Origin of the sequence: Cohnella sp. GbtcB17 (genome assembly GCF_019091135.1) — a bacterium.
In the GTDB taxonomy this organism is placed as follows: domain Bacteria; phylum Bacillota; class Bacilli; order Paenibacillales; family Paenibacillaceae; genus Cohnella.
On the sequence record NZ_JAGXJW010000058.1, the window covers coordinates 1 to 48,259 of the forward strand.

At 60.7% G+C, this 48,259-nt stretch carries 33 protein-coding genes and 1 pseudogene; 25 read left to right on the forward strand and 9 right to left on the reverse strand.

Translation table 11 applies throughout. The features are described from left to right. From KVT38_RS34990 to KVT38_RS26385, 8 genes and pseudogenes are all read left to right on the forward strand, one after another. Positions 1-523: pseudogene (locus KVT38_RS34990) on the forward strand (DEAD/DEAH box helicase); the annotation flags it as partial. A gap of 389 nt (positions 524-912) precedes the next feature. Beyond that, the gene (locus KVT38_RS26355; RefSeq protein ID WP_217596733.1) at positions 913-2,724 is read left to right on the forward strand and encodes a sensor histidine kinase; all 1,812 of its coding nucleotides are present in this window, start codon (positions 913-915) and stop codon (positions 2,722-2,724) included. Between the two features lie 45 nt (positions 2,725-2,769). Next, positions 2,770-4,287 carry a response regulator gene (locus KVT38_RS26360; RefSeq protein WP_217596734.1) on the forward strand — a complete coding sequence of 506 codons (1,518 nt, stop codon included), beginning with the start codon at positions 2,770-2,772 and terminating at the stop codon, positions 4,285-4,287. A gap of 255 nt (positions 4,288-4,542) precedes the next feature. Beyond that, positions 4,543-5,844: an ABC transporter substrate-binding protein gene (locus KVT38_RS26365; protein ID WP_217596735.1), complete on the forward strand. Its 1,302-nt coding sequence runs from the start codon at positions 4,543-4,545 to the stop codon at positions 5,842-5,844. Positions 5,845-5,860: 16 nt separating this feature from the next. After that, a complete protein-coding gene (locus tag KVT38_RS26370; protein ID WP_368859163.1) occupies positions 5,861-6,802 on the forward strand; it encodes a carbohydrate ABC transporter permease in 942 nt (313 codons plus the stop codon). Continuing rightward, positions 6,787-7,620: a carbohydrate ABC transporter permease gene (locus KVT38_RS26375; RefSeq protein WP_217596736.1), complete on the forward strand. Its 834-nt coding sequence runs from the start codon at positions 6,787-6,789 to the stop codon at positions 7,618-7,620. The genes KVT38_RS26370 and KVT38_RS26375 overlap by 16 nt, the downstream gene beginning before the upstream one ends. Before the next feature lie 49 nt (positions 7,621-7,669). After that, positions 7,670-12,289 carry a polysaccharide lyase family 8 super-sandwich domain-containing protein gene (locus tag KVT38_RS26380; RefSeq protein WP_217596737.1) on the forward strand — a complete coding sequence of 1,540 codons (4,620 nt, stop codon included), beginning with the start codon at positions 7,670-7,672 and terminating at the stop codon, positions 12,287-12,289. A 140-nt stretch (positions 12,290-12,429) separates the two neighbouring features. Beyond that, positions 12,430-13,596, forward strand: a complete 1,167-nt coding sequence (locus tag KVT38_RS26385) for a phosphodiester glycosidase family protein (RefSeq protein WP_217596738.1) — start codon at positions 12,430-12,432, stop codon at positions 13,594-13,596. 61 nt (positions 13,597-13,657) lie between these two features. On the opposite strand, the gene KVT38_RS26390 is transcribed toward KVT38_RS26385, so the two are convergent. The 3 genes from KVT38_RS26390 to KVT38_RS26400 are packed head-to-tail and all read right to left on the reverse strand — an operon-like array spanning position 13,658 to position 15,592. Continuing rightward, positions 13,658-14,230 carry a ferric reductase-like transmembrane domain-containing protein gene (locus KVT38_RS26390; protein ID WP_217596739.1) on the reverse strand — a complete coding sequence of 191 codons (573 nt, stop codon included), beginning with the start codon at positions 14,228-14,230 and terminating at the stop codon, positions 13,658-13,660. Continuing rightward, positions 14,214-15,248 (reverse strand): FAD:protein FMN transferase, encoded by a 1,035-nt coding sequence (locus KVT38_RS26395; RefSeq protein ID WP_217596740.1) that lies wholly within the window; start codon positions 15,246-15,248, stop codon positions 14,214-14,216. Before KVT38_RS26395 ends, KVT38_RS26390 begins: the two co-directional genes overlap by 17 nt. A 32-nt stretch (positions 15,249-15,280) precedes the next feature. Beyond that, positions 15,281-15,592: a hypothetical protein gene (locus KVT38_RS26400; protein WP_217596741.1), complete on the reverse strand. Its 312-nt coding sequence runs from the start codon at positions 15,590-15,592 to the stop codon at positions 15,281-15,283. A 177-nt stretch (positions 15,593-15,769) separates the two neighbouring features. Here KVT38_RS26400 and KVT38_RS26405 point away from each other — a divergent pair, with 177 nt between their 5' ends. Further along, positions 15,770-17,197, forward strand: coding sequence for an ATP-grasp domain-containing protein (locus KVT38_RS26405; protein WP_217596742.1), 1,428 nt, complete (start codon positions 15,770-15,772; stop codon positions 17,195-17,197). 83 nt (positions 17,198-17,280) lie between these two features. Here KVT38_RS26405 and KVT38_RS26410 read toward each other — a convergent pair whose 3' ends face one another. Then, entirely contained in the window at positions 17,281-17,679 is a 399-nt protein-coding gene (locus tag KVT38_RS26410; RefSeq protein WP_217596743.1) for a hypothetical protein, read from the reverse strand. A 229-nt stretch (positions 17,680-17,908) separates the two neighbouring features. On the opposite strand from KVT38_RS26410, the gene KVT38_RS26415 reads away from it, so the two are divergent. From KVT38_RS26415 to KVT38_RS26425, 3 genes are read left to right on the forward strand one after another with little or no spacing between them, the layout of a single operon-like run. Next, on the forward strand, positions 17,909-20,965 hold the full coding sequence (locus tag KVT38_RS26415; RefSeq protein WP_368859164.1) for a PA14 domain-containing protein: 3,057 nt from the start codon (positions 17,909-17,911) through the stop codon (positions 20,963-20,965). A gap of 17 nt (positions 20,966-20,982) precedes the next feature. Then, complete coding sequence (locus tag KVT38_RS26420) at positions 20,983-22,707, forward strand: S-layer homology domain-containing protein (RefSeq protein ID WP_217596745.1); 1,725 nt, start codon at positions 20,983-20,985, stop codon at positions 22,705-22,707. 26 nt (positions 22,708-22,733) lie between these two features. Beyond that, complete coding sequence (locus KVT38_RS26425; RefSeq protein WP_217596746.1) at positions 22,734-28,499, forward strand: GH92 family glycosyl hydrolase; 5,766 nt, start codon at positions 22,734-22,736, stop codon at positions 28,497-28,499. 53 nt (positions 28,500-28,552) lie between these two features. Here KVT38_RS26425 and KVT38_RS26430 read toward each other — a convergent pair whose 3' ends face one another. Continuing rightward, the gene (locus KVT38_RS26430) at positions 28,553-29,932 is read right to left on the reverse strand and encodes a bifunctional folylpolyglutamate synthase/dihydrofolate synthase (protein WP_217596747.1); all 1,380 of its coding nucleotides are present in this window, start codon (positions 29,930-29,932) and stop codon (positions 28,553-28,555) included. A gap of 324 nt (positions 29,933-30,256) precedes the next feature. Further along, positions 30,257-31,405: a zinc-dependent alcohol dehydrogenase gene (locus KVT38_RS26435; RefSeq protein ID WP_217596748.1), complete on the reverse strand. Its 1,149-nt coding sequence runs from the start codon at positions 31,403-31,405 to the stop codon at positions 30,257-30,259. 144 nt (positions 31,406-31,549) lie between these two features. Between KVT38_RS26435 and KVT38_RS26440 the strand changes: the two genes are divergently transcribed. From KVT38_RS26440 to KVT38_RS26450, 3 genes are all read left to right on the forward strand, one after another. Then, entirely contained in the window at positions 31,550-32,038 is a 489-nt protein-coding gene (locus KVT38_RS26440; protein ID WP_217596749.1) for a general stress protein, read from the forward strand. A 153-nt stretch (positions 32,039-32,191) separates the two neighbouring features. Next, entirely contained in the window at positions 32,192-32,410 is a 219-nt protein-coding gene (locus KVT38_RS26445) for a hypothetical protein (RefSeq protein WP_217596750.1), read from the forward strand. A gap of 81 nt (positions 32,411-32,491) precedes the next feature. Beyond that, positions 32,492-33,667, forward strand: coding sequence for an SEC-C metal-binding domain-containing protein (locus KVT38_RS26450; protein WP_217596751.1), 1,176 nt, complete (start codon positions 32,492-32,494; stop codon positions 33,665-33,667). An 86-nt stretch (positions 33,668-33,753) separates the two neighbouring features. Here KVT38_RS26450 and KVT38_RS26455 read toward each other — a convergent pair whose 3' ends face one another. Then, complete coding sequence (locus KVT38_RS26455; RefSeq protein WP_217596752.1) at positions 33,754-34,629, reverse strand: AraC family transcriptional regulator; 876 nt, start codon at positions 34,627-34,629, stop codon at positions 33,754-33,756. Between the two features lie 122 nt (positions 34,630-34,751). Here KVT38_RS26455 and KVT38_RS26460 point away from each other — a divergent pair, with 122 nt between their 5' ends. After that, positions 34,752-36,254 carry an L-fucose/L-arabinose isomerase family protein gene (locus KVT38_RS26460; RefSeq protein ID WP_217596753.1) on the forward strand — a complete coding sequence of 501 codons (1,503 nt, stop codon included), beginning with the start codon at positions 34,752-34,754 and terminating at the stop codon, positions 36,252-36,254. 78 nt (positions 36,255-36,332) lie between these two features. Here the strand turns inward: KVT38_RS26460 and KVT38_RS26465 are convergent, their stop codons facing one another. Continuing rightward, positions 36,333-37,703, reverse strand: coding sequence for an FAD-dependent oxidoreductase (locus tag KVT38_RS26465; protein WP_217596754.1), 1,371 nt, complete (start codon positions 37,701-37,703; stop codon positions 36,333-36,335). An 878-nt stretch (positions 37,704-38,581) separates the two neighbouring features. Next, positions 38,582-38,794 (reverse strand): hypothetical protein, encoded by a 213-nt coding sequence (locus KVT38_RS26470; RefSeq protein ID WP_217596755.1) that lies wholly within the window; start codon positions 38,792-38,794, stop codon positions 38,582-38,584. Positions 38,795-38,956: 162 nt separating this feature from the next. Here KVT38_RS26470 and KVT38_RS26475 point away from each other — a divergent pair, with 162 nt between their 5' ends. From KVT38_RS26475 to KVT38_RS26515, 9 genes are all read left to right on the forward strand, one after another. Beyond that, on the forward strand, positions 38,957-39,253 hold the full coding sequence (locus KVT38_RS26475) for a late competence development ComFB family protein (protein WP_217596756.1): 297 nt from the start codon (positions 38,957-38,959) through the stop codon (positions 39,251-39,253). 187 nt (positions 39,254-39,440) lie between these two features. Then, entirely contained in the window at positions 39,441-40,247 is an 807-nt protein-coding gene (speD, locus tag KVT38_RS26480; RefSeq protein WP_217596757.1) for an adenosylmethionine decarboxylase, read from the forward strand. 27 nt (positions 40,248-40,274) lie between these two features. Continuing rightward, positions 40,275-41,318, forward strand: a complete 1,044-nt coding sequence (locus KVT38_RS26485; RefSeq protein ID WP_217596758.1) for a GTPase — start codon at positions 40,275-40,277, stop codon at positions 41,316-41,318. Then, on the forward strand, positions 41,315-41,944 hold the full coding sequence (locus tag KVT38_RS26490; protein WP_217596759.1) for a GTPase: 630 nt from the start codon (positions 41,315-41,317) through the stop codon (positions 41,942-41,944). The genes KVT38_RS26485 and KVT38_RS26490 overlap by 4 nt, the downstream gene beginning before the upstream one ends. A gap of 318 nt (positions 41,945-42,262) precedes the next feature. Next, positions 42,263-43,717 carry a nicotinate phosphoribosyltransferase gene (locus KVT38_RS26495; RefSeq protein ID WP_217596760.1) on the forward strand — a complete coding sequence of 485 codons (1,455 nt, stop codon included), beginning with the start codon at positions 42,263-42,265 and terminating at the stop codon, positions 43,715-43,717. A 325-nt stretch (positions 43,718-44,042) separates the two neighbouring features. Further along, positions 44,043-45,743: a peptide ABC transporter substrate-binding protein gene (locus tag KVT38_RS26500; protein ID WP_217596761.1), complete on the forward strand. Its 1,701-nt coding sequence runs from the start codon at positions 44,043-44,045 to the stop codon at positions 45,741-45,743. Positions 45,744-45,873: 130 nt separating this feature from the next. Continuing rightward, on the forward strand, positions 45,874-46,803 hold the full coding sequence (locus tag KVT38_RS26505; RefSeq protein ID WP_217596762.1) for an ABC transporter permease: 930 nt from the start codon (positions 45,874-45,876) through the stop codon (positions 46,801-46,803). Positions 46,804-46,806: 3 nt separating this feature from the next. Further along, positions 46,807-47,721 (forward strand): ABC transporter permease, encoded by a 915-nt coding sequence (locus tag KVT38_RS26510; protein ID WP_217596763.1) that lies wholly within the window; start codon positions 46,807-46,809, stop codon positions 47,719-47,721. 13 nt (positions 47,722-47,734) lie between these two features. Next, positions 47,735-48,259: ABC transporter ATP-binding protein (locus tag KVT38_RS26515; protein ID WP_217596764.1), on the forward strand; the 525-nt coding region annotated here is incomplete at its 3' end.

The following is a 48,259-nucleotide window of genomic DNA, read 5'->3' on the forward strand; positions in this document are numbered from 1 at the left end:
CGAGCCCGAGACTTACGTGCACCGTATCGGCCGTACCGGCCGCGCGGGTCTTAGCGGCACCGCCATCTCGCTCTGCGAGGAAGAGGAGCTGCCGTATCTGCGGGATATTCAGAAGCTCATCGGCAAGAAGATCCCCGAGGTCAAGGGGCATCCGTATCCGCTGGGCTCCGCGCCAAGCGAGCCGAAGGAAGAGGGCGAGCGGCAGCGCGGCGGCGGACGCGGGCGCCAAGGTGGCGGGCGTCCGGATGCGGCCGGCGGCAGCTCTGGATCTGGAGCAGGCCGTCAAGGCGCAGCCGGCGGCAGGCAGGAGAGCGGCCGCCAGCCGCGCGGCGAGAGTCGGCCAGGCAGCGGCTCCGGCCGGGGCCAGGCGCCGGCCGGTCAAGCGGGTCGTGGCGGCGCGGCCCCGCAAGGACGCGCGGGCCAGGCGCAGGGCGGCGCGCGCCAGCAGCAGGCGGGACGGCCGCACCAGGGGCCGCGTCCGTTTTCGCTGAAGGCGCAGCCGACGGATACGCGCCGTTCTTAATAGCGCGCGTATCGCAGGGAGCGATTGGCGCGTGATCCCGATAAGGAGCGGCGAGCGGAATTCCGCCGCCTGCTCCAATCGCCTCGGCCGCCCGTATCCTGCACAAGGAGAAAGTGCGTGATACAACGGTCGTCTTAGATGCGCGCGAGTTTACAAGATACCCGCTTCGCGCCCCGTCGCGCCATACGAAGGAATGTTTTGCATGCCCGTTGCGGGCCGCAGGACATTCCTTTTTTGCGCGCGCCGCAATATCGATCGCGTGGCTTCCGCAAGTGTGGTCAGCACAGGCCGAGCCTTGACAAAAAGCCGGATTAGGGATTACGATGCGTCCATCTCCGGCTGCATGACGGGAGCCCGGCCGCGCGGCAGCGCGCGTCGGCGGCGCCGGCATGCCGGCCGGCGCAAACGAGGTGTCGCCGCAAGTGATACGCATCGGCAGAGGGATCGGGCAGTGGACGCTGCGCACCCGCTTTATCGTCGTCCTGCTCCTGCTCGGCGTCGTACCGATGACCGCCATCGGCACGACTGTATACCAGGTTTCGAGGAACATCATCATCACCCAGGCGACGCGCATCCAATCGCAGTCGCTCGAGCGGGAGATCGCCCAGATCGACCGCAAGCTGCTGGCCTTCCAGCAGCTCGCAGGCGCACTGATCCGCGAAGAGGGGATGGCGCGGATGATGGATCCGAACGCTTCCCCCGACAATATCCGCCAGTACCTGAACGAGTGGACCGCATTCAACTCGATGCTGAACAAAAACGTGTTCGTCGAATTCAAGACGACGCCGCTCGTGACGGTCGTCGGCTACAACGGCAAAGCCTTCGTGAACTGGGAGACCGGCGGAGGCGAATCGCTGGCCGACTATTTGAATCGGAGCGCTGCCTTTCAGGACGTGGTGAATGCGGAGGCGAGCCGCGATTTTTACTGGTCTTTTTCCCATCCGGACTTTACCTTCGCTTCGAACGGCGGCGGGATGATCTCGTATGTCGCGAACTACTATTTGCAAGGGACGGACACGTTGCTCGGCAAAATTGTGATCAGCGCGCCGAACTCGGCCTTTTTCTCCGACGCGGGCATTTATCTCATTCATGAGGGCGTGGTTCATGCGCCGGGTGGAGGGGACGCAGCGGCTTTGCCGCAGGAAGTGAGAGCCGCTGCGCGCGGCGCCGATCGGGGAGAGGAGAGCGAAGTGATTCATCCGTCGGGCGGAGCCGATGACACGGTCTATCTGGCGGGGCGCCTGCTCAGCGACACGGTGTATATCAAGCCGGTTCCGTATCGAGCAATGCTGGCCGGACTGGAGCGGGTCAACCGGCTGCTGCTGCTTATTACGGCGGCCGGTGCCGTATTGTCGATTGTCCTCGGCCACCTGTTCATCGGGCGCATCGTCAGACCGGTCAAGCAGCTCGTTAAAATGATGAGGCAGGTGGGCAGCGGAGAGTGGCGGGCGGACGGGGAATGGCGCGGCGACGGAGAGATTCGGGCAGACCCGGAGCTGGGGCTGCTGCAGACGGCATTTCGGCGGATGACGGACGATCTGGGGGAATTGAAGACGCAGATTCAGGAGGAGCAGCGCGAAAAGCTGGAGCTGGAGTTCCAGGCGCTGCTGTCGCAAATTCATCCCCATATGATTAAAAATACGCTGGCGTCCATCGAAGGACTCGCGCTCATGGGGAAGACCGAGCAGATTCGCGACGCGATTCATTCGCTGGGCTACTTTTTGTCATCGCGCATCTATGCAGACCGGCCGCTTATTCCGCTCGAGGAAGAGCTGACAGCGCTCGAGCATTATGTGCGCATTATGCAGATCCGGTACCCGGAGCGGTTCCAGGTCATCGTCGACGTGCCGCCGTCGCTCCGCAAGCAGGCGGTGCCCCGATTTTTGCTCCAGCCGCTGGTTGAGAACAGCATCTATCACGGCATGGATGCCAGTCTTCCGCTGCTTATCTGGGTACAGGCCTACGAGTCGGACGGGACGATCGAGATCGAGGTCACGGACAACGGAAAGGGCAGCGCGGACGTGTCGCCGGAAGAGGACGACGCGCCGACGCGGCAGGACTTGTCCTATTCGGGGCTCGGCCTTGCCAATATCCGCAAGCGGATCCGCATTCATTTCGGCGAAGCGTTCGGTTTGACCTTCGACAGCGAGCCGGGCCGCGGCAGCCGCGTCCTGATCACGCTGCCGGACAGGCCGCTGTAGCATGGGCACGATGAGAAGCTTATTCGACAACGAGGAGAGATCCAGATGATTCGCGTGCTGCTGGTAGAAGACGAATGGCTGGTGCGAGAGGCGCTGCGGCTGCGGGTGCCGTGGGAAAGCCAAGGTTTCGAGGTGATCGAGGAGTCGACGAACGGGGAGGAGGCGCTTGAGCGGTTCGAGGTTCTGAAGCCGGACGTGATTTTCACCGATATTCGCATGCCCGTCATGGACGGACTGACCTTCATTCGCCGCATTCGCGAACTCGCGCCGACGATCCCGATCTGCATCCTGAGCAGCCATACCGACTTCGAGCTCGTGCAGCAGGGCATCCGGCTCGGCGTATTCGAGTATATGGACAAGCTTCGCCTGTCTCCCGAGGAGATCGGCGACTGTCTGCAGCGGCTGCGCCGGGCGGTCGAGGACCGCAGGCAGAACGCCGAGCCGGCGGTACGGCACGAGGACGCGGACGGCGACGCGAAGGAGCCCCGGCTTCAGCCGTTGTCCGCGGTGCTGGAACCGGTTCAATGGGTGACGAAGCAGATGACCGGACAAGATGCGAAAACCCGCTGGACGTGGCATATCGTTCTGGACGCCGGAGCGGAGTCTCAGCTTGATCTTATGTCGGGCGACATGGCTCCGGGGCCTGTCTCTCCAGGCGCAGTTGCGGAGGGGCGTTTGTTCTTGGACGTGGAAAAAAGAATGCACGCGATCCTCGAACACGGAAGCGAGGAGGAGCGGGAGCTGCCGGCGCGCTGCGTCGAAGCGGGCTTGACTGTGCTGGCTAGCTCGCCGATCGAACTGCCGCGGGAGGCGGAGCGAGGCTTGCGGGAAGCGGAGGAGCTTCAGGAGGACTTGTTCTATGCAGGGGCGGGAAGGCAGCTTGCTTATGCCGGCAAGCGCGCTTTTAATCGCCGCGAGGCCGCGCTCGACACGGCGCTCGAGGAGGAGCTCGCTTTTTTGCTTGGCGCGCTGCGCGGCAACGACTTTTTGACTGCGCTCGAGCATGCGATTCGCCAGGCCGACGCGCGCGGCGTGCACCCCAGGCGGCTGGTGCAGGAGCTGTCTTTTTTGCTGGTGAGGCATCTGCCCAAGGAGGTCTGGCATGAAGACAGCATGACCGGCCCCGACTCGTTCATCGGCCGGCTTCAGGCGAGCCGCACGGCCGAGCAGCTCATCGGGGAGACGGCGGCGCTGCTCGTACGCGCGACGGGGGGCAGAACCGGGACCGGAACCGGAACGAGCAGAGAGGTCGATGCGGCGCTGCGCTTCATACGTGAGCACTACGGGGAGAAAATCACGCTGCGGCGTCTGGCGGAGGCGACGCACCTGAACGCCAATTATTTCGCGACGCTGTTCCGCGAGAAGACGGGCGATACGCCGATGTCCTATATTTCGGCCTATCGAATCGAACGCGCCAAGGAGCTGCTGAAGCAGGGCGATCTGTACGTCCAGGATGTCGCAGAGCGGGTAGGCATGCCGAATCTGAGCCACTTCTCGCGGTTGTTTAAGCAGACGACGGGCAAATCGCCGACCGAATATCGCAACGGCTTCCTGAACGGTTGAAGCGATCGGCCGTCGCGGCAAGCCAGGCCTGAAGATTAGCACAATGAAATGAAGACGAGTCAAACGACGCATACAAAACGCTTGCATATGGCGGATCATGTCATTTAACATGACGTGAACGGGCAGATGTAAGCGTATTTTTATGGATTGCAGCACAATAAATCTAAAGCTGATCTAACGACTCGACCGCTTGACGCCCCTATAATCAGTTTTATCAACCGATCTATCCAAACAAACGAATGGGGGAAAGACAACATGTCCAAATGGTACAAAGCGTCGGCAGGGCTCGGCTTGGCCGCCGTCGTCCTGGCAGGCTGCGGTTCGAACGGAAACGACAACGCATCGGGAAGCGCTGGCGCGAGCGGGGCGGCGCCTTCCGCCGAGAAGGCTACGATCAAGTTCATGTTCTGGAGCGATTCGGCCTCGCAGAGCATGTACGAGGAGCTGAAGGCGAAGTTCGAGGAGGAAAACCCGAATATCAAAGTCGACTTCCTGACGAACGACGCCAATACGTACAACGAAAAGCTGACCGTCACGCTCACCGGCGGCGGCGACGTCGACGCCTTTGCCTTCAAGGATATGCCCTCTTACTACAAGCTGGCTTCGACGGGCCGGATTGCCGAGCTCGACGACGAAGTGAGCGCGAACGCCGACGCGTTCAAGTCGGTCAGCCAATACTTCGACAACGTCAAGATCGACGGCAAGCTGTACGGTCTGCCGTTCCGCAACGACGGCTGGGCGGTGTACTACAACAAAAACCTGTTCGATGCGGCGGGCGTGCCATACCCGGACGACGATCTGACCTGGGACGAGTACTTCGAGCTCGCGAAAAAAATGACCAAGGGCGAAGGTCAGGACAAAATTTGGGGCTCGTTCATGCCGAACTGGGCGCAGACGTGGTACGCCGCAGGCGTGCAGCAGGGCGCTTCGCTGTATGCCGACGATCTGTCGCCGTTCCTCAAGGGCCTCGAGGACCGCAAGGCGCTCACGGATTCCGGCGCACAGGCGAGCATCGCCGAGAACACCGCCACCAACGCGCACTATCGCACCGCCTTTTTGACAGGGAAGGTCGCGATGGTATACACCGGCACCTGGTTCCCCGGCATGCTCGAGCAGGACAAGAAGGACGGCAAGCTGAACTTCGAATGGGGCATGACGTACTCGCCGCATCCGGAAGGCGTCGCCAACAAGACGAGCCTGTCGGCGGTCGTCGTCAGCGGCGTGAACAAAAACGCCAAGCATCAGGCGGAAGCGATCAAGTGGATCGGCTTCATCTCGAGCGAGGAAGGCCAGCAGATCGTCGCCAAGTACCAGACGCCGGCCTCGAATGCGGAGACCGTCCGGGAAGTGTTCAAGCAGAACTTCACCAACGACTCGGTCAACCTTGACGCGATCTTTAATCTGATCCCGGTGCCGGAGCGCGAAGTCCGCGCGGGCATCTCGCAGATGGACATCATTCTCGACGAAGAGGGCTCCCGCGCACTGCTCGGCGAGATCACGCCGCAGCAGGCAATCGACAATATCAAGAGCAGGCGCGACAAAGAAATAACGGAATAAGCAAGGAGTGGGTCCAGTGAACGCCAAAACTTTGCAAGCGACCGCGACCCGCGGGGATTCGGCAACGAAGCCGAAGCGGGCGATCAGGCGGTTCCTGACGCCCGAAGCCCGCACGGCCTATCTGTTCATCCTGCCCAACCTGATCGGGTTCGCCGTGTTCATCGCGATTCCCGGGCTGATGGCCTTCGTGCTCGGCTTCATGAAGTGGGACGGCTACAATCCGATGCAGTGGAACGGCATTCGCAACTATACCCGGCTGCTGCAGGACAGCAACTTCAGAATCTCGCTCAGCAACACGCTCGTCTACACGTTCGCCTCGTGCGCGCTGGTCGTCGTCGCGGCGATGCTGCTGGCGATGCTGGTCAACGGCAAGCTGAAGGGCAAGGCCTTTTTCCGGGCCGCCCTTTTCTTCCCGCATATCACGTCGTTCGTGGCGATCGCGGTCGTCTGGCAGGCGATCATGAATCCGTCGCAGGGGCCGCTGAACATGTTCCTCAAAACCTTCACGGACAACCCGCCCGGCTGGCTGACGAGCTCGGACTGGGCACTGTTCAGCTTGATTCTGATCACGGTCTGGAAGATGGCGGGTTACTATATGCTGCTATTTCTGGCGGGCCTTCAGGGCATCTCCTCGGAGTATTACGAGGCGGCGCGGATCGACGGGGCAGGCGCTTTCCGGCAGTTCCGCAGCGTCACGCTGCCGATGCTGTCTCCGGTCACTTTTTTTGTCATCATCACCTGCATCATCAGCCTGTTCAAGTCGTTCGATCTCGTCTACATCATGACCGGCGGCGGACCGGGACGTTCGACCAAGATGCTCGTCTACGATATTTACGCCATGTCGTTCCGCAACGGCGAATTCGGGTACGCCTCGGCTGAAGCGATCGTGCTTTTCCTGATCGTTATGCTCATCACGTACTTGCAGTTTAAGGGGGAAAAACGATGGGTTCACTACTAAGTCGCGGCGCAGCGAGAACGCCGGTCTATGTCGTCGCGCTGATCCTGTCGATCGTCATGATCTTCCCCTTCGTCTGGATGGTCTCCGCGTCGTTCAAGCCCCAGGAGGATGTGTTCGCGTATCCGATCCAGTGGATTCCCAAAGTGTTCAAGCCGGGGAATTACGCGGAACTGTGGACGACGATTCCATTTCCGCTGTACTACTTCAATTCGATCAAGGTGTCGGTGGCGGTCACGCTAGGACAGCTGATCACCTGCTCGCTCGCCGGATACGCGTTTGCGCGTCTGGCCTTTCCGGGCAAAAACAAACTGTTCATCATCTACCTGGCGGCGTTCATGATTCCTTACCAGGTCATTATGATCCCGCAGTACATGGTCGTCCGGTCGCTCGGGCTCGTCGATTCGCACTGGTCCCTGATCTTGCTGGAAAGCTTCAGCGCCTACGGCGTGTTCCTGATGCGCCAGTTTTTCACCGGCATCTCGATGGAGCTGTCCGAGGCGGCGCGCATCGACGGCAGCTCGGAGTTCGGCATTTTCGCCCGCATCATCCTGCCGCTGGCGAAGCCGGGACTGGCGACGCTCGGCATCTTCGTATTCGCTTCGGTGTGGAACGACTTCCAGGCGCCGCTCATCTACCTGTTCAGCGACAAGCTGAAGACGCTGCCGCTCGGCCTGGCTTCGCTTAATGGCGAATTTACGTCAGAGACGCAGCTCATCATGGCAGGCGCGGTTCTGTCGCTCATTCCGGTCGTCGCCGTGTTTTTGTTCCTGCAACGGTATTTCATATCGGGTCTGACGGTCGGCGCGGTGAAGGGCTAGCCCGCCGAGCGCGCTTTGCCAATCAGGTTGACGCAATCGGGAGGGATTCATGGCGATGAAAGCCTTTGGTCGTGTAATCTTGCTATGCGCACTCTTGCTCGAGCTGGCAGCTCCTGCGGGCGGCGTTCGTGCGGTCCATGCGACCGGCGCGGAATATGTGAAAATCAACTATGACGAGGGCTCCGTTCCGAAGAGTGTGTACATGTACGCCGGCACGACCTATACCGGCGCGGTCGGCACCTGGAACATCTCCAACACGCAGACGGATACGGATTACGTGGCGGCGGAGCAGGGACCGGGCAGGGATGCGGGCGATTACAGCCTGCACTTCGTCTCGTCCGCCAAAAACGTCCAGACGGCGCGCAACAACCTCGGCGGAACGACCGGACTGACCGGCAAGGTGGAGCTCGATGCCTCGCTGCGCGTGAGCGGTACGAGCGCCAGGCGGGACATCCAGCTCCGCAGCCTGAACAGCGGGTCGACTTCCGCGACGACCAACGCGAATGTCGTTTCGTTTGCGGATAACGGCTCGATCAACGGCGCGGACGGCCAGCCGCTCGCCCCCTACGCGGTCGACACGTGGTACGACTTCAAGCTGCTGGTGGACAACGCGAATGGAAACGTCGATTACTTCGTGAACGGAGCGTACCTCGGTCAGCGCACGCTGCCTGCAGGCTGGTCCAACGTTCGGCACCTGTACCTGCTTCAGACGTTCAAGAGCGGGCAAGTCAACCACCTGTACGTCGACAACGTTCTGCTGAAAGATTATGTGCCGGTCTCCGGCGTATCGGTGCCGGCCCAATCGCTGGAGCTGCCCGTCGGGGATAGCGCCGCGCTTGCCGCCTCCGCGCTGCCGGCCGACGCGTCCGATGCCCGGCTCACTTGGAGCAGCAGCGATCCTGACGTCGCAGCCGTAGCGGACGGCCGCGTAACCGGCGTCGCCGCGGGGCAGGCGGAGCTGACCGTCGTTGCCGCGGACGGCGGCTTCAAGCAGACGGTGACCGTCAACGTGAAGCCGCATATCGCGGTTCAATCCGTGAAGCTGCCGGCGACGCTGACGCTGGCCGAGACGGCGTCGCAGGTCATCGAGCCGGTATTCGCGCCGGTCGATACGACGGAAAAAGCGCTGACCTGGAGCTCCGACGCGCCTGAAGTGGCTGCGGTCGACGCTGCCGGCAACGTGACTGCCGTATCCGCGGGAACGGCGCATGTGACGGCGACGTCCGTCTCGAATCCGTCGCTGTCCGGCACGACGGAGGTCACCGTCACCGCCGAGGTCAAGGTCGACGGCGTCGAGATTCTCCCGCATCCGGCCGAACTGATGCTGGACGATACGCTGCAGCTCGGCGCTCGGGTGCTGCCCGAGGACGCTACGAATCCGGACGTAAGCTGGTCGTCCAGCGATCAGTCGGTTCTGACTGTGGACGCCGCCGGCCTGGCGACGGCCAGGTCGGAAGGGACGGCGACGATCATTGCGGCTGCCGGCGGCAAGTCGGCGACGGCCGACATTCGGGTACGCGCGCCGGCGCTGTCGGATCCCGAGGCTTACGACAAGCTGCGGATCCGCTGGAGAGAGACGCTGACCGGCAAAAACACCCTCGATACGAGCGATCCGACTGTCAAAGGCATATTGGGGGCGAATGCCCAGGCTGCGTGGGAATACTGGTCGGGCATGGCGCTGTCGGGCAGCGGAGGCACGCTTTGGTCCGATCTCCCGGCTTCGCCGACGGACTCGACGTTTATCAACACGCACTACACCAGGCTTAAAACGATGGCTCTGGCCTACGCCACGCCGGGCACGTCGCTGTACCGGGATGCGCAGCTGGGCGACGATATCGTCGCGGCGTTGGACTGGCTCCAATCGCATCTGTACACGCCGACCTCCGCGCAGTACGGCAACTGGTGGAACTGGCAGATCGGCGTTCCGAACCGGCTGACGGACATTCTGATTCTCATGTACGACGAGCTGACCCCGACGCAGATCAAGGCAGCAGCGGCGAGCATCGATCGTCATATCGGAGATATCGCGTCCCCTTCGTTCACGCAGACGGGCGCCAACCGATCGGACATCATGCTGATCGAAGTGCGGCTCGGCCTGCTTGAGCACAATTACAAGCGCCTTATGCAGGCGCGGGACGGCATGACGCCGCTTTTTGAATACGTGACATCCGGCGACGGCTTCTACGAAGACGGCTCCTACGTGCAGCACACCACGATCGCCTATACCGGCAGCTACGGCGAGGTGCTGATCCAGGGACTGGGCAACTTGATGCTGCTGCTTAACGGCAGTGACTGGCAGCCCGTGGCGCCCGAAGCCGGCCGCATCTACGAGTGGATCGACAAGGGCTTCGCGCCGATCCTGTACAAAGGGCAAGCGATCGATATGACGCGGGGCAGAGCGATCGTGCGTCCGGCCGGCGACGCCTACTATTCGGCGCGCAATATTTTGACCGGGATCGCCCGCATCGCGCAGACGGCTCCGGCCTCGCAGGCCGAAGCGCTCAAGGCGCTGGTCAAAGGCGAGTTCGCCTACCAGCTGCAGCGGGGCGTGTCGTACTATCGGCTGCCGCTGGATTTGGCCGACACCGTCAAGGACTGGATGAACGACGCATCGATCCCTGTGGCAGAGGAGCTGCCGGCCCACTATGAGCTGAACGGGATGGCGAGAAGCATTCACCAAGGGGCGGACTATTTGTTCGGCGTCAGCAAAAGCTCCAAGCGAATCGCCACCTACGAGCTGACGAACGGGGAAAATCCGAAGGGCTGGTACACCGGCGACGGCATGACGTATTTGTACAACAGCGACCTGTCCCAATACGCGGACAGCTTCTGGGCGACCGTCGATTGGAAGCGCCTGCCTGGGACGACGGTCGCGGTTCGCGACAGACGGACCGCCGACTATCAGAACGGGGACGGCGAGACGACGCCCGCCAATTCGTGGGCCGGCGGCGCGACGCTGGGCAGCTACGGCGTCACCGGCATGAATCTGATGCAGACGGGCACTTCGCTGAACGCGTACAAGTCCTGGTTCGCCTTCGACGACGAGATTGCGGCGCTTGGAGCGGGCATCTCCAGCGCGGATTCGCTGCCTGTGGAGACAATCGTCGAGCAGCGCAAGCTGAAAAGCGACAACAGCAACGCATTTTCCGTCGACGGTGAGGCATTGGACGGCACCTTCGCCGATCGCGTTATCGAAGACGCCCGTTGGGCGCATCTGGACGGCAATGTGGAAGTAGGCTCCGACATCGGCTACGTGTTCCCGGGGAACGAGCCGCTGATCGTGTCGCGTCAGCTGCAGGAGGGGCGCTGGTCGGACATTACGCTGGCCAATCCGCCATCCGCGACCGTGCCGACCGAGCTGCTGTCCGATTACTATATGACGATGCGGGTGCCGCACGGCACGAATCCGGCCGGCGAAGCCTATGAGTATGTGGTACTGCCCGGCGCATCCGAAGAGCGGACGGCGGCGTATGCCGATACGCCGGATGTGAGCGTCATTGCCAACAACGCGTCCGTGCAGGCCGTACAGGAAAACAAGTTGAATGTGACAGGCTTCAACTTTTGGCGGGACGAGGCCGCGACGGCCGGGGAGTTGACGGCGGACCGCAAGGCATCGGTTATGCTCCGGGTGGACGAATCCGTGGGAACGGCGGAATTGGCCGTGGCAGATCCGACGCTTGAAAATACGGGCTTCATTCAACTCGAGCTGGACCGCAGCGCGGCCGGGCTGATCGCCAAGGATGACCGGATCGAGGTGCTGCAGCTGTCTCCGACCGTGAAGCTGAAGGCGAACGTGAAGGATACGCTCGGCAGATCGCTCACGATCTCGCTGCGGTTGGAGGGCGCGGACTCCGGAGAGCCGATACCGACACCGACGCCGTCCGAAGAGCCGACACCAACACCGACACTGACGCCGACGCCGACGCCGTCCGGGGAGCCGACATCGCCACCTGCGACGTCGGAATCGCCAACGCCGACACCGTCGGCGGAACCGACCCCTGCGCCGGGCGATCCGCTTTTCCGATCCGGCGCCAAGATCAGCGACGCCATCAAGGCCCGGATTGTCGATATCCCTGGAAACCCGCCTGCGGCGACGCCGACGGACGTAACGGGACATTGGGCTGAAAAGACGATCCATACGTTGATGAAGCTCCAGGTCGTTCAAGGCTACGCGGACGGCAGCGCGAAGCCCGACCAAGCCGTCACCCGCGCCGAGTTCCTGTCGATGCTGTCGCGCGTCATCGACATCGGCGTGGATGCGGCTCAAGGCGTCGAACTGCACGACGTCGGCGGGCACTGGGCGCAAGCGGCCATAACGAAGTTCGCTGCAGACGGAATCATCGGAGGCTACGGCGACGGCACGTTCCGGCCGGATCGGCCGATATCGCGCGAGGAGATCGTTGCCGTTCTCTCGCGGATCGTCGACCTGAAGGCTGCGGCGCAAGGCGGCGGAGCCGAAGATAGCACTTCGGCGAAAGCGTTCGCGGACGTCGGACGCTCGTACGCCGCAGCCGCCATAGGCGATGCCGCCAAAGCCGGTATCGTCGGCGGCAGAGGCGGCGGCAGGTTCGAGCCGTCCGCAAGCGCCACGCGGGCCGAGGCGTTCACGGTCATTCTCCGCCTCCTGCGTCTGAATCCCGAGCTGCAAAAGCTGTTGGTGACGCTGTAATCGCAGATGAACCGGCATGTCTGAAGACAGGTTGGCGAAAGAGCGGACGTTCTTCCTGACGGGGAGGAACGTCCGCTTCTTTCATATTCGTCGCTCGCTGCCGATAAAGAGAACAGATCGGGACAGAGGAGACATGGAAGATGAAAAAAGGCTGGTTGTGGTTCATGATGGCGTTCATCGCGCTCGCGGCAGCTTTGCCGCCTGCGGGGCCGGACTTCCGGGCGAGCGCGACGCCAATCGCGCCGGCCAAAGGCTTGATTTACGCGGACGCTCAAGGAAGATCTTATGTTACGCTCCGTTCGCTGGACGGATTCGCGGACGGCCGGCTGACGACGGAAGAGGGAGGACGCACCGTCATTTTGACGGTTGGCGGAAACGCGCTCTCTTTGTCGTCCGGCCTCGCGGCCGCGACCCTGAACGGCGCTTCTCTGACGCTAAAGGCAGCACCGTTTAACAAAGGAGGCAGCCTGTACGTTCCGCTGTCTGCGTTAACCTCGGCGTTCGGATGGACGGTTCGCTGGGAGCGCGATCCGGATGCGGCGCAGCTCGTCGCGCAGGACGGCGCTTCGCTGCGGCTGCCGGTCGCAAGAGGGAAGCATCCGGCGGATATGAAGCCGATCGAGCAAGCGGCGAAGCGCTTCAAGATCGGGGGCAAAAGCTTCGCGGCGCAGGTGGTCACCGTCTCGCTGCTGCATCCGGACGTACGCCTGGATACCGTGCTCGCCGGAGACCGGATCGGCAAGGTCGAGGAGCTGGGCAGCATGGCGAAACGAACGAAAGCGAAAGTCGCGATCAACGGCACTTTTTTCGACGCCTATACGGATAGCGACTACAAAGCGCCGTATGGCTATATCGCGGGGAGCGGCAAGCTGAAGAAGAACAGCTCGGGAGACAAGCGGGCGACCTTCCTGTACGACGCCGATCAACTGGCGGAGATCGTCCCCGGTCTCTCGTTCATGGACCGCTTCAACCAAGGTGCCGTCGAAGGCGCCGTGCAAGTAGGACCGCGGCTCGTCGCGAACGGCAAAGTCGCGCTCGATATCGTCGGCGAAGGCTTCAAGGATCCGAAAATATTGACGAACGGCGGGGCGCGCAGCGCGCTCGGCATCACGCGCGATCATCGGCTGATCCTGCTCACGACGAGCGGCGCGACGATTCCCCAGCTGGCGGAGATCATGAAGCAGGCCGGCGCCTGGCAGGCGATGAACCTCGACGGCGGCGCTTCGAGCGGACTTTGGATGAACGGGAAATACTTGACGAAGCCGGGGCGATTGCTGAGCAACGCGCTTGTGGTGCGAGTCGGCTGAACGCCAAAAAAAGCAGGCATGATCTTCCGTCAGGGGAGGTCATGCCTGTTTTGCTAGGGGGTTAAGCCGCCGCCTTCGCTCTAGCCTTAGAGGCACCCGCCGGGCTCGGCGCTGCGATGCGAAAAACGGTGAGCGCGACGATCAGGCCCGCGGTCGCGATATAGGTCCATTTCATCCAGGGCTTGCCGGAGTCGGTGCCGAGGAACACGCCGTGGACGAGGCCCATGAAGAAGCCCGGGAACGCGAGAAAGTGGATGGCGCGCCAGGTTTTTTTGCCGAGCCGCTTCATCATGTCCGACGAAGCGATCAGGATGAGCGCGATATAGAAGCTGAGCGTGCCGAGTCCCGTCAAGTAAGGATGCGTGCGGGCGGCAAAAGGGATGAGCAACTCCATCGGGCTGTAGCCGACGTACTTGTCGAACAGCAGCACCGCTCCGTGCAAGGCGCCGAACAAGAAGCCGAACCAGCCGGCGGACTGGTGGAGGAAGAGCACGCCGGCGCGGGTTTTCAGCCCGAACCGCTTGAGACTCGTCAAAATGCCGGCGCCCGTCGACAAGAACAGCAGCAAGTAACACGTGATGCCGGCCGCGCGGGTCGTCGCCCACACGGTCAGCCAATCAGCCAATCCGTTCATCGCTCGCACGCTCCTCTACTACATGCATATCAAGATCGCCGCCATAGACGATCGAGCCGTCGTACCGAACGCCGATCATCGCGCAGCGGGGATTCGTCTGCTCAAGCCAGGCCGGGCCTTGGTCGGCGCCCAGCAGCAGCGCGCATTTGGCGTATACTTCGGCCATGACCCCGTCCGGCGCGATCACGGTCGCCTGCGCCAGATCGGTGCGCGCCGAATCGCCCGTGCGCGGATCGACGATATGATGGCGCACGCTGCCGCCAGGGTCCAGCCAGCGCCGCTTGACCGCGCTGCTGGTCGCGATGCCGGCGCCTCTGCGCAGCGCGAGGCTCGCCGCGTCCCGCTCCGGACGCCAGGGATCCGCGATCCCGATCCGCCAGCCGTCCGGCGGGCAGCCCCAGAGGACCAGGTCGCCTCCCGCGCCAATCGCGCCTGTCCGCACGCCGTCCTGCCGGGCCAGCTTCGCCAGGTGGCGGGCCGTCCAGCCCTTGGCGATGCCGCCGAGATCGACGGCGACGTCCGCTTGAAGCCGGATCGCGCGGCTGACCGGGTCAAGCTCGGCGGCAGAGGAGCGGTCGCGTATATCCGTCATCCCAACCCCGTCCCCATCCCCGTGCGCATTGTCTTCCGCTGCCGTATCGGCAGCGCTGCTCGCGAAGCCGCCTGTTCTATCGGCAGCGCTGCCCGAGCTGCCGTCCGTTTCATCGGCACGGCTCAGCCGCTCGAAGCTTTGGCCGTACCCGAGCCGCTCCATCGTCTTGCCCAAGTAGGGGCTGAACAGTCCGCCGGTCTCGCGATGGTAGCGATCCGCTTCGGCGAGCACCTGGTAGAGCAGCGGCGTCGCCAAAAACGAGCCGCCCGCCGCGCAGTTCAGCTTCGACAGCTCGCTGTCCGGCAGGAAACGGCTCAGCTGCGCTTCGGCGAACGCGAACCAGCTTCTCGCTTGCGCGCGCCAGCGGACAGGCAAGCCCTGGGTGGCTATCGTCGTATTCATCGCCTCGAAGCTATCGTTTTCCATTTTCGCCGCCTCCTTGCGTTTAACGATGCGCGTCAAGATGCGTGGGTCCGCATGCTGCCTTGGCCTCCCGACGGAATCTGACTCTCGGTGCCGCCGTCGTCCGATCCCATGCCGCCGAAGCCGCCTCCGCCGCGGCGTCCGAAGCCGCCCGTACGGTCTTCGTCCGTCTGGCTTTGCCACTGGTCGGTGATCGGATCGTCGCCTTGCGCGATAGAGCTGCCCGACTGATCGATCGTCGGGGTCGACTTCGTCTCCCCGTTAGCCGATATCAATCCGACGAAGCCTGTAAATACGGCGACGCCCGACAGTCCGACGATCCATTTGATCCACTTTTGCTGGGCCATAAGCGCCCTCCTTTTTTATAAAAAACATGCAGGCTTGACCGTTGATAAAACCCATTATGCGCCGGCAACCTTAAACGCCATTTAAACGAGACTGAATGTTGGCTGAATATGCATGGTTCGCAACGCGCGAGGCTTCCATTACAATAGAAGAATCACGAGGGAACGGGTGAAACGGAAATGGCAGACGCAGCGAACGCGTGGGCGCCGCTTGGCGTGGAGGAGATCCGACGGTTGTTCGGAGACTGGCAGGGGGAGTGGGGTATCGCGGGCGGGTGGGCGCTGGATCTGCATCTGGGCGGACAGTCCCGTCCGCATGACGATATCGACGTGCTGCTGCCGCTCGCGGATTACGCTTCTGTCTATGCGCGGCTGGCCGCGGATTGGGAGCTTCACTTGGCGGAAAAGGGAAGTCTGACCCGGCTTGGCCCAGGGGATCGGCTGACGGAGGAGACCGACATTTGGGTCCGGCGCGATTCGGCGTCGCCGTGGGCGTTTCAGCTCATGCTGGTCGACCTCGCGGACGGCTGGTGGACGTATCGGAGAGCGCGATCGGTTCGCAGGCCGGCGGCGGAGCTGTTTGCCCGGACGAACGACGGGATTCCGTACCTTAGACCCGAGATTCAGCTGCTGTATAAGGGCGGGAGCGTCCCGATCCGGGAAAAGGATGAAAAGGACTTGAACGCGGTGCTCCCGAGCCTGGACGAGACGGAGCGCGATTGGCTGCGGGATGCGCTGCGCGCGCAATTTCCGCGGGGGCACGATTGGCTGGATCGGCTGGAGGGAGCCGGGCGACGGCAAGCTGGCGGCACGACCCGCCCCTATCTGAAGCTCATCCAGCGGGCGGGCGAGGCGGACGGTGTCACGTTCGAGACGATCACGCCGAATCTCACGTACCGCGCGCGCAAAGGCGCGGCGAGCTTCCTGATGACGGACGCGGAGCTCGGCCTCAATCCGAGCTCCGCGTCGGCGCTCGCGCTGAGCAAATCCGCCGCGTCCGATGCGCTGCGGGCGGCCGGCGTGCCGGGCGTCGAGCATCTCTTCCTGCCGCATCCGGGCCACCGGTTCGGCGTCGGCGCCGAAGCATTCTCGCGCGCCGAAGCCGCGTTCGCGCGGTTCGGCGGCGACGCGGTCGTGAAGCCGGACGACGGCGCACAGGGGCGGCATGTGTACCGCGTCACCAGCCGGGAATCGCTGCGGGAGGCGCTGGGCGCCGTTTTCGCAATCGAGCGGCATGCGGCGATCTCGCCTTATCGGGAGGCGGAGCTCGAGTACCGGATCGTCGTGCTGGACGGCGAAGCCCGCATCTGGGTGGGCAAGCGGCGAGCCGGGTCCTGGAAACACAATCTCGCGGAGGGCGCGCGATCCGTCGAGGTGCCCGCCGCCGACCGCAAGCGGCTGTCGCCGCTCGCCGTGCGCGCTGCCGCGGCGCTGGACATGGCCTTCTGCTCCGTCGACATTCTCGATACCGCGCTGCATGGGCCGCTCGTCATCGAGCTCAACCACAAGGTGATGCTCGGCGACCACTACAGGCAGCACCCGGAGACGGAAGCGGAGCTGTCCGCGCTTTACAGGGATGCGATCGCTTTGCGCTTCAAGCGGCTGTGAGCGGAACGTTTAAGATCGAGAAAGGCCGTCTGCTTCCGATGAATCATCGGAGCAGGCGGCCTTTGCGCGTCTTGCTATAAGATTTATTGGAAGCTTCTGTTCATGCCGCTCATCGGCGAGAAGTGCTGCTGTTGCTGCTGCTGCGGGAACGTATTGAACCCGCCGAACTGCGTGTGGGACGGCTGGGATTGCATCGCCGATTGCTGCGACATTTGCATATTGACCGTTTGTTCCAGTTGACGGCAGATTTGACCGACCTGCTGCAGCTGCTGAATCGCTGTCTGGTGGCCGTGCAGCGCTTGCTGGATCATTTGCGCCGCTTTGTGCTCGCGTTGAGCCAGCTCTTCGAGGCGCGAAGCGTTTTGCTGCTCCTGCTGCTGCATTTGTTGATACATTTGGCTGGCTTGCTGCGTTTGGTTCACGAGCTGTTGGATCAGGTGCTCGCATTGGTTGATTTGGCTGGACAGGTTGAAGTTGTTCATGGCGGCAATTCCTCCCGGACTTGTAATGGTGAGCCGTGGATTAGCATGGCTTCGGATTTTTCGGATTATGCGCGAAAAGCAGAATAATTTTTCCCTCGCCGACGGGTTTCCTCCTGTCGCATTTTACCGAAATTTGACGATCTCTTTACACTCCATGCCTAGAAGCGCAGCGCTTACAGCGCGTAAGGTTACCTAATGAATGGCGAAATTTTCATGGGGAGGAATGGAAGTGAAGAGAAGTCCCGCATGGACAAGCCGTCTTTTGGCGGCTGTCTTGCTGTGCGCTTCGGTTTTTTCCGGAGGTTATTACCTGGTGCAGGCCGCAGAAAACGACGATACGACGGGAGCTCCGGAGGCCGCAACGACAGCCGCTTCAGAGACGGAAGCGAACCTGATCGGAGCGGCGCAGGCTATCGGAGGGCCCCGAGGCTTGCTTGGCGAATATTTTGCCGGCACGAGCAGCTTCGAATTTGGCGACTATAAAGGCACCGCGATCGACGCTCAGATTAACTTCTCGAATCTCGATCCCGTTTTGCAGAGCTATACAGGCAAGCAGGACAACGCCAACGTGCGCTGGACCGGCCAGCTTGTTGCGCCGCAGTCGGGCGACTATACGTTTTACATGATGGGCGACAACGGCTTTAGACTTTGGATCGACGATCAGCCGGTCATCGATCACTGGGTGAACGATTGGGACAAGGAGCAGACGAGCGCGCCGGTCTCTCTGGTCGGCGGCACGACGCACAAGATCAAGATCGAGTACTTCGAAGACTTCGGCGGCTCCAACCTTTACCTCAGGTGGTCCACGCCGACGATGGCCAAGGAGATCGTGCCGGCTTCGGCGTTCTATCTGCCTGAAGGATATGCCGGACCCGTATCCGGCTATATTCCGGCGGACGGTTTAAGCGTGACGATGGCTACATATTCGGAACTAAGCGCGCCGCCGGCCGGACTGAAGGATCATCTGACCGTGACAGCCGACGACCAGCCGATTCAGCTTCTCGCCGCAGGCACCGGGGCGTCCCCAACGACGCTAACAGTTAATCTGGGAACGGTCGTAAAGCCGGGCCAGCGTCTGAACGTCTCCTATGACGGACAAGCGGGATTGCAGCTGTCGGACGGCACCCCGGTAGCAGCCTTCCGCTTCACGCCTTCCAACAACTCCGAGGCCATGAACTACGAGCCGATCGCGATCGCGATGTCGCTGTACGGCAGCGCCAAGACGAACCGCTCTTTCGCCTGGTACACGCCGTACGACAAGCCGAACGCGGCGCCGGCCAACATTTTGGACAGCATCGTCGAGGTCGTCCCTGCGGGCAAGTCGTTCGACTCGCAGGACGTGAAGCGTTACGTCGGGAAGCCGGAAGAGACGCGCGTGCTGACGAACCTTAAGATTACGAGCTCTACGACCGGCTCCTTCATCAGCCACAAGGTGCTCGTCGACGGACTGACGCCCGGCACGGCGTATCAGTATCGGGTAGGCAACGACGGCCATTGGAGCGAGGTCGGCAGCTTTACGACTGAGGGCAACGACGACCACAATTACGAGTTCCTCTACATGACCGATTCCCAGGGCTCCAACACGAACGATTACGAGGTTTGGGCGAAAACGCTGGGCAACGCGCTGGACGATTATCCGAATGCCAAGTTCATGGTCATGACCGGCGACCAGGTCGATGCGGGCGCGCTGGAGTCGCAGTGGCTGGATTACTTCGGCAAGCCGCAGAAGCTGCTGATGAGCCTGCCGCTCATGGCGGCGGTCGGCAATCACGAAGGGCCTTATAACGATAATTACTACTACCACCTCCATTATCCGAACAATTCGATCGAGAAGCCGCTGCCGCCGGGCAGCGTGTACGCGTTCGACTACGGCGACGCGCATATTATGGTGCTGAATACGATGGACATGGCTTGGGACGACAACCAGAAGGAATCGTTCAGACAGCAGATCGAGTGGCTGAAAAGAGAGGTCGCGCAGACGGACAAGAAGTGGAAGGTCGTCGCGTTCCACAAGGCGATCTATTCGCTCGGCAACCATGCAAAGGACGCCGATATTATGGCGCTGCGAGATACGCTCTACCCGGCATTCGACGAGCTGGGCATCGACGTCGTGCTGCAAGGGCACGACCATACCTTCATGCGCTCCTATCAAATGTATGGCAACAAGCCGGTTGCGAACATTCAGAAGGACACGAACGGCAACCCGCTGAACCCGGACGGCACGCTGTATATGATCAACAACTCGGCCGGTACGAAATACTATAATCTTCAAAATGGCGTGGACAATTTTTATGCCGCCGTATTCGAGCAGCCGTACAAGCCGATCTACTCGGGTATCCGGATGACGGAGGACAGCTTCACGATCGATTCCTACAAATCGGGCGAAGACACGCCGTTCGATACGTACACGATCGTCCGCAAGGACGGCAAACCTGCCACCGTAGAGGAACTGAAGGCAGCCCCGGCGGGAACCGGCAAAACGAAGCTCTCCTGGCGCATGCCTGCTTCGAGCGCGGATGACGCGATCCGCGGTTTCCGGATCTATGAAGCGACGGGCAAGCTCGGCGCCAACTGGAGCGTATATGTGCCGGTTGCCACGGGACAGACCGATTATAGCTATACGGTGGAAGGGACGAGCGCGTCCAAGGGCTATAAGTTCGCGGTGCGCGCGGTGGACAAGCGCGACAACTCGGATGCGGCTTTCGCCAGCACGGTGGGTCTTGCGCCTGCGGCTCCGACCGCGCCGAAGGTCGACGACGGGCGCAATACGTTCGGCTGGACGATCGTGCCGGGCTACGACAAGGTGTCCGACTATGAGTTTAGCGTCGACGGCGGCGTCTCCTGGCAGCAGGCCACCGCCAATCCGCAGCCGATCGGCGACCTGGATTATGCGGCCGGCCAAGTACAGGTTCGCGTTGCAGCCGATGAATCGGTCGGCACGGCGGCAGGCGAGCCGCTGCTCTCCGACGCGCCGTTTACGGTGAATAGCAGACTCGACACGTATCAGATCGCAGGCGAGCTGAAGCGAGGGGACAAGCTCGAGGCGAACGTCACGGTGGAGCGGCTGGAAGCGTACGACGGCGATGCCTTTGTCGTGTTCCAGCTGCTCAAGGGAGACACGCCGCAACTGATCAACGCTGTGCCGCTCAAGAAGGACAAGCTCAGCATCGCGCAATACTTCGATGTCAGCGGCGCGCAGTACAGCGTGAAGGTGCTCGTGCTTGATCAATTCGACAACACGCTGAGCCTGCCCGAGCAACTGGCGAGAGCGAAGGTGCTCCAGTGACGGACAGAGGGAGAGGAATGAACGCGGTGAAAAAGTACGTGGCGGCCGTAATGTTATGGATATTCGCGCTCTCGCCGGCAGCCGGCTATGCTGCCGTTCCCTTCGAGTTTGCCGTAAGCGCGAAGGAGGTGCTGCGCGGCGGCACGATCACGCTGTCAGGCACGGGCGCCGGCAGCGGCGCGCAGGTGGCGGTGAAAATCTTGGGCCCGGCCAAGACGACCTTCTACGTCGACGTGCTCACGGCAGCGAACGGCAGCTATGACAAGACGCTGACGATTCCGACGGATCCGGATTTGGCGCCGTACGGCACCTATACGGTAATCGCGGGCTACGGCTCGGATTCGGCGCAAAAAACGTTCGCAGTCGTCGAGAAGCTCGGCGGCGGCAACGAGAACCCGGGGAACGGGAACCCGGGCAACGAAAACCCAGGCAACGAGAACCCAGGTAACGGAAACCCGGGCAACGAGAACCCAGGTAACGAGAATCCGGGCACCAACAATCCCGGCAACAGCAACCCGGGCACTACGCCTGCGAACGGTTCGGCCATTCCGTCGGGAGCCGGCAAGGCTTCCGGCTCCGTCGCGCAGCCGGAGCTCACGCAGGACGGTCGCTATGTGATCGGCGCCGATACGATGGACGCCGTAATCAAGCAGCCCGGCAGCAGCGTCACCATCGAGCTGCCGGAGGCCGCTCTCAAGAGCGGCACGCCGCTTGAGCTTCCCGCTTCCTCGTTCAAGTCGCTAAGCGACAATAACCGGGAGCTGGTCCTCTCCTCCGGCAATCTAACGATCCGTCTGCCAGCTGGAGCGATCCCTGCATCCGGTGACGCGCAGTCCAAGTTGCGGCTGACGCTGAATACCTCGTTGACGGACGATATACAAGCCCGACTCGATCATTTGATCCGGTCTGATGCGTCCTTCAAGTCAACGGACGTCATCCTTTCGGTAGACATCCAGCTCTTGTCCGGCAGCGCGAGCTCGGACATCCACAACCTGGGCAAGCCGGCCATGGTGACGATTAAGCTGACGCCAGAGCAAGCCGCGGCGATCTCCCGGCAAACGGCAGGCGTCTACTACTTGAACGGCGAACAGGCCGAGTATGTTGGCGGTACGGTCAGCGACGGCATGTTTACCTTTAAACCGAAGCACTTCTCGACCTATGCCGTGCTTCATTACGACAAGCGATTCGCCGATCTGGCGGCGCACTGGTCCGAATCGGCGGTCCGCTCGCTGGCAGCCAAGCATATCGTCACCGGCGTGGACGCGACGCATTACGAGCCATCGCGAAGCATCACCCGCGCGGAGTTCGCTACGATACTCATGCGCGCTGTCGACTGGAAGGGCGAAGCGCCAGCTACTGCCGGTACGGCCCAGTCGTTCAAGGACGTCGCAGCTGGCCAGTACTATGCCGAACCGGTCGCCATGGCATCCGCGCTGGGGATTCTGTCCGGCTACGACGGCGCCTTCAGGCCCAATGACAAGATCACGCGCGAGGAAGCGGCGGTCGCGCTGGTGCGTGCGGCCAAGTACTTCAGCCTGAGCGGCGGAAGCGGGACAAGCGCAGGCAAGACTGCATTTGCCGACCAATCCGACATCTCCGCCTGGGCAACCGCCGCCGTCGAACAAGCGTCGTCGCAAGGCCTGATGCAAGGCGACGGGAAGCGGTTCAACCCGAAGAGCCCCGTGGTGCGCGCCGAAGCCGCCGCGATGATCGACCGGCTGCTGCCGGTCGCCACGAACTAATCCAAGTGCGGGAGGATCCGAACCCCATGTTAAAAAGGTGGATTGCGGCCGCGATGGCGGCGCTGCTGCTGTACGGCGTCTTGTCGTCGGCGATGCCGGGCGCGGCGCAGGCGGAAGAGACCGCTGCCGACACATATACGAAAACCTGGAACGTCGCCGTGAATTCGACGGCCACGGCTTCCGGCAAGTGCAACACCAACGAATCGGCGTCCGCTGCCGTCGACGGCAAGCTCACGACCAAATGGTGCGACAACACCAAGGTTAAAAAGAAATGGCTGAAGCTCGATCTGGGCAAAACCTACAATATCAACCAGTGGGTCGTTAAAAACGCGGCGATCGGCGAATCTGCGAACAGTCCGTTTTGGAATACGAAGGATTACCGCCTTCAACGCAGCGACGACGGTACGACCTGGGAAGATATCGACGTCGTGCGGAACAATGTGCAGACGCTTGTCGACCGGCAGGTGCCGACGTTCTCCGCCCGGTACGTCCGCGTCTATATCGACCAGGCAGCTTACGACAACAACACGGCGCGCCTCTACGAGGTCGAGATCTACGGCGTAGAAGCGGATCAGATTCCCGCGGCTCCGGCCACCGATCTGCTGCCCGTCGATTATGTCGATCCGTTCATCAACACGCTCGGCGACAACGGACAGACCAATCCGGGGCCGACGATGCCCTTCGGCCTCGCTTCCGTCGGTCCCGACGGCGACGGCGGCGCCTTCAGCGGCTACTACTATCAGGACCGCTTCCTGAAAGGCTTCTCCCAGCTTCGCTTCAGCGGCGTCGGCTGCAGCGGCGCCGGCGGCAATATCCTGATGATGCCGGAGACTCGCTCCTTTACCAAGAACAGCAGCGAATACAAGCAGCCATACGACAAGAGCAGCGAATCCGCTTCTCCGGGCTATTACGGCGTGACGCTGGCGAGCGGCGTCAAGGTCGACCTGACCGCTTCGGACAACGTCGGCTTCCATCGCTATACGTTCCCGGGGACCGATACCGGCTCGGTGCTGGTCGATCTGTCCAACTCCTACGCGGGCATGGTGGACGCTAACCTGAAGGTAGAGGGCTCGAATGAAGTTAGCGGCATGATCCAGTCCAAAAACGTTTGCGGACACGGCTACTACACAATTTATTACTCGATCCAGTTCGATCGCGACTTCGATTCTTATTCGTCTTGGCAGGGAGATTCGGTCGGCGCGGTAGCGACTCGCACCGGATTTAACAGCGGCGTATGGCTGAACTTCAACACGAAGAACAATGCCGTCATCCAGGCGAAGGTCGGTCTGTCTACGATCAGCGTGGAGCAAGCCAAGTACGAGCGTTCGCACGACATTCCGGACTGGGACTTCGAAGCGCAGCATCAGCGTACGAGAAGCGCTTGGAGCGACGTCCTGAACAAGGTCGAGATCAAGGACGACGACGAGGAAAACAAGCGGGTGTTCTACACCCAGCTGTACCATTCCTTCCTTCATCCGAAAAACGTAACGAGCTCAAGCGGGACGTTCCGCGCGGGCCGGGACGAAAACACGATTCGCCAGGCTTCCGAGCTGGGCGAAGACTTTGAGTATTACAACGGCTGGTCGACTTGGGACGACTTCCGCAAGTACGCGTTGTACTCGGTGCTCGATCCAAAGCGGTACGAGAACATGGTCAAGTCAATGGTCGACCTGTACAGCACGAGAGGCTCATACGTGCAGTGGGGAGACGGCTACTGGCCGAGTCCGACCGTGCGCAACGAGTTCAACGGCGCAGTCATTCTGGACGCCTACGCGAAGGGGTTCGCCGACTTCGACGTCTACAAGGCGCTTCAGGGCATGGCGATCGACACGGACAACTATACGGTGAGCGACAGCGAGATTTCAGGCAAGCTGGAAAAGGCGTACAGCGCCTACTTCCCGATGAAGCTGGCCGCAATGCTCGGAGACAAGACGAGCTACGAGAAGTATAAGGCGATCGCTTTGTCCTACAAATCGCTGTGGAACGCCAATCAGGTGGACGAGAAAGGCGACAAGCGCGGCTTTTTCACCCCGAACGCCCAGACGGTCCAGAGGAGCGACGTCACGGCGGTGGACAAGTACGCTTATCAGGGCAACCTGTGGACGTATCGCTGGTTCGTGCCGCAGGACGTGGGCGGGCTGGCCGAGCTGATGGGCGGCAAGCAGGCGATGGCGCAGGATCTCCAGCATTTCTTCGCGATCGACGAATACATGGCGATCAATGAGCCCGATTTGCAGGTTCCCTATCTGTTCAACTACCTGGGTCACCCTTACCTGACCCAGTACTACGCGCGCGAATTCACGACGGAAGTCGTCACGCAAAAGTATCACAACCACGGCCCGTACGCGTATCCGATTCAGTCGCGCGTCTACCGTGACGATCCGGAAGGCTACCTGCCGTCGATGGACGACGATGCGGGCGGCATGTCCTCCTGGTTCGTATACAGCGCTATGGGTCTTTACCCGGCCAATCCGGGAGATCCGTATTTCCTGATCGGTTCGCCGATCTTTGACGAGATGATGCTGCATCTGGACGGCGGCAAGACATTTACGATCAAGGCGAACAACGTTTCGAGCGAAAATCGCTTTATTCAATCGGCGAAGCTGAACGGCGTCGACTTTAATCAGGCCTGGATCAATTACGACGACATCATGGCCGGCGGCACGATCTCTTTCGAGATGGGCGTGACGCCCAACACGAGCTGGGGCGCTGCCGCAAGCGCAGCTCCGCCGACGGCTGATTACGGTGCTACCGTCGACAATGCGCTGGCTCGCCAGACGCTCGTTCCCGCGGGGGCGGAGTGGAAGTATCTGGACAAGGGTCAGGCGGCTGCAAGCAGCTGGACAGGCCTCTCGTTTGACGATAGCAGCTGGGCCGCCGGCGCGGCGCCGCTCGGCTACGACAGCAAAAACTATGCTAAAACGAAAACGAGCTACGGTCCGGATGCCAACAACAAATATCCGACCACGTATTTCCGCAAGACGTTCGAGGTGGCGGATCCTAAGCAGCTCATCCAGCTGAACGCCAGCCTGATTCGCGACGACGGCGCGATCGTGTACTTGAACGGGCGCGAGATCATCCGTACGAACATGCCGTCGGGAACCGTTAGCTACGGCACGTACGCCAATGCGACCGTCGGCGACGAGCGGGACGTGAACGTTTATTCGATTGATCCTTCTTATTTGGTCGCAGGCAAAAACGTGCTGACCGCCGAGGTCCATCAAGTGAATGCGACCAGCTCGGACATCGCCTTCGATCTCGGACTGGAGGTCATCGTTCCGATGGTTAAGCCTGCGGCGCCGGCCGCGCCGGTTCAGGACGATACGGCCAATACGTTCGGCTGGACGTACGTGCCCGGGTTTGAACAGGCCAAGGATTACGAGTTCAGCGTGAACGGCGGACAGAGCTGGAAGCCGGTGACCGCCAATCCGCAGACCGTCGGTCCGCTCGCCTATCGTGCCGGCCAGGTGCAGGTGAGGATCAAGGCCAATGAAACGGGGGGCATAACCTTCGGCGAAGCCTTGCTCTCCGATGCAGCCTATACGTCGGACATTCAATGGAACGTCTATGATCTGCAGGCTGACGTCGGACGGGAAGGCAATATGGACGTCCGTGTCACGGGTACGCTGAAGGGCGATTATGAGGGATCTGCCTACGCGGTCATCCAGCTGATGGACGGCAACGACCAGGCCTGGGTGAGCAGCGCCATGCCGGTCGAGGCCGGCGGGTTCGAAGTGTCGCAGATTTTTAACGTAAACGCCAAAAAGTTCAAAGTAAATGTCTATCTGGTCGACGCGTTTGACGGCGACATCTACGATTCCTTGTGGCTCGCCGAGCCGGTCGTATCGGAGCCGGAGCCGAAGCCCGCGCCGGGCGAAAATCCGCCCGAGCAGCCGGAGCCGCTGCCCGATCCGCTGCCGATTCCGGTCAAGCCGGCGCTGCCGCCGCTCGATCCGATCCAGCCGGACGAACCGCCGGTCACGGAGCCGGGTCTCGTACAGTTCGAGAGCCGCAGCGAGTGGAGCACGGCTGTGAATACGTTTAACAACCGGCCTTTGCAGACCGAAGACGGCAACGGCGGCACGGTCGTCGCCAATACGTTCGACGGCGCATGGCTCGCTTATGCGGATGTCGATCTTGGTACAGAGGGCGCCAACCACATGACGGTCGAATATGCGGCTCCTGCCGCTAAGGTGCCGGCTGACGCCAGGCTGGAGGTTCGCCTCGGCAGCGTGGACGGCGAATTGCTCGGCACCGTCGCTCTTCCGAGCACGGGCAGCGAGTGGACGTCGTACAAGACGGCGGACGCGCAGTTTACGAAGACCGTGACCGGCAAGCAGACGCTGTATATCGTCATGCATGGCAGCACGACCAGCGGACTGCCGTATATCGGCAACTTCGACCGGATGACGTTCGCCAACTGGAAGCTTCGCAGCGATTATGCCAAGCTGGAGCTGGAGAAGTACGATGAGTGGTCGACCGACTTGAATCCTGGAAACAGCAGGCCGCTAAATGTCGAGGACGGCAATGGCGGGAAGCAGGTTGCAAATACCTACAACGGCGCTTGGCTGGCCTACAAGCATTTGGATTTTGGCGATACAGGCGTGAATAAGTTTAGTATCGAGTATTCGGGCAATAGCGGAAGGGTACCTGCAAATGCAGCTGTAGAAGTACGGTTGGGTGCAGTGGACGGTGCGCTGCTTGGCAAGGTGGCGACGCCGCCAAATGCGAGCGCATGGGGAACGTACAGTACGGTTTCGGTCTCCCTGTCTCAGGCGCTTAAGGGAGTTCAGGATATTTATCTCGTACTTACGGGATCGACGGATTCGACCTACCCGTATATCGGCAACTTCGACAATGCGGCGTTTATGCTCACTGCGCCGGAGCAGCCTGTCCGGACCGACTTCGCCAAGCTGGAGCTGGAGAGCTACGATGCCTGGTCGACTGCGTTGAACCCATACAACAATTCGCCGCTTGGCACCGAGAACGGCAAGAGCGGCAAGCAGATTAAAAATACGTTTAACGGCGCGTGGCTGGCGTTTAAGCGCATGGACTTCGGCAGTGCCGGCGTCGACCAAGTATCGATCGAGTATAGCGGCAATACCGCTAGCTGTCCGGCTGATGCAGCGGTCGAAGTGAGGCTTGGAGCACCGGACGGCGAGCTGGTCGGCAAAGTTCTGACGCCGCCGACAGCCGGCGCATGGGGCACGTACAAGACGGCAACGGCGAACCTGACAAAGAAGCTGTCCGGCGTGCAGGATGTTTACTTTGTGCTCGTCGGCACGTCAACCGCCACGTACAAGTACATCGGCAACTTCGACAATGCGTCTTTTGTGCTCAGCGAACCGGATCTGTCCGTTGAGTTCGAGAATCGGAGCGAATGGAGCGCCGAAAAAAACACCTTTAATAACAATCCGTTGAAGACGGAGACCAAAGATGGCTTGACTAATGTCGGCAACACCTTCACCGGCGCGTGGCTGACCTACAAAGATCTCGAATTCGGCACGCTCGGCAAAAATTACGTCGACATCGTCTACGACGCGCCGACGAACCGGGTGCCCGCCGACGTCGTCGCCGAGATTCGGCTGAACGACAAGGATGGCGAGCTCGTCGGCACCGTCAGCCTGCCGAATACGGGCAGCGGCTGGGGCTCGTACAAGACGGCAGGCGCCGCGCTGAACCGGACGTTGACCGGGAAGCAGACGCTTTGCGTGGTCTTTAAGGGCAGCACGACTTCCAGCTTGCTGTATATCGGCAATCTGGACCGGATGATTTATTCGAGGAAGGGCTAAAGACAAGAGCGCCGCTCGGTTCCACAATGGAATCGGCGGCGCTCTTTTTATATTTACTCCCCGATATCCTCCAGCCCCTGTCCATACAGCCGCTTCGCGTTGCCGATCAGCGTCTGCGTGCCGACGATAAGGATGCAGTCGGGAAGCGGGCCGGCGAGCAGCGCGTCCAGCGCGTCGGCGAGCAGCGGATAGGCCTCGCTGCCGCCAGGGCAATAACGCGTAGCCACCTCAAGCGCATCCTGGGGGAACGCGAGATGGCTCACGTCCGGCCGCGTCACGAGGATGCGGCTCGCTATGGGGGCGAGCGTCTCGATGACACCCGCGTAGTCTTTGTCCTTGGGCACGCCGATCACCGCTGCGACACGCGCATCCTCGCCGAGCCCGAGCGATCTTATGACGCTCGCCAGGTAGGCGGCCGAATCGCGATGGATCGCGCCGTCGACGATCGTGAGCGGATCGCGGCTCACGATCTCGCAGCGGCCGGGCCATTGCAGGCCAGCGAAGCAGGCGGCGACCGTCGCGGGATCGAGCGCCGCACCTGCGATATCCTCGCACGCCTGCACCGCAAGCGCCGCATTGTCGGCCTGAAACGCGCCGAGCAGCGGCAGCGAGAACCCCCGGTACACCGCCCGCTCGGTGCGGACGTCAAACGTCGTTCCGCGCGCCGATAGGGCGACATTCGCCGCGGCGAACGTCTCGCCTGCCATCGCCGCGCGACCGTTTGGGCCAGACGCGCGATCTCCTGCCGTCCCCAACTCCACCTTGATCGCATCGAGCACGTCCGCGCGCTGCGCCCCGATGTACAAGCGTGTGTCCGCCGACTTCACGATTCCGAGCTTATGCCGCACGATGTCGTCAAGGCCCGGACCAAGCTCGCGGACATGCTCTTCCATAATCGCCGTGACGACAGCCCACTCGTTGGCGAGTACGTTCGCGTCGTCATACCGTCCGCCTCTTCCGCACTCGATGACGTTGATGTCGGTGCCTTGCTCCGCGAACCAGCCGACCGCGACCGCGAGCGACACGCCGACCGGCCCTTGATAGGCCGCCGCGTCCAGACCGTGCTCGATCTCCTCCCACGCAGGCTCGATCCGTCGCGTCAGCCGCACGAAGTCCGCTTCTCCGATCGCCTGCCCGTCGATGCGGATTCGCTCGCGGTAGTCCACCAGATGGGGAGAGGTGAACAAGCCTACCTTATAGCCTATATGGCTAAGCAAGGAGGAGAGGAGGCGAGACGTCGAGCCCTTTCCCTTGCTGCCCGTGACGAGCACGAATCGCCTTCCGCGGTCCGGCGCGCCGAGCAGATCGAGCAGGCGGCGGGTCAGCTGCGGATGGCGGACCTGTTCGTCGCCCGCGGACGGCAGATACGGAGCCGCGCGCAAGTATGAACGGTAGATAAGGTCCTCGGCCTCGCGTTGGTTGGTGATCGACATGCGTGTACGGACGCTCCTTTACTTTACGATCGCATCATGAAGTTCCGTTGCTCGGAATCGGACCCGGATGCCGCTATTTGCGCACAAAACCTCAGTTTGCAGGCGGCAGCGGACTCAGGAGCCGTTATACGCAAGTTGAGTGGCGGTAAACGGCGGTTTTACTCGAAATAACGTCTGCTCGGTCCGTTCGCGGCTCTTCAAAGCGCGATTCGAACAAAATAGCGGACGCTCGGTCCGCAACCTATTCCGTCCATTATAGCAAAGCCTGCGAAGCCAAACAGCCCTCCGCTCGACCCCGAGCGAAGGGCTGTCTTTTCACAAACCTTAAGGCTTCAGCACGACCTTAATGCACCCGTCTTCCTTCTCATTAAAGATCTTGTACGCGTCGCTCGCCTGATCGAGCGGAATGCGGTGCGTCACGATCTCGGTCGGATCGAACTCGCCGTTCACGATCATGTCTAACAGCTTCGGCATATAGTGGATGGCCGGCGCTTGTCCCATTTTCACGGTCAGATTGCGCTCGAACATATGTCCCAGCGGAAACATGTTGTACAGCGCGCCGTACACGCCCGTCAGCTGGATCGTACCGAACTTGCGGACCGCGTCCATCGCGATGTCGATCGCGCTGAGCGTGCCGCCCTGCAGCTTCAGCTTCTGGCCGATCTTCTCAAGCGCGTTTTTCTTGCCGTCCATGCCGACGCAGTCGATGACGACGTCCGTGCCGCCCTTCGTAATCTCGCGGATATGCAAGGCGACCTCGTCGTAATCCTCGAAGTTGATCGTCTCTACGTTGTTCATCCGGCGTGCGTGTTCAAGGCGATAGGGGACGTTGTCGACCGCGATAATTCGCATGGCGCCCTTCATGGCGGCGAACTTCTGCACCATCAGTCCGACTGGCCCGCAGCCGAGCACGGTCACCGTGTCGCCAGGCTTCACGCCGGCGTTCTCGACGCTCCAGTACGCGGTCGGCAGGACGTCGGACAGGAAGAGCAGCGCCTCGTCCGGGAGCTCGCACGATTCGGGGATGACGAGCGGCATGAAGTTCCCGTACGGAACGTGCAGATATTCGGCCTGGCCACCCGGGTAGTTGCCGTAGCGTTCGGTATAGCCGAGATAGCCGGCGGAGTCGATCTCCTTCAGCGGCGGGTGCGGATTCGAATTGTCGCACTGGCTCTCCATGTCGTGCTCGCAATAATAGCATTTGCCGCAAGATACGTTAAACGGAATGACGACCCGGTCGCCTTTTTTGACGCGGGTCACTTCGGGTCCGACTTCTTCGATGATGCCCATCGGCTCGTGGCCGATGACGAAGTCCTTATGCGTAGGCATGCCGCCGAGATAAATGTGCAGATCGGAGCCGCATATCGCCGTGGACGTGATGCGAACGATGATATCGTCTTTTTGCTTCAGCCTCGGATCCTCGACCTCTTTGACCTGGATGTCCTTGCTTCCCTGGAACGTTACCGCCCGCATGCTTGTTCGTCCTCCTTCGGCATAATCGATTTCTGGCGAATCATTATTAAGTACCCCGTAGGATAACTCTTCCTTCAAGGATTAATCCGCGGGCGCCGAGGGTAAAGTTGAATATCCCATGTACAGCAAACGGAGGTAGTCCATATGTCCATGACCGTATACGGCGTATTCGATACGAGCAAGGAAGTCATCGATGCCATTCAGTCCTTGAAAATAAGAGGGCATTCCGACCACGATCTGACGGTCGTCGCGGACCGGGAGGAGTCGTGGAGCCTCGGCAACCTGGGACAGGCGGCGGATCTCGTCGCGGTGGAAGGGGCAGGCGCGGGGTCGGACTCGCTGCTCGGCAAGGTCAAGCGCATCTTCAAGGCCGGCGGCGACAGCGAGCTGTCCGGACGGCTCGAGGAGATCGGTCTCTCGAACGGCGAAGCGATGGAGTATGCGCCCGAAGTGGACAAAGGGCGGTTTCTGCTGCTGATCGGCCATGACAACGGCTTGGCCGACGATGTCGTCGCCAGCTCGTCCGCCGACGACAACGTCGCCGACAGCGCCATTCGCAACCAGGCGATCGACCGGGAGCTGCCGCGCATTTTGTCCGAAGACGGCCCGCTGCCGCCCGGCGAACGAATCTGACCTGAATCTTCACAACGGCCCGATTTTCCAGCGACATCCGGGCCTGCTTCCGGTGCCGCGTCCTGCAAAGGGCGTGGCTCTTTTGGCGTACCCGCGTTATAATGAAAACAGCTTGAAGCGACGAATCGCGATAAACGATGGGGTGCGATAACAATGACACAATCCAGCGAGCCGAATGCGTCCGCATCCGCGGACAAGCCGGGACAGAAAAAGATCAGCCTGGCGGAAGCGATGAAGCAGCGACTGGCCCAGAAGAAGCAGGCCGCTGCGCAAGGCGGCGGACAGCAGAGCGGTTTTTCGACCGACGTGAAGCAGATGCGAAGTCAAATCAAAAAGAAGCCGAACAACCAGAAGAAACGTACGGGCGTCTGAAACGTTCTTCCCAGGGTTCGGCGAAAAGCCCGGGTGTTCGGCGAACGGGCTTGTTTTTATTAAACCGGAAGTAGGATGATTATGGCAGAACATATGAGGCTTGACGGCGAGTGGCCGGCTCTGGCTTGGCCGCTGGCGCTGAAGGATGCTTTGACGCTGCAGACGCGGGAGTCGCTGCAAAAAACGGCGAGACTGCTCAAGCTGCGCGACTGGGTCGACGAACAGGATAAAGACGCGCTTGTCGGCGGCCTATTGTCCGTGTTGGCCGACAGCGCCGTCGAATCGACCAGGCTGTGGGACGAGGAACGCTGGTCGCTCATTCGCAAGCTGGTCAAAAATAACGGTCTGATGGCGGATGCGCCGCAGTCCGGCCCGGCTGCTTACTATTTGGCCGAGCGCGGGATCGCGTTTCCCGGCGAGGTGAAAGGCAAGAAGTCGCTGGTCATGCCGACCGAACTGGTCGAACGGTTCGCGAAGCTGGAAGGACTGTCCGGCACGCCGGCGCAAGTGAAGCGCAATACGGAGCACGTCAAGCTCACGCAGGGGCTTCTGTACTACTACGGCGTCCTCGAGGAATCCGAGCTGGAGGCCCGTCTGATCGCGCTGACGGGAGAGACGCCGGAGGGCGGCCCCGACATGTTCGAGGTGCTGGTCGAGGCCCTCGACTTCCGTGCCATGTACGACGTCGACGAGGACGGCCTGTATGCGAACCTCGACGTCGAAGAGCCGCAGGAGCTGTTGCGCATCCAGCAAGCGCGGGAGGATCTGTCCTTCCGCGAATTCACCAAGGCGGAGCTGCTGAAGGCCGGCGAGCCCGATTACGTTGAGCGGACGAAGGCGCATCAGGAGCTGGCTGGCTACCTGGCCCGCGAATACGCGGTAGACAAGCAGGAAGCGGACACGATCGCCGAGATTTGCGCGGATACGTTCAAAAACGGCAAGTCGATGAGCGCGGCGTTCGAGATTTTGCAGTTCGAGTTTTCGATCGAGGACGCCAAGACGGTCGAAGAGGTCGGCGGGCTGCTTGCCCGGCTGAACAACGGCACGCGGCAATGGGTGCTGAAGGGACATCGGCCGGATGAGCTTCAAATGACCGTGGGCGGCGGCGTGCCGTCCAACGTGCTGGCGATGCCGCAGCGGTCGCATCAAGCCGACGTCATCTCGATCCAGACCGGCCGCAAGATCGGGCGCAACGATCCTTGCCCGTGCGGCAGCGGCAAGAAGTTTAAGAAATGCTGCGGCGCCGCGGCCGACTGAGCCTGGATGCCGCTTGGAACAAGGCTTGGCTTGCGAATCAGCCCACACGTTTGGGGGCGATCGCAGGCCAAGCTTTTGCGCTGCGTTCAGCGGCTGCTCCATTGTTTGCGGTACGCTAGCGGGGTCAAGCCGGTCCGGTCCTTGAACAGGGCGATGAAATGGCTGACGTTGTCGATCCCGACCCGCTCCGCGATCTCGGCGATCGGCATATCCGCGTATTTTAATAGCTCCTTCGCATGGTTGATGCGCACCTGAATGAGGTATTCGATGGGCGCAAGCCCGATATACCGCTTAAAAGCCCGCGACAGATTAAACTTGCCGACGGACAGCTCTGTAGCCAGCGATCCCAGCGTCAGCTTTTCCCCGTATCTCGAATCGATCGTCCGAACCGCCTGCTTGACGTAGCCCGGCACGTCTCCCGGCGACGGTCCGCTGCCCGAAGCGAGGACGACCAGCTCCGTCAGCACGTCTGTCAGCAGCCTGGAGCTCAGCAGCTCGGTATGCGCGAAGCGAGCGCGATGAAGGTCGATCAGCTCGCGAATTCGCCCGGGAATAACCGTGCCCCCGCTTGCATCGACGACCGGCGCCGCCGAATAGCCGCAGAAGGCTTCGTAATAACGGCGCGCCTGGCTGCCGTTCAAGTGGACCCAGAGCAGCTCCCAGATGCCGTCTCCGCAAGCGGCGTAATGCTGGTAGGTCCTGCAGTCGATAAAAAACGCTTGTCCGCTGGCAAGATTGTACGTCTTGTCCCGATACGCAAGCCGCCCGGACCCCGATACCGTGTAGACGACCAAATAGGAATCGATTCCCTCGCGCTCGGTAAAGTAAGGGACGGACGCAAAAAAGTGCCCGACCTCCTGAACGTAGTAGTAAGCGTCGCGCGCGAACTCCGAAGGCGTAGCGATCAGCCTGACCGAATCTGCGGACCAGGCGGGAGAGACGTTGACATAAGGCCCCGGCAACACAATCGCCCTCCCTGCAAGATAGTCGTATTTTTAGTCAACATTGTTCGATGATATAAGGATTATAACCGTTTACAATTTGGTGAGAAAGGTTGGATTAAACGAGGAAAAGAGGAATCGACATGCCGTTGCTGCAACCGATCAAACCGCCGCGAAAAGCGCGGATCGGCCTTTATTCCGTCGGCCTGCGCGCTTATTGGGAGCAGTTCCCCGGCCTGCGCGAGCGTCTGGAGGGCTACGGAAGATTTATTGAAGGCCGCTTGTCCGAGTGGGCGGACGTATTCAACTTCGGTCTGGTCGATACGGAAGGCGAAGGCCGCCGCGCCGGCGAATGGCTGAATCGTCAGGACGTCGACCTGGTGTTTTGCCACGCGGCCACGTATTCGACGAGTTCCACCGTGCTGCCCGTGCATCAGATCAACAAAGCGCCCGTCGTATTTTTGAATTTGCAGCCGACCGAACGCATCAACTATGAAGCGACGACGACAGGCGAGTGGCTGGCGCATTGCGGCGCCTGTCCGGTGCCCGAATTCGCCAACGCCTTCAACAGGGCGGGCATTCCCTTCCGCGTCGTGAACGGCTTGCTCGGGCTGAAGGACACGCCGGCCGGCTCCCTGACGAACGAGATTACGCACGAGCGGGAGGAGTCGATTCGCGCATGGCGTGAGATTCGGGCGTGGGCGCGGGCCGCAGCCGTTCCGCGTACGCTTCGGCACAGCCGGTTCGGCTTCCTGGGCAACACGTACAGCGGCATGCTCGATATGTACAGCGATTATACGATGATCCAGGCGCAGACGGGACTGCATGTCGAGGTGCTGGAAATGTGCGATCTGGACCGTCTGCTTCAATCGGTGACGGCAAGCGAGGTTGCGCGCAAGCTGGCGGAGGTGCGGGAAATGTTCGAGATCAGCGGGGATTCGCCCTCCGATCCGATCGCAAGACGGCCCACCGACGAGCAGCTTGAATGGTCCTGCCGGGTGGCTGCGGCGCAGGAGAAGCTGGTCCGGGAATACGAGCTGGATGCGCTCACCTACTATTATCATGGCGCGCCGGGCGGCGCTTACGAGAAGCTGCAGGGCGGGTTTATCGTCGGGCATTCGCTGCTCACGGCCCGCGGCATCCCGTGCTCGGGCGAAGGCGATCTGAAAACGGCCGTGGCGATGAAAATTTGCGACATCCTCGGTACAGGCGGCAGCTTTTCCGAAATCGTGGTCACGGATTATGTAGACGGCACCATTCTGCTCGGGCACGACGGGCCGTTCCATATCGCGATCGCCGAGGGCAAGCCGATTTTGCGCGGGATGGGGCTGTACCATGGCAAGCAGGGCACCGGGGTTTCGGTCGAAGCCAAGGTCGCGTCAGGACCGGTAACGACGCTAAACGTGACGCAGACGGGAGACGGCAGGCTGAAGCTGATCAGCAGCGAAGGCGAATCGACCGACGGCCCGATCATGCGCATCGGCAATACGCAGACGCCGGTTCGTTTCCGCGAGCATCCGGACGATTACATGACGCGATGGTTCGCCGAAGCGCCGACGCATCACTGCGCGCTGTCGGTCGGGCACAATGCCGCTTTGTTCGAAAAGGTCGGGCAGCTGCTGCAGGTCAAGCATGTGAGATTGTAGTCGTACCGTGGAAAAAGGCGATGCGGGCCCAGGCGGGCTCCGCATCGCCTTTATTCTGTCGGGACGCCGACTTCGTGCTTAAGCGCCTTTCGTCGTGCCGGCTTGCGCCGCTTCCAGCTCCGCAGCCGCTTGCAGGCCAGCCTGATTCAGCAGGTTCCACGGCTTGTTGTAATGCGGCTGGAAGAAGAAGTCGACGAAGCCGAGCTCTTCCACGGTCATCTTGTTCTGGATGCACACCGACAGCGTGTTGGCCGACTGCGTCAGGTCCGCCTTCGACAGCACCTGCGCGCCGAGCAGGCGTCCGCCGTCCGCTTCGTAGACGAGCTTGACCAGCGCCCGTTCGTAGGTCGGCATGAACTCCGGACGATAGTTGTCGCTGACTGTCGTCGTGCGCACCTTGAGGCCCGCATCGATGGCGGCCTGCTCAGTCATGCCGGTCGACGCGATGTTCAGGTCGAACATCCGGATGCCCGACGTGCCCTGCGTACCCATATATTTGACGCGAGGCTCCATAATGTTCATGGCGACGAGCGTCCCCATGCGGACGGCGTTGGTTGCCAGCGGGATGTAGGCGGCCTTGCCGGTCGGATTGTAGCGGATCGCGCAGCTGTCGCCGGCTGCGTATACGTCAGGGCAGCTCGTGCGCATGTACTCGTCGACGACGATCGCGCCGTTCGGCAGCATCATGACCTGGCCTTTAAGCAGCTCCGTATTCGGCCGGAACCCGATACAGAGAATAACAAGATCCGACTCGTACGCGCCTTCGGTCGTAACGACGCGGGCGACCTTGCCGTCTTGCCCCTCGAGCGCGGTCACCGTCTGGCCGCGCGCGAGCTTTACGCCACGCTCCTGCATGTCGGCTTCGACGATGTCGGTGAACGCCTTGTCGAGGTACTTGAACATGACGCGCGGCGTATTGTCGATGAGCGTCACGTTCTTACCGAGCTGATGGAACGCTTCGACCAGCTCGACGCCGATATAGCCTGCGCCGACGACGGTGATCCGCTTGGCGGTCGCCGCCTTTTCGATGATCGTCTGGGCGTGCGCGTAGTTTTTGCAGAGGAGCACCCGGTCGAGCTCCATGCCCGGCATCTGCGGGACGATCGGCCACGAGCCGGTCGTGACGACGAGCTTGTCGTAGCTGTCGACGAGCATCTCTTCGGTCTCCAGATTGCGGACCGTGACCGTCTTGTAGACCGTATCGACGGCGAGCACGTCATGACGCATCCGTGTGTTCACGCCGAGCTCGGCGAGCGTATCGGGGTGAGCGTAGAAAAGTTCCTCCGCATTGCGCACGACGCCGCCCACATGAAGCGCGATGCCGCACGACAGGAACGAGATGTTGTCGTTGCGCTCGTACACGGTAATTTTCGCGTCGGGGTAACGTTTGGCCATCTGGATGGTGGCAGCGGTGCCGGCGTGGGTGCAGCCGATAACGACGATTTTCATAGGAAAGTCCTCCTTGGGATCTTTTATTGTGATTTAATTCACATACTTTGCTGAAAGGGAAGCGAGAATCCTTGGTTTAAAGCTCATCCATTCTCGCTCTGTTATATTGTGATTTAAATCACAATGTCCTGATGAATCCAATATACGCCACATCGCAGGGGAATGCAATAGATAAAGTGAAATAAATCACAAACTATTTTTGAAGTCCACGCTTAGCCCTGGAAACCGCGTAAAACGTCGGATCGGTGACAAGCCGGTTGTCACTCAACCGTTAACGACGAAAACCCAGTAACCCCGCCAAACACGCAGAATAGAAACGCAAACGTGCCAGAAGGTGGGAAGAAACGTCGTCGTGCCGGACAGTCACGACTACTGACTGGATGGAGATGCGGAATCGCACAGTGCTGGATGGAGATGCGGAACCGTCGTTGTGTGGAACTGTCGTATGCGATTGTGTTGAATGGAGATGGAAATGAAGACGCGTAACCGTTAGCGTTGGGAGCTATCGTGCAAAAGTGCAGGATACAATTGCGGAACCGTTGTCGTTGGGAGCTATCGCGCAAAAGTGCACCATACAAGGGTTGATTTGTCTGAAGAGAGACTTTCAATAGTATGTACCGAGCAGATTTGCACGATAGATGTGCCAAAACGGGGATGATGGTTGGCTATCGTGCACTTTTGCGCGATAGAGGGATGGGAGAGAGGCGTTATGGCGCAAACGGCAGTTGCTGCTGAGTAAGCGAGCGCAAGAACCGTACAAAAAATGTGCGGTTTCAACCCGCGCCCCGCGCTGGGCCCACATCTGCCAGCGGGCACCAGCAAGAACCGCACAAAAAATGTGCGGTTCCAAACTACCTGCTATTGTGTTCGCCACTTCGTCACTTCGGCTGCTCCGGCGGCGCTTCGGGCGGTATCGCGTCGGGCTTCACATCCGGCGGTACGGCGTCCGGCTTGATCTCGGGCGTCGGATTTTGGACGATATCCGGGTTCGGCACGACCGGCGAGATCTCGGGGGAGGTCGGCGGCGTAATCTCCGGTGTTCCGGGATCGAACTGGGGCAGCTCGGCGGCATAGTCTTTATATTCGGACATAGGGCAGCACTCCTTTTTTGTCGCTTGATCTCCATTACCCAATGAAAGGACGGCCTTAACGGGTATTCGAGCCCGCAACATTTGGCACTTAGGTCTAATGACGGAAGGCTTGGCGCTGTGATATGCTGAATCAATAAAACGGCAACAGGGAGTTTATACGCGATGGAATTTGCGAGAGCCTCATCTGTATTCAACGCGATGGAACCGATCGTCGTGAGCTTCTTCGAAGAGCATATATTGCCCAACTATTCGTTAAAATGCGGCTGCGACAAGTGTGCGACGGACATCATCGTGCTCACCCTGAACCATCTCAAGCCGCAATATACGTCCACGCAAGCCGGCCAAGCCTATATCAAGGCACTTTATATGAGTCCCCAAATGCAGTCGGATGTTCTGCAGGAGCTCACGCGTTCCCTGCAGATCGTGGAGTCCAAGCCGCAGCACCAGCCCGTCGAGTAGTCCCGATTCGCCTCGAAGGCCCGCCGATCGCGGGTTTTTTTTCGTACATCCGTCTCTTTATCGCCCCTTCCGTTCCCGCGTACCTGCTCCGGTTTGCCGCATTCGGGGTAAATACATAGAGGATTGAGGCTCCCGGCCTCAGCCATAATAAGGAGACGATCCGAACAGAAGCGAGGGGACGAGCGATATGGCGCTTACCGACGAGCAGCGCATCACGCTTCACGGGTTCAACAACCTGACGAAGACGCTGAGCTTCAATATGTACGACATCTGCTACACGAAGACGAAGGAAGAGCGGGAGGCGTACATCGCCTATATCGACGAGCAGTACAACTCCGACCGGCTGACGAAGATTTTGAACGCGGTGGCGGAGATTATCGGCGCGCATGTCCTGAACACGGCGAAGCAGGATTATGTGCCGCAGGGGGCGAGCGTGACGCTGCTCGTCTCGGAGGGACCGATCGTGGAGGTGCCGACGGAGTCGTACGAGGAGTCGCCGGGACCGATGCCGGACAACGTCGTGCTGCAGCTCGACAAGAGCCACATTACCGTGCACACGTATCCGGAGTATCATCCGAGCGAGGGACTCAGCACATTCCGCGCGGACATCGACGTCTCGACGTGCGGCGAGATATCTCCGCTTAAGGCGCTGAATTATCTCATCCACTCGTTCGACACCGATATTATGACGATCGACTACCGGGTACGGGGCTTCACGCGAGACATCAACGGGCAGAAGCTGTTTATCGACCACGACATCAATTCGATCCAGAATTACATTCCGGATGCCGTCATCGAAGCGTATGATATGATAGACGTGAACGTGTATCAGGAGCATATTTTCCATACGAAGTGCAAGCTTCGGGAGTTCGATCTCAACAACTACCTGTTCGGCTACACCAAGGACAAGCTGAGCGAAGCCGAGCAGACGGAGATCGCGGAGCGGCTAAAGATCGAGATGGACGAGATTTTCTACGGTAAAAACATTCGTTAAACGTGGCGCGAAGAGGGGGGAGCTGCGATGGGACTTAGAGAGGATGCGGCCAGGCTGAGGCAAGATATCGAAGACGAGCAGAACGTCAAGCTCCGGATCGCCCTGTTCGGGCAGCCGGGCTCGGGCAAGTCTTCGCTCATCAATCAGATCGTCGGGCAGTCGGTCGCGCGCACGGGCGTGACGACCGACACGACGGTGGAGGCGCAGGTTATCGCCCACGAAGAGCTGCTGCTCGTCGATCTGCCGGGATACGGGACGTCCCGGTTTCCGCCCAACGAGTGGATGGACCGGTTTCGGCCGGAGGAGCTGGATTTGTTCCTCTGCGTCTTCGCCGGCAAGTTCCACGAGGCCGACACGGACTTCTTCAAGGAGCTGCGGGAGAAAGGGCGCATCTGTCTGTTCGTCCGCAACAAGCTGGACGATCTGTGGGAGGACGGACGTACGACGGAGGAGCTGAAGGCGGAGATCGTCGCCGACGTGGAGCGCCAGGTGGGCGCGGCGCAGCCGGTCTACTTCGTCAGCTGCCGAACCCGCGAAGGCTTAAGCGAGCTGGTGGACGGAATCAAGGCGGCGCTCGAGCCGGCGCTGCAGGAGAAGTACGCACGCTCGGCCAAGGCGTTCAGCCTTGCGCATCTGGAGGCGAAGAAGGAAGCATGCGAGAAGTCCGTGTACAAATATGCGGGGCTCGCCGCCGCCAACGGCCTTAACCCGGTGCCCGGCGTGAACGTCGGGGTCGACATGTCGATCATGTACAAGATGTTCGCCGAGATCCGGGCTTCCTACGGGCTCACGGACGAGAAGGTGAACAAGCTGATCCCGTCGCTGCTGCCGCTCGGCAAGCGGGTGCTCGATTACGGAACGAAGGAGGGCATCATGCTGCTCCTCAAGAAGTTCGCGGGCAAAAGCGCGTCTACCGTCGTCGGGCGCTTCGTGCCGATCGTCGGCCAGGCGATCGCGGCCGCCGCGGGCTTCGGTATGACGGTCGCCGCCGGCAAGTCTTATCTGAACGACTGCCACGAGCTGGCGGAGCGGATTCTGGAGCGGGAGCTCGGAATCGAGCGCCAGCCGTGAGCGCGAAGGCAAGAAGGGAAGGCGGCGGCAGGGGCACGGGAACGGGCGCAGGCGCGGAGCCGACGGTGCTGGAGCGCAATCTGAGGCGGCTTGCCGCAGAGCTCGCGGTGATCCCGCGCACGCGCAAGATCGCCATTCTCGGGCAGCCGGGGGCGGGCAAGTCGGCGCTGCTCGATCTGTTGACGGACCGCGGCTGCGTGCCGAGGCCCGTCGTCGGTCAGCGGACGGACGCGACCTCCTGGGCGCATGATCCGAACGCCGCGCTGATCCATGCTTGCGGCGATGCCGTCTTCGTCGATGCGCCCGGCTACGGCACCGCGGCGCATCCGGCGGAGACGTTTTTTCGTCTGTTCCCGTACCGCTCGTTCGATCGCCTCCTGCTCGTGCTCAAGGATAAGCTGCATGCCGCGGACGATCGGCTGCTGGCCGGCATCGCCAAGGCGGGACTCGCCGGGCGCACGCTGCTCGTTCGCAGCTTCGCCGACGGGCTGCTGCCGGAGGAGCGGGAACCGCTGCGGCGCGAGCTCGCGGGCAAATTCGCCGGGCCGATCGTATGGTACAGCGCCAGAGACCGCAGCGGCTTGGCCGAGGTCGAACGGTTCGCATTCGGACCGTCCGCGTCCTGAGATTCGATTCGTTTCCATCCGGGTATGTTTATGGCAAATCGTCCGCCGCACGGCGGCCGCGCGTCTCATGCCGAAGGAGCGACCGGGATGGTTAGAGATCAGACGCTGCATCATCCGGCATATCCTGCAAGGGAGAGAACGGGTTATAAACAAGGTTAGGCCGGGCGCTTTCGCCCGGCTTTTCGCGCTGCAGCGCGCGGCTGACATTCCCGCATTTTCCAAAGGAATGAACGTTCGGGCGGGCACGCATAATACAGGAAGATCGGATCGGCGGGAGCCGGATCGCCGGGCCGACCTTGCCCCGAAGGAGGACGTACGATGGACGAGGGTGGCCTCACGCTCCATACGGACAAGTACCAGATCAATATGATGTACGCGCACTGGGTACAGGGAACGCTCAACGAGCGGGCTGTATTCGAGATCTATTTTCGCAAGCTGCCGTTCGGCAACGGCTATGCCGTCTGCGCGGGCCTCGAGCGGATCGTGCGCTACATCGAGGCACTTCGGTTCGGAGACCGGGAGCTTGAGTACTTGAAGCAGCAAGAGGAAAATTACGCGCCGGGCTTTATCGAAGTGCTCCGCTCGTTCCGTTTCACGGGCAGCCTGCATGCGATGCCCGAGGGGACGCTGGCGTTCCCGAATGAGCCGCTCGTGCGTGTCGAAGCGCGTCTGTTCGAAGCGCATCTTATCGAGACGGCCATGCTGAATTTCCTGAATTACCAGACGCTGATCGCGACCAAGGCTTCGCGAATCCGGCAGGTCGCGCCGAACGACATGCTGCTGGAGTTCGGCACGAGACGGGCGCAGGAAGCGGACGCCGCCGTATGGGGCGCCAGGGCAGCTTATCTCGCAGGCTTCCATGCGACCTCGAACATGCGGGCGGGCATGCTGTTCGGCATCCCGTCGAAGGGAACGCACGCCCACGCCTGGGTGCAAGCGTTCGGCACGGAGGAGGAGGCGTTCCGCAAATACGCCGAGGCGCTCCCGGACCAGGTGACGCTGCTTGTGGATACGTACGACACGCTTCGCAGCGGGTTGCCCAACGCGATCCGGATCGGCAAGATGCTCGAAGCCTCCGGCAAACGGATGGTCGGCATCCGTCTCGACAGCGGGGACTTGGCGTATCTCTCGCAGCGGGCGAGGGAGATGTTGGACGAAGCGGGGCTCTCTTATGTGAAGATCACCGCCTCCAACGATCTGGACGAGCATATTATCGACAATCTGAAAAGCCAGCGCGCTCGCATCGACGTCTGGGGCGTCGGCACGAAGCTGATCACGGCGGCCGATCAGCCGTCGCTCGGCGGCGTGTATAAAATGGTCGCCATCTCCAGAAACGGCGTCTTCGAGCCGGTAATCAAGATCTCCGCCAATCCGGAGAAGGTGACGACGCCGGGGCTCAAGGACGTGTACCGGATCATCGGCCGTGACACGGGCAAGGCAGAGGGGGATTATATCGCCCTCAAAGACGAAGCGGACATACGCGAAGGCCGCCGAATCAAGCTGTTCGACCCGGTGCACCCTTATATTCACAAATATATCGAACGTTACGACGCCGTGCCGCTTCTGAAGCCGGTGATCGTCGACGGCGAACTTGCGGGTCCGCTGCCGACGCTGGAGGAGATTCGCGCCTACCATGACGCGCAGCTCGGCCAATTCTGGCCGCAATACTTGCGCAAGCTGAACCCGGAGCTCTATCGGGTCAATCTGAGCGAAAAAGCTTGGAAGCTGAAGATGGATCTAATCGCCGAGCATACGCAAAGCGATCCGATTTAATTTCCAGTTAAGTGAAATATTTGGTAACTGACATACTGATGACATGTTATAGTTCCATTGAACGATCGTTTATGGATAAATCACAAAAGAATTCGCTTTCATTTATTACTTTCCATCGGTAAAGGGAAAACGCGTTAAAGAATAGCCGCTTTTACACGCTAAAACCTGTAAAAATTATTTCAACGTTTGATTAAAAAATGTGCAAATAATCATAGATTTATTAAGAATCTTGCTTTATAATCGCCTAGGAGAGAGAGCATCCGCTAGAAAACTGGAAAATGTTCATGCGAAATTTGCTCGATCAAAAATCTGGGGAGGCCAGTACATGAAGACAAGGAAGATTGTGTCAGGTATTCTTACGTTGACGCTGCTCGGCGCTTCGTTGGTTGCTTGCGGCAACAGCAATAACAACGCAGGCAGCAGCCCAAGCGCCAGCTCCGGCGCCAGCTCGTCCGCAAGCGCGAGCGCGCCGTCCAGCTCCTCCAGCAAGACCGAACTCGTGATGAACTACCGTGCGGATCCGCCGGCGCTGGACGTATCGATCGCGGAGAGTGCCGCTTCGTTCACGATCCTCGGCGCCGTCAGCGAAGGTCTGTACCGTTTGGATAAAGATTTGCAGCCGCAGCCGGCGCTCGCCGACGGCATGCCGACGATTTCGGAAGACGGCAAGGTCTACACGATCAAGCTGAAGTCCGGTCTCGTCTGGGCGAACGGCGATCCGCTGACCGCGAAGGACTTCGTTTATTCCTTCAAGCGTACGGTAGATCCGCGCACGAAGGCGACTTACGCCTTCATGGTCGCATGGGTCAAGGGCGGCAACGACGTGCTGGCCGCCAAGGACGATGCCGCGATCAAGGCTGCGCAGGACAAGATGGGCGTCGTCGCGAAGGACGACACGACGCTGGAGATCACGCTGGACCATCCGGTACCGTTCTTCACCTCCCAGCTCGCTTTCCTGAACTTCTACCCGCAGAACGAGAAGTTCGTATCCGCTCAAGGCGACAAGAGCGGCGCGGATGCGGACAAGGTGCTCGGCGCCGGTCCGTTCAAGCTGACCAAGTGGGATCACGAGCAGCAGCTCGTGCTTGAGAAGAACGACAAGTACTGGGATGCCGCCAACGTCAAGCTGACGAAGGTCACGCTGAACATCGTGAAGGATACGGCCACGGGGCTGAACCTGTACGAGACGGGCGCGACCGATTATGCAGACGTCAAGGGCGACCAGATGCTCGCTTACCAGGACAAGCCTGACCTGCAAATGAAGAAGGAGCTCGTCACGGGCTACCTGAACTTCCAGGCGACGAAGGTTCCGGCATTCGCCAACGTCAAGGTTCGCCAGGCGTTCACGATGGCGATCGACCGCGCCGGCGTAGCCAACCTCGTTCTGAAGAACGGCTCCGTTCCTTCGACCGGCTTCGTGCCGGCCGGCAACCTGGACGGCAACGGCAAGGACTTCCGTACGGTCGTCGGCGACACCGAAGCCGCGTTCGATGCAGCGAAGGCGAAGGAACTGCTTGCCGAGGGCCTGGCAGAATCCGGCCAAAAGCTTCCGAAGCTGTCCATCATCGGCGACGACACCGAGACCGGCAAGAAGATGCTCGAATACCTCGTTTCCCAATGGAAAACGAACCTGGGCGTAGACGTAACGACCGAGCCGCTGCCGCACGCGAACCGTCTGGATCGCGAGCTGTCCAAGAACTACCAAATCGTCAGCTCCTTGTGGGGCGCGGACTACAACGATCCGATGACCTGGCTCGACATGTTCCTGACCGGCGGTTCGTTCAACACGCAAGACTGGTCGAACGCCGAGTACGACAAGCTGGTCAAGGCCGCTCAACTCGAGACCGACAACGCGAAGCGCGCTGACGAAATGGCGCAAGCCGAGAAGATTCTGCTGAGCGAAGCTGCCGTCACGCCGCTGTACTTCCGTTCCTCGCCGTTCGTCATCAATCCGAAGCTGAAGGATCTGATCCTGCCGCCTTACGGTCCTGATTTCGAACTGAAGTGGGCTCACTTCGAAGGATAAGACAAGCGTCAAGCTTGGAGAGTTACTAACGAACCTGTTACAGTCAACGCCAACCATGAGGGAGGCCGTTCTTGAACGGCTTCCTTCATGTGCTTGATGCTTGTAAATTCGACCGAAGGGAGGGTTTTCCATGCTGAAGTACACCTTGCGCAGATTTATTTATATGATCATTACGCTGTGGGTCGTCGTTACCGTTACGTTTTTTCTGATGAAGCTGCTGCCGGGCAATCCGTTCGGCGAGAACGCATCGAAGCTGTCGCCCGAGAATCTGCAGATTTTGCGGGAGCAATATGGCCTGGACAAACCCGTCTGGCAGCAATACCTGAAGTACATGGGACAAGTGGTTCGAGGGGACCTCGGCGTCTCCTATCAGTATCCGACGCGTGAAGTCGTCGACATTATCAAGCACAACTTCCCGGCGTCGCTCGAGCTCGGGATCGAATCGTTGATTTTTGCCGTTATCATCGGCCTCTTACTTGGCATTTTCGCGGCGCTGAGGCACAACAAGGCGGGGGACTACACCGCGATGCTCATCGCGATCATCGGCATCTCCGTTCCTTCGTTCGTCATCGGGCCGCTGCTCTCATACTTCGTCGGCGTTAAGCTCGGCTGGCTGCCGCCCGGCTTGTGGACCGGACCGGAGCACCGCGTGCTGCCGGCGCTCGCGCTGTCGTTCGGCACGATCGCGATCCTGGCGCGCATGATGCGGGCGTCCATGCTCGACGTCGCCAGCCAGGATTATATCAAGACCGCCAAGTCCAAAGGTCTCGGCGGCAACGCGATCGTCTGGAACCATATGATCCGCAACGCCATTTTGCCTGTCGTCACCATTCTCGGACCGATCGCGGCCAACGTCGTCACAGGCACGCTTGTCGTCGAGACGATTTTCTCCGTGCCGGGACTCGGCCATCAGTTCGTGCAGTCGATTTTGACGACGGACTATACGATGATCGCAGGCCTTGCGATTTTTTACGCGGCGATACTGATCTTCGTCATGTTCATCACGGATATCGCGTACGGCCTGGTCGATCCGCGGATTCGGTTAGGGAAGGGGAGATAACAAGTGGACAACATCGCCAAGAGCCAATTCGAGCCGGCGGTCAAGTCTGGCGACAGAGAAGCGATACTTCGCCCTTCCGTCAGTTACTGGCAGGACGCCTGGCGGCGTCTGAAGAAAAACAAGCTGGCCATGGCCGGACTTGTCGTCATGATCGTCGTCACGCTGCTCGCATTGATCGTGCCGCTTGTCAGCGGCTACGACTACGAGACGCAGAACTCCAGCGCCGTCAATCTTCGCCCGTCGGCCGCCCACTATTTCGGCACGGACGATTTCGGCCGCGATCTGTGGACGCGCGTCTGGTGGGGCGCCCGCATTTCCTTATTCATCGGCATTATGGCCGCATTGCTCGACCTTGTGATCGGCGTTCTGTACGGGGGAATCTCCGCGTACTTCGGCGGCAAGGTCGACAATTTCATGCAGCGCTTTATCGAAGTTATTTACTCGATCCCGTACCTGCTGCTTTCCATCCTGCTGCTGATGGTGCTCGGGCCGGGCGTATCGACGATTATATTGGCTTATGCCATCACCGGCTGGGTCTCGATGGCGAGACTCGTGCGCGGACAGATGCTCGTGCTCAAGGAGCAGGAGTTCGTACTGGCCGCCAGGGCGCTGGGCGCCAAGCCTTTCCGCATCATTCTGAAGCACCTCATTCCGAACGCGCTCGGCGTCATCGTCGTACAAATTACGTTCGTCGTGCCGACCGCGATCTTTGCCGAAGCCTTCCTGAGCTTCATCGGCCTCGGCATCAAGCCGCCGCTGGCTTCGCTGGGCAACCTGCTGAGCGACGGCGCCGCCTATATGCGCTATCATCCGCACCGTCTCGTATTCCCGACCATCGTGTTCAGCTTGATCCTGCTGAGCTTCAACCTGCTCGGGGGCGGCCTGCGGGACGCGCTCGATCCGAAGATGAGAAAATAAGGAGGAGAGTCCGATGAGCACGCCTCTATTGGAAGTGAACAACCTGCGCGTATCGTTCAAGATGCACGCAGGCGAGGTACAAGCGGTTCGCGGCGTCTCCTTTAAACTAGATAAAGGCGAAGTGCTCGCGATCGTGGGAGAATCGGGCAGCGGCAAATCCGTTACGGCGCAGACGATTATGCGTCTGACGCCGACGCCGCCCAGTTATATTAAAGAAGGCTCGATCGTCTACGAAGGCAAGACGGATATCACCAAGCTGAGCGAGTCTCAGATGGGCAAGGTTCGCGGCGCTGAGATGGGTATGATCTTCCAGGACCCGATGACGTCGCTGAACCCAACGATGACCGTCGGCATGCAGATCGCCGAAGGCATCCGCAAGCACCAGAAGCTGTCGAAGAGCGCGGCGCTCGCCCGCGCGATCGAGCTGCTCAAGCTCGTCGGCATGTCGAATCCGGAAGGCCGCATTCATCAATATCCCCATGAGCTGTCCGGCGGCATGCGCCAGCGCGTCATGATCGCGATCGCGCTGGCCTGCCAT

Bases quoted from the DNA above. Each gene is read 5' to 3' on its own strand.
- KVT38_RS26500 (WP_217596761.1), top strand. From the start codon at position 44,043: ATGAAGACAAGGAAGATTGTGTCAGGTATTCTTACGTTGACGCTGCTC.
- KVT38_RS26450 (WP_217596751.1), top strand. From the start codon at position 32,492: ATGGCAGAACATATGAGGCTTGACGGCGAGTGGCCGGCTCTGGCTTGG.
- KVT38_RS26435 (WP_217596748.1), bottom strand. From the start codon at position 31,405: ATGCGGGCGGTAACGTTCCAGGGAAGCAAGGACATCCAGGTCAAAGAG.
- KVT38_RS26445 (WP_217596750.1), top strand. From the start codon at position 32,192: ATGACACAATCCAGCGAGCCGAATGCGTCCGCATCCGCGGACAAGCCG.
- KVT38_RS26375 (WP_217596736.1), top strand. From the start codon at position 6,787: ATGGGTTCACTACTAAGTCGCGGCGCAGCGAGAACGCCGGTCTATGTC.
- KVT38_RS26395 (WP_217596740.1), bottom strand. From the start codon at position 15,248: ATGGAAAACGATAGCTTCGAGGCGATGAATACGACGATAGCCACCCAG.
- KVT38_RS26390 (WP_217596739.1), bottom strand. From the start codon at position 14,230: ATGAACGGATTGGCTGATTGGCTGACCGTGTGGGCGACGACCCGCGCG.
- KVT38_RS26400 (WP_217596741.1), bottom strand. From the start codon at position 15,592: ATGGCCCAGCAAAAGTGGATCAAATGGATCGTCGGACTGTCGGGCGTC.
- speD (WP_217596757.1), top strand. From the start codon at position 39,441: ATGGCGCTTACCGACGAGCAGCGCATCACGCTTCACGGGTTCAACAAC.
- KVT38_RS26425 (WP_217596746.1), top strand. From the start codon at position 22,734: ATGTTAAAAAGGTGGATTGCGGCCGCGATGGCGGCGCTGCTGCTGTAC.
- KVT38_RS26495 (WP_217596760.1), top strand. From the start codon at position 42,263: ATGGACGAGGGTGGCCTCACGCTCCATACGGACAAGTACCAGATCAAT.
- KVT38_RS26505 (WP_217596762.1), top strand. From the start codon at position 45,874: ATGCTGAAGTACACCTTGCGCAGATTTATTTATATGATCATTACGCTG.
- KVT38_RS26485 (WP_217596758.1), top strand. From the start codon at position 40,275: ATGGGACTTAGAGAGGATGCGGCCAGGCTGAGGCAAGATATCGAAGAC.
- KVT38_RS26355 (WP_217596733.1), top strand. From the start codon at position 913: ATGCCGGCCGGCGCAAACGAGGTGTCGCCGCAAGTGATACGCATCGGC.
- KVT38_RS26460 (WP_217596753.1), top strand. From the start codon at position 34,752: ATGCCGTTGCTGCAACCGATCAAACCGCCGCGAAAAGCGCGGATCGGC.
- KVT38_RS26430 (WP_217596747.1), bottom strand. From the start codon at position 29,932: ATGTCGATCACCAACCAACGCGAGGCCGAGGACCTTATCTACCGTTCA.
- KVT38_RS26360 (WP_217596734.1), top strand. From the start codon at position 2,770: ATGATTCGCGTGCTGCTGGTAGAAGACGAATGGCTGGTGCGAGAGGCG.
- KVT38_RS26470 (WP_217596755.1), bottom strand. From the start codon at position 38,794: ATGTCCGAATATAAAGACTATGCCGCCGAGCTGCCCCAGTTCGATCCC.
- KVT38_RS26420 (WP_217596745.1), top strand. From the start codon at position 20,983: ATGAACGCGGTGAAAAAGTACGTGGCGGCCGTAATGTTATGGATATTC.
- KVT38_RS26380 (WP_217596737.1), top strand. From the start codon at position 7,670: ATGGCGATGAAAGCCTTTGGTCGTGTAATCTTGCTATGCGCACTCTTG.
- KVT38_RS26365 (WP_217596735.1), top strand. From the start codon at position 4,543: ATGTCCAAATGGTACAAAGCGTCGGCAGGGCTCGGCTTGGCCGCCGTC.
- KVT38_RS26475 (WP_217596756.1), top strand. From the start codon at position 38,957: ATGGAATTTGCGAGAGCCTCATCTGTATTCAACGCGATGGAACCGATC.
- KVT38_RS26410 (WP_217596743.1), bottom strand. From the start codon at position 17,679: ATGAACAACTTCAACCTGTCCAGCCAAATCAACCAATGCGAGCACCTG.
- KVT38_RS26405 (WP_217596742.1), top strand. From the start codon at position 15,770: ATGGCAGACGCAGCGAACGCGTGGGCGCCGCTTGGCGTGGAGGAGATC.
- KVT38_RS26385 (WP_217596738.1), top strand. From the start codon at position 12,430: ATGAAAAAAGGCTGGTTGTGGTTCATGATGGCGTTCATCGCGCTCGCG.
- KVT38_RS26465 (WP_217596754.1), bottom strand. From the start codon at position 37,703: ATGAAAATCGTCGTTATCGGCTGCACCCACGCCGGCACCGCTGCCACC.
- KVT38_RS26440 (WP_217596749.1), top strand. From the start codon at position 31,550: ATGTCCATGACCGTATACGGCGTATTCGATACGAGCAAGGAAGTCATC.